This is a genomic window from Cupriavidus sp. DF5525 (assembly GCF_040149425.2).
GTDB classification, from domain to species: domain Bacteria; phylum Pseudomonadota; class Gammaproteobacteria; order Burkholderiales; family Burkholderiaceae; genus Cupriavidus; species Cupriavidus pickettii_A.
In genome coordinates, this window is record NZ_CP168265.1 from 2203189 (window position 1) to 2259802 (window position 56614).

Here is a 56614-nt window from a genome sequence, read left to right on the forward strand (position 1 = left end):
TCCGTGGCGTTCGATCCGTTGCTGGTGCCGATGCCGCACGTGAAGTCTGGCAAGATCAACGTGCTCGCCGTGGCGTCGGCCAAGCGCTGGCCAGGTGAACCGAACATCCCGACCATGGAAGAGTCGGGTTTCCCGGGCTTTGTCATGAGTTCGTGGACGGGCCTGCTGGCACCCGCCGGCACGCCGGCTCCGGTCGTCGATCGCATGGCCAAGGAAATCGCCGCGGCAACCCGCAGCCCGGACGTTGCCAAGAAGCTGACTGAGCTGGGCTTCGTGCCGGTGGGAGGCACCTCAGAGGAGTTCCGCAAGCTGATCGACCGTGACATCACCCGCTATGGGCAGATCGTGAAGGCGGGCAAGATCACCCTCGACTGAGTATGGCAAAGGCGCCCCGGCGCGCCGAAACTCGCCTTTCTGGTTTCTGGAACCGAGCCCCGGGAGTGGGCTCCCCATTGGGGGAGCGCAGCGATCAGCCTTCGGTGGGCTCGGCCTGAGCGCTTGCGCGATACTTGTTGACCGCTCCGCGCAGGTAGTCGCCGAAGGCCTGCGGCGACTCGCTCGGCTTGACCTCGATGCCCTGCGCCGCCAGCTGATCGCGTACCGCGGGTCGCGCCAGCACCTTGGCGATGGCTGCGTGCAAGCGGGACACGATCGGGGCAGGCGTGCCGGCGGGCGCCAGGATCGCGTTGAAGGTGGCATCCTCATACCCCGGCAGCCCGGCCTCTGCCACCGTCGGGACATCGGGGAGCAGGGCCGAGCGCGTGGGCGTCGTGACCGCCAGCGCGCGCAGCTTTTTCGCCTGCACGTACCGCCCCGACGTGCTGACCTGGTCGAACATCGTCATCACCTGACCGCCCACCACGTCCATCAGCGCCTGGCCATTGCCCTTGTACGAAACACTCAGCATCTTGATGCCCGCCTGCCGACTGAAAAGCTCTGCCGCGATGTAGCCGGTGGAGCCGATGCCGGACGATGCGAACGAGACCTGGCCGGGGTGGGCCCTGGCCCGGTCGATCAGTTCCTTGACGGTGCGCTGGGGCACGGAAGGATGCGCGACCAGCACCATGGGGATCTGGCAGATCTGCGTCACCGGCGCGAAGTCCTTGATCGGATCGTAGCGGGCATCCGGCACGAAGGCCGGGGCCGATGCGAAGGTATTGGCGACCGCCAGCAGGGTGTAGCCGTCGGGCTGGGCGTGCGCGACCTCGCGCGTGCCGATCAGGCCGCTGGCGCTGGGCTTGTTTTCTACAATGACCGGCTGCCCCAGGTCTTCGGACAGGCCCTTGGCAATCAGCCGGGAAACCAGGTCGACGGTACCGCCCGGTGCCAGGGGCACCACGATGCGTATCGGTTTGGCCGGATAGGTCTCGCTCGCCTGGGCCGGACTGGCCGCAAAGGCGACGCCGATGGCCAGGGCCGCCAGCACGCGGGGGATGTTGTTCATGATCTTTGTCTCCTGTTTATCGTGTTGCGCGATAGCGGTACTTCACGCATATCCGGGAGGTCTGATGCCTCCGCGGTCAAACTTCAGAATCCATATAGCCGCGCCGGGTTGTCCACCAGGAGCTTGTGGGCGCGCTCCGTGGTCCCGGCCCATTCGAGGCAGCGCAGCAGCGCCCGTGCGTTGTCCTCGTCTCGAAACGGCGTGATGCCAGCGACGGACAGTGGTCGGCCCGCGGCCGACCCGGGGTGCGGCCAGTCGGTGCCCCACAGCACGCGATCGGGATTGGCGTCGATCAGGGCACGCGCGAGCGCGGCCACGTCAGCGTAGTCGGGCGCCCGAGAGATGCGGTAGGCGGCCGACAGCTTCACGTATACGCGCCCGGACGCGAGGGCCGCGAGCAAGGTGTCGAAGCCGGCTTGCGACGGCCCCAGCTCTGCTTGCGCGCGGCCGAAATGATCGACGACCAGCGTCGCGGGCAAGTCGGACAATACGTCGGATAGCGCCGACAAGGTGGCGAGGTTGGTGTAGGTCTGCACATGCCACCCCAGCGGCGCCACGCGCTTCGCGGCGCTCAGCAACCTGCGCCGCGCCACCTCGGCATCATGCTCGCCGGCAGTCTCCAGGTTAACGCGCACACCGCGCACACCCGCGCGGTGCATGGCGGTCAGGGCATCTCCGGACGTGGTCTCGTCGATGACCGCCACGCCGCGGCCCGCGCCGCTGAGCTGCGCCAGCGCATCCAGCAGGCAAGTATTGTCCGCACCGTACGGACTGGGCTGGACGATGACGGTACGGTCGATGCCCAGGCTGCGGTGCAGCGCGAGCAGGGCGTCGAGCGGCGCATCCGCGGGCGTATACGTGCGCGCGGCATCTAAGCGGTAGGCTGACGCGGGGCCGAACACGTGTACGTGGCAATCGCATATGCCCGCGGTGGGTCTGGCGACGACATCAGTCATGCGAGAGTCTCCGGAATTGGCAAGGGGAGGGCGGCCAAAGCGTCAGCTGGCATAGGAGGGATAGCCACCCGGCTCGGCGTCCAGCAAGCGCAGCATGGCGTGCCACTCGAGTTCGCCATAAGGCCGGCGCGTGCCGGGCTGGTACAGGTGTGCCGCGCCGTCCAGGATCTCGTCGGCGGGCACCAGCACCTGGTCCAGGCCGGCCGCCATCGCGTCTACCTGGGCCCGGCACGCCATCTCCAGCTGATACATTAGGTTGAATGCCTGCGGCACAGAGCTTCCGCACACGAGCAGGCCATGGTTGCGCAGGATCATGGCATTGTGCGGACCCAGATCGGCCACCAGCCGCGCCTGCTCGGCCAGGTCCACCGCGGGCCCTTCGAACTCGTGATAGCCGAGATGGCCGTGGAACCGCGAGGCGGTCTGCGTAACGGGCAGCAGGCCGCAGCGCATGGCCGACACCGCCATCCCGGCGCGCGTATGCGTATGGATGACGCAATGCACGTCGGGACGCGCGCGGTGGATGCAGCCGTGGATCACGTAACCGGACTTGTTGATGCTGTAGTCGGTGTCCGGCTTGCGGCACACGGTGCCGTCGAAGTTGATCTCGACCAGGTTGGACGCCGTGATCTCCTTGTACAGCAGCCCGTACAGATTGATCAGCAGCCTGCCTTCCCGGCCGGGAATCCGTGCCGTGATGTGGTTGTAGATCATGTCGGTCATGCCGTAGCGGTCCATCAGCCGATAGCACGCCGCCAGTGCTTTCCGCGCCTGCCATTCCCCTTCGTCCACCTCATCCTGCAACGAGGGAAAATTGGTCCCATATCGCATATTCATCCGTACGCCCCTATGCTGGCATAATAAAAACTAATAATTGCAACCTTGGCTGCGCTTCCCCCGGAACGTGCGTCAGCCCCACGTTTGTAACGATAATATGGAGTCTCCGCTTTGAAGGCCATCGAGAAAATTTCACCATCGCATCGATAAAGCTAATGGCTCTGCCTTTTCCGGCCATCGCCGGACATCCCTGCACAAACCTGCCATGAACCCGCAACTTCCTCCCCTCAATCCGCTGCGCGTGTTCGAAAGCGCGGCGCGGCACCTCAGCTTTACCAGCGCCGCGCAGGAACTGCACATCACGCAGGGCGCGGTCAGCCACCAGATCAAGGCACTGGAAAGCTGGCTCGGTTTTGATCTGTTCGAGCGGGGCTCGCGGCGCCTGCGCCTGACCCGCGGCGGCGAGCTTTATGCCGCGGCGCTCGGCGGCGCGTTTGCGGAGATCGTGCGGGCCACCCAGGAGCTGGTCTCCACGGGCTCAAAGCAGGTGCTGACCGTGCGCGGCCACACCACGCTGTTCGTGCGCTGGCTCATTCCGCTGCTGCCTGCCTTTCAGTCCGACCATCCTGACATCAACGTGAAGCTGACCTCCAGCGTCGAAGGCGTGGACTTCAAGCGCGACAATGCCGATGTGGGCATCGTCTACGGCGACGGGCCCTGGGAAGGGCTGCGCAACGATCTGCTGTTCAGCGACGAACTCACGCCCATCATGGCGCCCGAACTCGCCGCCCGGCTACCCAGTCCGTGCACCACCGAGGCGCTGCTGGAACTGCCGCTGCTGCACTCCAACCGGCGGCCGCAACACTGGCCCGACTGGATTCGCGCGGCCGGCGCGGAACGGGGTCCGGCGGTGGGCGACATGTACTACGAAGATCTCAGCGTCATCTATCAATGCGCCACCGAAGGCCTGGGGGTGGCGCTGGGCCAACTCCGCTACCTGGAGAAGGACCTGGCGCAGGGCAGGCTGGTGGCGCCACATCCACTGGTGTTGCGGCGATCGCGCGGCTACCACCTGGTCTGCCCCGCGGCGCGTGCCGACGACGGCAAGATCGCCTGCTTCCGAAACTGGCTGCTGGCGCGGGCTATGGCGCCCGTATGTTTTGCTCCTTGATGATCTTGCCCCATTTGCGGCTTTCGGCCCGGATCAGTTCACCGAACTGCTCCGGCGTGGTGGCGGCTGGAACCGCGCCCATGCCAGCCAATTGCTTGCGCACGGCCGGTTGGTCGAGCACCTGGTGCACATCGGCGCTCAGTTTCCGGATGCGCTCGGGTGGCGTGCCGGCCGGTGCAACCAGGCCGAACCAGTTGGCGAAGTCGTATCCTGGCACGCCGGCCTCGGACAGCGTGGGGACGTCGGGCAGCAAGGGGGAGCGACTGCCGGCCAGCACCGCCAGCGCACGCAGCTTGCCAGCCTTTACGTACGGCAGAGCCTGGACCAGGCTGTCGAAGGTGAGCGACACCTGGTTGCCGAGCAGGTCGTTAAAGCTGGGGCCGCTGCCCTTGTAAGGAATGTGCGCCAGCTTCACGCCGGCCATGTCGTTGAAGAGTTCGCCGGCCAGATGCGGCGCGCCCCCCACGCCTGAGGAGGAAAAGGTGATCTGGTCAGGCTTGTTCCTGGCCAGCGCGATCAGCCCCTTCACGTTCTTCGCGGGCAAGCCGGGATTTGCCACCAGTACGAAATTCACCTGCACCACATTCGAGACCGGCGCGAGATCCTTGAGCGGATCCACGTTCATCGGATACAAGTGCGGATTGATCGATAGATTGCCGAGCGTCGCCAGGAAGATCGTGTAGCCATCAGGCGCAGCCCGGGCCGCGATCTCGGTACCGATCACGCCGCCGGCGCCGCCGCGGTTGTCGACGATGACCTGCTGGCCCCAAAGACTGGTCAGCCGCTCCGCGATCACGCGCGCCACGATATCCGTGCCGCCCCCGGCAGGAAAGGCCACGATCATGCGCACTGGCTTGTCGGGAAAAGACTCCGCGCTCACGCCGAGGGCACAAGCCGCGACGGCCAGGGCCAGCACCGCCCGGCCCAGCCCGGGCAGGCGGCGCCGGCGTAGCGGCATCATGGCTGCCCTCCATTCCGGGTCGCCAGGAAAGCCTTCGCTGTATCCTCGTCCAGCAAGGGATAGACGTCGAAATGGGCCGGAATAATGTCCGCCCATTCGTTCATCAAGCGGTGCAGCGTCGCGTTCGAGTCGACGTCGAACAGCGCGACGGCGCCGCGCCCGACCCGCGCATGCACCGAGCGGGCCAGTCCGGCATCGAGCAAGGGACGCATCCAGTCCCAGTAGTGGCTGCGCGAGTCGACCAGCGTGGAGGGGCGCTCCGGACGGGGAGTACTGATGACGAGAAATAGCATGGGGGGTGTCTCCTGCCTATGATTACGAAAGTATGGAGGCGAGACACCCGCGGTACAGGCGATCTATTGGGAATTCTCATAGCCGCCTGGCCAGACCAGCGCATGGAACCGCTGCGGCGTTCGCCCTTTAGTTTTCAGCATGGTAGGGCGCGCGCGGGCTTTTTTTACAGCGACGATATCTCACAATCTCATTAGAAAAAATAATTCGAAACCTGGGCCAGCATGAGCGGCCAACAGTCCCTGTCAATCCATCCCTTGCACGTCAAAAACATGAAAGCCCCAGGGTGGCATGTCCAGGAAAAGACCGCGGGCGCGCAGGTCATCGCCCGGTCGATCATAGACAGCCGGGCTGAGCCGGTCCTGAAGTCGTACGGTCCGCTCCCCCAGTTCCGTGAAGGGAGTTCGCATGAAGCATTGGCTCTGCTGCGGCGAGTAGTTCACGGCCACGAACATCCACTCGTGAGGAGCCCCTACCCAACGGAACGCAATGAAGTTGTCCGACGTCTTGTTGTCGCCCCAGGCGGGGACGCATTCCAGCAAGGACCAGTTGCCATCGCGAAGCAGCGGTTGGCGCATCACGGCAAGCAGTCGGGCATAGAACTGCGCGAGCGCTCCGTCCACCGCTTCGTCCGGGGCGCGGACCAGATGCGGCGAGATACGTGTGCGCCGGCCTGCGAACTGCCCCTGGTGGAAGAAGCGCAAGCCCGGCGAGAGGAAGGTCAGCACCGCGGCAGCCGCATGGATTTCGGGTGCAAAGGTCGATGCCGCGCGCGGCTCGTCATGATTCTCCAGAAAGCGCGCCAGCTTGTCCTGATAGTCCAGGTCCGCGCCCAGGTGCTCGCGCACGGGGCGGGCGCGCTGTTCGCGCAAGCGGTCGTACAAGCGCTTGTCATAGGTGTAGTCGAAGCCCTGCTGCTGCAGCGTCCATTCCATATCCCAGTAAACCTCGGCCATGAACAGGAAGCCGGGATGCTGGCGTCGCACCGACGCCGTCGCCTTCAGCCAGAACAGGTCGGGCCGGATGCCCCAGGTGCGCTCGAACACCTCGGGCAATACCAGCATGGCCATGTCGCAGCGCACGCCGTCGCACTGGCCGGCGATGCGCTCCAGTTCGGCAATCATCGCTTGCTGCAATTGCGGATTGCCGTAGTTGAGCTGCAGCGTGTCGGGCCAGCCGTCGAAGTAGGGGTCCCTGCCGTAGGCAAGCAGCAGCGGTCCGTTCTTCGTCGCCACGCGGCAATAGTTGCGGGGCGAACGCGCCAGATCCTCCTCGCTGCCATGGACGAAAAAGTCCGGATGCTCGTCGGCCCACGCGTGATCCGGGGCCATGTGGTTCGGCACGAAATCGAGCATCAGGCGCAGCCCGCGCTGGCGCGCGCGCGTGCGCAGGCGCGCCAGCGCTTCATCGCCACCGAGGTCCCGGTGCACGGTGTAACTGGTAATCGCGAAGCCGGAGCCAGCGATATCCTCCTCGCGCAGGTCGGGCAGTGTTTGCTCGAACTCGTGCCGCCACGCGGCGTTGCTGCGCGAGATGCGCTGCGCGGCAGGTCCCGTCTGCCAAACGCTCAGCAACCAGAGCCAGTCGAAGCCCATCTCCACCAGATGGTCCAGTTCGGTATCGGCGATGTCATCCAGCGTGGCCACATGGCCGAGCGATAGCGACAGCTCGGTCAACCGGACCCGCGTGTTGAGTTGGTACAGCGCCGGATAGCGAGGTGTCAGCACAGCCGTCAATCCCTAGCTGGCCTTCTCGGGATTGACAGGATTGCCGGGGGTCGCAGACTCCGGGCCCGTGTGCGAGGCGCTCAGCGCGCGTAAGGCCGCTACCTCCGCACCCGGCCTGAGCAGTATGTCCTTGGACAGCACGGAATTCGCCTGGATAATACGCGCGACGCAGCCTGTCCAGCCGGTCTGGTGGCTCGCGCCGATCCCGGCACCGGTGTCGCCGTGGAAATATTCATAAAACAGCACCAGGTCGCGCCAGTGTGGGTCGTCGCGGAACTTGCCCGCCGCGCCATACACCGGTCGGCGACCATCGCCGTCGCGCAGGAAGATCCGGATCAAGCGTTCGCCTAATTCCTTGGCCACTTCGAGCAACGTCATCATCTGCCCCGAGCCGGTTGGACACTCAACCTTGAGGTCCTCGCCGAAATAGGCGTACAGGCGTATCAGCGCGGTGTACAGCAGGAAGTTGATCGGCATCCAGACCGGCCCGCGCCAGTTGGAATTGCCGCCGAACATGCCGGTATCGGAATCGCCCGGCACATAGGCCACGCGATGCTCCTGGCCCGCGTGGTGAAAGACATAGGGGTGTTCGAGGTGGAAGCGCGACAGCGCGCGAATGCCATGCGGGCCGAAGAACTCGTCCTCGTCCAGCATGCGCGCCAGGATGCGGCGCAGCTTCTGCTCGCCAACGATCGCCAGCATGCGGCGATTGGCTACGCCGGGCTTTGGAGGCAAATGCATGTTGGCGGCAAGCTCGGGGTGGCGCCTCAGGAACTGCCCCGCACGCTCACGGAACTTCGGCAGCTTCACGAGGATGTCCTCTTCGAACACGGCCACGGCGGCCAGTGGCAGCAGCCCGACGATGGAGCGCACCTTGAGTCGCGTGGCGCTGCCGTCCGGGAAACGCAATACATCGTAGAAAAAGCCATCCTCCTCATCCCACATTTCGTCGTTCCGCTCACCGACGCGGTCCAGCGCGCCGGCAATGAACACCGTGTGCTGGAAGAATTTCTCGACGAACTCCTCGTAGAGCGGCTCCTGCAACGCGAGCTCGACCGCGATGCGCAGCATTTGCTCGCTGAAGAACACCATCCACGCCGTCCCGTCGGCCTGATCCAGGTACCCGCCAGTGGGCAGTGGCGATGAACGGTCGAACACCCCGATATTGTCGAGCCCGAGAAAGCCGCCCTCGAAGACATTGGCACCGGCGCGGTCCTTGCGATTGACCCACCAGGTGAAATTGACCAGCAGTTTGGAGAAGGCGTACTTGAGGAACTCGACATCGCCGCTGCCACCGCGGCGCTCCTTGTCGAACAAGTAGAGCTGCATCGTCGCCCAGGCGTGCACGGGCGGGTTGACATCGCCGAAGTTCCACTCGTAAGCAGGGAGCTGGCCGTTCGGATGCAGGTAGTCGTTGCGCAGCATCAGGTCGAGCTGTTGCTTGGCGAAGTCGGGATCGACCATGCCCAGCGGAATCATGTGGAATGCCAGGTCCCACGCGGCGTACCAGGGATACTCCCATTTGTCCGGCATCGAGATGATGTCGTCGTTGAACATGTGCGCCCATTCGCTGTTGCGCACCCGCCTGCGTTCCGGTTGCGGCAAGTGGGCACCCGCGCCGTGCTCGTCGAGCCAGATGTCGAGGTCATAGTAGAAGTACTGCTTGGTCCAGAGCATGCCGGCCAGCGCCTGGCGCATGACGCTCACACGGTCCGGGTCGTCGCGAATCGCGAGCGGTGTGATCGACGCGTAGAAGGCATCGGCCTCCTCCAGCCTGGCGGCGAATGCCGCGTCGAAGCCATGGAAGGGCGCGGACGCCGCCCCCGGCGCCTGGGTCGTCAACCGCAACCGCACGACTTGTGACTCACCACCGCCGATGTTGAGCTGATAGTGGGGCGCTGCCTTGGTTCCCTGCTGCGCGGGATTCACCGCCGCGGCATCGCCGTGCACGATGAAGTTGTGGATGCCGTCCTTCACGTAGGGCGACGCGTTGCCCGTGCCGAACAGCCGGGTGTTGTTGGTCTCATTCTCGGTGAAGAGCAGCGGCACGTCGGCGTCGCAGTAGAGGTAATACTCGCCCAGCGATTCCTGAAACAACGGGTCGCTGTGACGCGCGCGGACCGCCGCCTGCCCGGAGGCATCGACGCGCTCGAGGATCGGCTTCGAACCGCCCCACGGCTGCGACCACGTGTTGCGGAACCACAGGGTCGGCAACAGGTGCATCGGCGCCGCGTCCGGACCGCGGTTGAAGACGCTGATTCGCACCAGCACGTCCTCAGGCGCCGCCTTCGCGTATTCGACAAAGACATCAAAATACCGGTTGTCGTCAAACACGCCGGTGTCCAGCAACTCGTACTCGGCCTCATGCTTGCCGCGGCTGCGGTTGGTCTGGACGAGGTCACTGTAGGGATAGGCGGCCTGCGGATACTTGTACAGATACTTCATGTACGAGTGCGTCGGCGTGGAATCGAGATAGAAGTAGTACTCTTTCACGTCCTCGCCATGATTGCCCTCGCCGTTGGCCAGTCCGAAGGCGCGCTCCTTCAGGATCGGATCGCGCCCATTCCACAGGGCCAGCGCGAAGCACAATACCTGGTGGTCGTCGCTGATACCGCCGAGGCCGTCCTCGCCCCAGCGGTAGGCGCGCGAGCGGGCCTGGTCATGGGTGAAGTAGTTCCAGGCGTCGCCGTTGTCGCTGTAGTCCTCGCGCACCGTCCCCCATTGCCGCTCGCTGAGGTAGGGCCCCCATTTTTTCCAGGCCGCGCGGCCCGCCTGCGCTTCGTCGAGGCGGTTCTTCTCTGCTTCATTGCTCATGGCGCGATCTCCTTCTGGCCGGCGATGCCGGGCGCCTGGATCGGAATGGGGGCGGGCGTGAAAAAAGCTTAGGCGCCGGGATCGCGGTATCGGGTGCCGTCCGGCAAAAAAATAGCCCGCACAAGGGGCGGGCTACGGGAAATGCCGAGAGGGGTCAAGTCACGACCTTCCAATTTCTGTTCGGATGTGATGCGCCGGACACGCCTATATGGGGCGTCCGCGGACCTGATTCGGTTGCGGCAGTTTCCAACTGAGGCCAGTGGCTCGCTATCGGCACGTTTGTGATGCTGGCGCTAAGCATCAGGCCGGCGTCCCAAATATTAATTTTCCAAGCCAATCCGGTCGAGTACAGCAATATGCCCATGGCTGTAGCGGATCAGGCCCGCGGCCTGGAGCTTCAAGGCGGCCTCGGTCACGCCGGAGCGCCGCACCCCGAGCATGTTGGCAATGAGTTCCTGCGTCATCGTCAACTCGCTGGAGGGCAGCCGGTCGATGCTCAGCAGCAGCCATCGGCACAGTTGCTGGTCGATGGAGTGATGGCGATTGCATACCGCGGTTTGCACCATCTGCGTAATGAGCGCCTGCGTGTAGCGGAGCAACAGGCGCTGCAGAGATCCGCCCCATACGAACTCCTGCTAGTACGCGAGTGCTACGCGGTCGTGAAGCGAGAATTCGATCGCTTGCTGCCTGACCTGTCGGCGCCTTGAGGTGCAAAGGTTGGGGCACCTGGCACGCCGTTCTGCCTGCCAGCCGCCGCCACTACGAAATGGTGTATGTATTGCGCGCGCCCGGCGTGTATATATCTTGTGCCAGCAGCAATATCTGGTCGCGATGGAGGTCGAATGTGGCCAGAAGGGAAGCCTCTTCGGAAGCCCTCTCCTGGCTAAGCGAAAGAAGGATATTGTCAGAGACCTGGAATGCGACTTCGCGGGCGTTGTCGTAGCCCCAGAAACATACACAGTGCCGCGCCGCATCGTAGCTGCGGCTGGGATTGGGGAAATTCAGTGCCATGGTGGACTCCTACGATCCAGTGTTGGCACGTCGGGCGCTCCTTGACTACGGCTCTTGACTACAGGTACTCGCACGGTGGTGCCAACCCCAGTATGCGCCTTTTCTTGAATCAAAGCGGGTTTCGACCACACCGTGCGCCGGACAGCCATTTAGCGCGTTGTGCGGAAGTTGCGCCTGGTGAGATGCGGCTGAATGCGCCTTGTCGTGATGCTGTTGCCTGGTCGTAGTCGAGATGCCCGCAGTTGACGGAGACCGCCTTGTCCGCCACAGCCGGGTACGGCACCGTACCGACAGAAACCAGGCGCATGCCCATCCTTATTGCAGATGTCGATGCCCCAAAGAGTTGAGACGATGGGAACGGACCCATTTGCGTCGACCGATAACGATTGCTGATGATCCTTGGAAATGAGGCAATTTTCAGTTGCGGTGGGATTGTCCTCGGCGGGTCGGACAGGTGGCCTGGTTGTACCACTCCAGCGAGTCCCGTAGACCAGCAGGCTAAGCACTCCCATGTAGCTATTGCGATAAGTCGACGTATGCACTGCCATATAGTCGTCTTCAAATCGCTGACACCTGGCTCCAGCGGTTATACTCCGCACTCCACAACTAAAGGATAATCAACATGGTCGCAGCAACCAAAGCAACTTCTCAGAAAAGCGCAGTCACCAAGAAAAAGCCTGCCGCAAAGCAGATGGCTGTGCCGACGAAGAAGGCCAGCGTGCTCGCACGTGAAGCCCAGGCAGCGAAGAAGAGCTTGCTAAAACTGCGCGCCGACACGAAGAAGGCGATCGAAGCGGCAAAGCGTGAGGTCGCCCAGGCAGTGGAAGCCGCAAAGGCCGCGCTACGTTTTGAGAAGCAAGCCGCAAAGGACAAGATTGCGGCGAAGAAGGCCAAGGCTGCCGGCGCAAGGAAGGCAACGGGCAACAAAGCCGCCGCCACGAAGGCGGCCCCGAAGAAAGCCGCTTCCACTAAGGCCGCCGCGAAAACTGCCCTGAAGAAGACGGCGGTGAAATCGGCAACGACGAAACGGGCTCCGGCGAAGAAAGTGGTTCTGAAGGGAACTGTAGCGACGCCTGAAGTTTCGTCCTGATCTTGGCCTCGGCCGGTACGCCAACCGGTCGATTGACGGAAGCGGGGCGCACAGGTTGCGCCCCCAGGCCAATGCGAGACCAAGCCATACGTCAACAAAACAGTAATCCGATTTGAATCTCCGCCACCGTCCGAGCGCTAGAAAAGCGAATACCTTGCCGACCTACTTTGGAATGCGTATAGGTCTATCGTGACCTAAAGATTGGAGGCGAAGATATGGCAACCTATAAAGAACTCATTGCTCAAAAGCAAGCTCTGGAAGCACAGATCGAAGCGGCGCGCGCAACCGAGGTAGCAAGCGTGATCGACCAGATTCGCGGCCTGATGGCCCAGTATGGTCTCTCGCCGGAAGACGTGGCGCCGCGGCGCCGTCGGGGCCATCCTGCAGGTGCCGCTTCCACGAACAAGGATCCGCTGCCACCGAAGTATATGGATCCCAAGACCGGGAAGACCTGGTCGGGCCGAGGCCGGGCGCCTTCGTGGCTTGGCAAACGACCCGAGCGTTTCCTCATTCCGCAGGAATGACCCTTAGCAAGCACGCCATGACACGCTGCGAACCGATCGACCGTCGCAAAGGGGACGCAAACTAAAGGGTACTTTTCTTGCGCCGCCGTGAGCGTGCGCGGCGTCGGCACGTCGACCGAAACGGCTCAATGGCGGCGCCCGCGACGCGAGCGGTCAACGTCGCCGTGTATGCCGCCAATAAAAAAGCACCTTCTACAGGTGCTCAGCGCTTCCAGCCACGGACGAGTCCGAACCGGGTCAGCAACTTATGATCCGGTTCGGGCCTGCAGGCATATTCGGCCTGCACGATCACGCTTCATCCAGGGAACCATGATCGTTTCACTGACCTACCTTCGCTTTGCTAAAGCGTGTCTCAGTCAGCACTTGAATTATAGGGCAGCCGACGATTAGGTCAACCAGAATCCGGCTGTGCCGCCGCGCGGGCAGCTGCACGCCCGTGCTGTACATGCGGCGGTGAGATGCAGCATCAAGCCGGTGAATTTCATTGCCTAGAGCCTGATCCATCGCTCTCCGTTACAGGGCCGCGATGAACTCGTCCCAAGGCGTCGCTTGCAGCGTCTCGGTCGCGGCGTGTCCATAGGCTCGGATGATCAACGCTGCCCGCTCGAGTTGCTTCAGATCGTCTGACTCAACAATGTCCACGACGTCAAAGCGCCCAAGTGTCAGATAGCTGTCCTTCCAGGTGACGGCAGGGCATTCCGTCTTGATTTTCTCGGCCACCGTGGCGGCGAGTTTCTTCAGGTCCTTGGGATCCGTGAACGCGTCAGGAGCGAGACGGCTGAGGATGACGTATGTAGTCATGGCATACCTCCGTGCAAGAAATTGCTCCGCAATCCGGCACGGCAGTCATATGGGAGCAACCGGCCGCGCGTTTAGCAGAAGCGTTGCGGCGCGTCTGCCATCGCCATTCGCCTGCTTCCATCGGCCGCAAGCGACGTTGCATTGCCTCAAGCACCGAGCACGCGAAAGACGATCTTTTAGTCTAGGTCATAGTCGCTCGCCTCCTGCGATGTGTCCCCGCACCCCGCGGGCTGGGTCGGTCAGCGATGCGCCTACGCATGCAGTTCCACCACGTCTGCATCGGCTACCGGGTGATCGGCGCCCACCTGCTGGCCGCTGAACTTGCCACTCCCCCAAATGCGGGCGAACTTGAACGTACGCGCGAGATCCGGATGCACCCGCAGGGCGACATCCAGCACGGTGTCGCCGCGACGCATCGTAAAGGGCCGATTCTGGTCGACGGGTTTCCCGGGTGCCTTGGTGTAGACACGCACGATGCCCAGCGCCTTGAATAGGAACGGCCCGATCTCGGCCAGCCCTCGTCCGCGGGTTGCCGAGGTTACGAGCGCCGGAAAGCGTACACCGAGCAGGTCTTCGAGCACGGCCGCGTCTTCCGGGTTGGCGAGATCGGTCTTGTTGGCCAGCAGCAGCGTAGGGAGGTGAACACTGAACGGGTCAGCCGCTGCCAGTTCCGGCGTCGCCCCGGGGCTGTCGGCCTCACCCGGCCAGCGCTCCGACAGGATGATCTTTGCCTCGGCGAGCCGACGCAGAATCTGCGCCAATTGCTCTGTACAGTCTGGCGCGCTCAGATCGACCACGAGCAGCACGCCGTCTGTCACCCGCAGTATGTCGGTAAGCCCGGGTTGCATGAATTCGGCTGATACAGGTGGCAGATCCACCAGCTGAAAAGCAATGTCCTCGAACGGCAACATGGCGGGAATCGGCAACTGGGTCGGGTGAGGGTAGGGCCCGACCTCGCTGCTCGATCCTGTCAGCCTCGCGTGCAGGCTGGATTTTCCCGCGCCGGGCGGGCCGATCAAACAGAGCTGGGCCGCGCCTTCGGGATGCACCGCATGTGAGGGCCCTCTGTGAGCCGCCTTCCCGTGGCCCGCGGATTCCTGGGTGAGTTCCCTGATCCGCGACTTGATATCGGCTTGCAGACGCTCCGTTCCCTTGTGTTTCGGGATGACACGAAGCATCTCCTTCAGGCATTCGAGCTGCTCGCGCGGCTGGCGTGCCAGCCGATAGGCTTGTTCGGCCTGCTTGTACTCGGGAGTGAGGTTTGCTGGCATGGGGCCGTCTTCGGCCTACATTCCGATGTGTACAGGAATCCGCCGCCGCCCGAACTGACGCTCGAAAGGCCCGAAGCAACCTGCAACCGGCGCAAAACAGTCGGGGCAGGTTCCGGTGGGCGTGAGGCGATAGCTTTCGATGGCATGCCAGTCGCGCACGATTAGCGGTGCGTGGCAGGCGGGGCAGTAGGTGGTTGCGCCTGCAATGTCGTGGACGTTGCCGGTGTACACGTAATGCAGTCCCTCCTTGATCGCGAGCTTGCGGGCACGCGCAAGTGTAGAGAACGGCGTCGGCGGCACGTCGCGCATCTTGTAGTCGGGATGAAATCCCGTAAAGTGCAGCGGGATGTCGGTGCCCAGTTCCCTCGCGATCCACTGGGCCTCTGCGCGGATCTCCTCATCGCTGTCGTTCTTGCCCGGAATCAGCAGCGTTGTGATCTCGAGCCAGACTTTCGTTTCGTGCTTCAGATACAGGAGCGTATCCAGCACCGGCTGCAAATGCGCGCCGGTGAATGCAACATAGAATGCGTCGGTAAAGCCTTTCAGATCGACGTTGGCCGCGTCCATCCTGCTATAGAAATCGCGTCGTGCCTGCGTGCCCATATACCCGGCGGTCACCGCCACCGCCAGGATGCCCAGTTCGTGGCAGGCATCGGCTACGTCCATGGCGTACTCGGCGAAAATCACCGGGTCGTTGTAGGTAAAAGCCACGCTCTTGCAGTCATGGGCCGCCGCCGATTCGGCAATGGCTTCGGGCATGGCCGCCGCGGCCAGGGTCTCCATCTCACGTGATTTGCTGATGTCCCAGTTCTGGCAGAACTTGCAGGCCAGGTTGCAGCCTGCCGTGCCGAACGACAGGACGGCGCTGCCCGGGTAGAAGTGGTTGAGCGGTTTCTTCTCGATCGGGTCGATGCAGAAGCCCGATGAGCGGCCATAGGCGGTCAGCAGCATCCGGTCGCCAAGCCGCTGGCGCACGAAGCAGGCGCCGCGCTGCTCGTCATGCAGGCGGCAGTGGCGCGGACACAGGTCGCACTGCATGCGTCCGTCGTCCAGGAAATGCCAGTAGCGACCGGGATAAGTTCCCGGAGAGGGCTTTTCGATTGCCGTCATGGCATATCCCTCCTGAAGCGCGTTTTCGGACAGGTAACGCGCAGCAGCCTGGGCATTGGGCCAACGCCAGAGTCTTGGCGTCTGGAAGCGGAAAAAGCGATCCAACCGCAAAAGGGCAGTTTCATTCTAGTCTGCAAGCGGGTCCGGCAGTGGCGAGCCGCAGCCGGTCTCCAGCCCCACCTTTCGCTCTGCGCGCAAGGCAGCCCGCCGGCCCCGCACGGAGTTGACCCCGCACAGCAGGCCCAGCCCGACGACGAAGTAGCTGCCGGTGACCAACAGCGCCTGCCGGTGATCGCCGCCCGTCAGCCAGCTTGCCATGCCATAGGTCAGCGGCCCGGCGATCGAGGCCAGCTTGACCGCCAGGCCCCAGAGCCCGAAGAACTCGGCCGCGCGCGAGGGCGGAGCCAGCAGCCCCACCATGGCCCGTCCGGCGGACTGGGCGGCGCCCAGGCACAGGCCGGCCACATTGGCGGCCAGCCAGAACAGCGGCGCTTCGCGCGCGGCGTGCGCCAGCAGGATGGTCAGGATCCAGCCCAGCAGCGTCAGGGCAATGGCGCGCACGTGGCCGATGCGGTCCTGCACAGGGCCGAACAGGAAGGCGCCGGCCGCCGCCGTCAGGTTGACCACCAGCACCAGGGTCAGGGTCTGCTGCATAGTGAAGCCCATGGCCTGGTTGGCGTAGATGGCGGTCAGCGTGATCACCGCCTGGATTCCGGCCTGGTAGAAGAGGGTGCACAGCAGGAAGCGGCGCAGGTCCCGGAACTGGCGCAGGTGGCCGAGGCGTTGCCATACCCTGGCCCAGGCCATGCCGATGGCCTGCTCGCCAGCCGGCGCGGCCGCGGCGACCTGCGCTGCGCCGCGGTCGCGCAGCAGCAGGAAGGTCGGCAGGCTCGCCAGGGCAAAGGTGGCCGCCGTGATCAGCATGGTGACGGGCACGAACTGGCTGGCGACGTCGCCGCGTGCGGTGGCCCAGTTGACATAGAGCAGGCATATGCCCAGCGTGGCCAGGCCACCGATATAGCCAAGGCTCCAGCCCCAGCCCGATACCCTGCCCAGGGCGCGGGTGGTGGAGAGCGACGGCAGGAAGGCGGCGATCAGGTTTTCGCCGCTGCCGAAGAAGAAATTGGACAGGACCACGCAAAGGATGGCCAGGCCAAGGGTGCCGGGCTGCGCAAAATAGAGCAGGGCGGTGAACACCACGCAACCCGTCGTCGTCACGGCAAGCAGTGGCTTCTTGGCTGCGCGCAGGTCGGCGTAGGCGCCGACTAGCGGCGCGCTGAGCACCACCAGCGCATAGGAGAGGGAAAGTGCCGCGGTCCAGGCCAGCGTGGCCCAGGGAGCATTGCCGGCCACCACGGCGACGAAGTAGGCATTGAACAGCGCGGTGATGACCACCGTGGTGTAGCCCGAATTGGCAAAGTCATACATGGCCCATGCCCACACTTCGCGCGGCCGTACGTCGGCGCCCAGGGCAGAGGGCACGCGGGGCTCGAGAGCGTGGCCACGCGGTTGGGGCACGGTCATGTTCCATCCTCAACGGTGTGACGCCGCTTCAGCCGAAGCAGGACGCCGTAGACGGCCAGCGCCGCGAACACGTGCTTGAGCGTGTGCCCGCTGACCAGCTCCGTCAGCGCCGCGATCTGGTGGTCCAGCACATCGCAGACCAGGGCCAGCACATAGCAGCCGGTGATTGCCAGCACATCCCGGTCGCCAGTGTATCGCGGCGCATAGAGGCAGAGCAGCAGCGGCACCACCAGCATGGCCCATGCCTGAACCAGGAGATAAGGGCGCAGGTCTCCGATGCCGCGGGCTTCGCTCCATGCCCAGTAGCCGACGCTGGCCGGCCCGGCGATCAGCAGCAGCGGCAGCAGCCGCAAGCCGGCCTTCAGGCTGGCCCGCTCGCACAGGTTGGCGGCCAGCCAGGACATCAGCGCAAGCGCCAGCGGGGCCCTGTCCCACACCAGTCGCTGGTTGTCTGGTGCGAGGTGGTAGTAGCCGGAGCCCAGGCCAACGAGGAAGACGGCGAAGAAAAGCAGCCGGTAAGGCCAGGCCTCGGCTGGCGCGATGAAGGCGCGGCTGGCAGCCGTGGTGCCCAGATAGCGCAGGCCGGCCGCGCCCGCGAGCAGGAACAGCAGATTGGAGCCGATGTCGAGGCAGTGAGGCGTGCCGAAGCAGACGTAAGGGTCGGCATAACGATGGTATTGCGGCGGCTGCGCGATGCGCGGCAGCAGCCAGGTCGCGGTGGCCATGGCCGCTACCAGCAGCCAGACTGCGGCGGCCCTGGCGGCAGGGCTGGCTTGTCGGCAGGCGCGCATGATGGCTTTCTTTTGCTTGTGGGAGATTCGTTTCAGCGATTTAACATAATATACATTATGCGCAGTTAGCCTGTTGGACCCAATTAGTAATGTCACCTCTGAGCCAAATACAAATGTCACCCACCGACTCTAGCGGCCTATCCTAACCGGCTTTCCTTGGCAAACGGGAGCCGGTCATGCATGGGCAAGGAACGATCACCATGAGCATGCGCGAACTGGACCGGCTCCAGGTCATTCAAGCGGTGTCCGATGGACAGTTGGCACGCTGGCGGGCGGCTGAACGCCTGGGCATCAGCGCGCGCCATGTCCGGCGGCTCGTGCTGCGTTTGCAGGAAGACGGGCCCAGTGGCCTGAGCTCCCGCAAGCGCGGCCGTGACAGCAACCGCCAGCTGCCGCCGGGTTTGGAATCCCGCGTCCGCGGCCTGATCCGCGACAGCTATGCCGACTTCGGCCCGACCCTGGCCGCCGAGAAGCTGGCTCATGCCATCAGCTTCTCCTTCGTGATGGGAAGATCCCGTATCCGCTTGCCAGTGGCGTGGTACACGGCGTTTGCGACGGCCGCGGCAAAGCCGGTAATGCCAATTTCGCCTATGCCACGCGCGCCGAATTCATTGAATTCGAGGTCAGGATGGTTGAGCAGGATCACGTCGATCTCCGGCTGGTCCGCATGCACCGGGACCGCATACTCGGCGTAGTTGTTGTTCCCCGGCATGCCGTCGCGTTCGTCATACTCGGTGGCTTCGAACAAGGCCATCCCGACGCCCATCACGATCGCGCCTTCTACCTGGTTACGGGCAGTGACCGGGTTGATGACCCGCCCCACATCGATCGCACTCACGACCCTGGCTACGCGCAACCGCGAAATGCCGGGGTCCCAGCGCACTTCCACGAAGTGTGCGCCGAAGGACATGAACGACAGCTTGTCGACCGGCGCGCCGCCGGTACGGGCGAAGCCCTCAGCGCTGGCAAATCGCTGGGCATTGAGGACCGAGGCGTAGTCGACAGCGCGCTTGCCGTCGGTCAGGCGGCCATTCTGCATCTTCAGCGTTTCAGGCTTGGCCCCGGCGAAGGCCGCGCCCTCCTGCGTCGCGAAGGTGCGCAGCTGGCCGATCGCGTTGCGCGTGGCTTCGGCCACGGCGGGCAGCACGCTGGCCGTGGCCCATGACCCGCCGGCTACCGGCGCCGCGGGAAAGGCCGAATCGCCCAGCTTGACGTCGATCTTTTCGAATGGCAGCCCGGTCAGCTCGCTGACCGTTTGCGCGACGATCGTGTACATACCGGTGCCGATATCCTGGATCGCGCTGGTCACGGATGCGGTGCCATCGCTGCGCAAGTGGACGCGGGCCTCGGCTGGCGTGCGCCAGGCGTCCCAGTTGCACACCGCCACGCCGTAGCCGACGATCTCGGTGCCAGCCTTCATCGAACCCGGACGCGGATCGCGCCGGTCCCAGCCGAACTTGCGGCTGCCCTGCTCGATGGCCTCGCGCAGATGGTTGCTCGACCACGGCAGGTTGAGGCTTTCGTCGCGTGTGGACAGGTTGGCAAGCCGGAACTGCAAGGGGTCCATGCGGCAGGCTAGCGCCAGTTCGTCGATGGCGGATTCGAGCGCGAACAGGCCCGGCGCGGCGCCCGGGGCACGCATCGACGTCGGCGCGCCCCGGTGCACATTGGTCGTGTGGTGGCTCACCATGACGTTCGGGCACGAATACACACTCTGCGTCATCCCGCCACAGTTCTCGACGTACTGCTCAATGAACGAGGTGGTGTTGACCGATTCATGCCGGATCGACGTGATCTTGCCATCGGCCCCGGCCGACAGGCGCACGCGCTGGCGCGTTTCGGGCCGATGGCCGGTGGTCGTGAACATGTAGGCGCGCGGCACCTCAAGCTTTACTGGCCGGCCGGTCATTCGCGCCGCCGCGCTGGCCGCGACGGAGTGCGGCCACAGGAACAGCTTGGAGCCGAATCCGGAGCCGATGAATGGCGCGTCGACAGTGACGCGTTCGGGCGTGAGGCCGAAGATCTGCGCGATGGTATTGCGATGGACGGTGGCGCCCTGCGTGGCTTCGTAAAGGTGCAGGTCGCCGCCCTCCCACCACGCCAGCGTGGCATGCATTTCCATCGGGTTGTGGGTTTCGACCGGGGTGCGGTAGATGGCGTCGACCTTCACGGCCGACTGGTCGAAGGCTGGCGCCGGTGTGCCGCGTGAGTGCCCTCGCCCACCATCGCGCAGGCCGTTCGCCTTGATGCCATGTTCGAGGTCCGTGACAGGCTTCGTGCGGGCGTACGACACCTTGACGCGGTAGGCGGCCTCGCGGGCGTGCTCGAACGTGTCGGCCAGGACCAGCGCCACCATCTGGCCGCCGTAGTGGACCGTGTTGTCTTCGAATGGCAGCCGGTGCTCGTCGGTGATCGACGCGGTCAGGATCGTCGCGCCCGAGATCGGGCTTTTCGGGATCCGGTAGAGGCGCGGGAAGTTGCCGTTGTGCAGGATGTCGACCATGCCGGGGACGCGGCGCGCCTCGGCGATGTCGATGCCGGTGATGCGGCCGCTCGCCACGGTGCTGTATACCCCGTACGCGTGCAGCATTCCGGGCAGCGAGCGATCGGCCGTATAGAGGGCGGTGCCGGTCACCTTGAGCCGGCCATCGATGCGGCGCGGCGACGCGCCGATAGCAGTGTTGTTCACGCGAGAACTCCCTTCAGGCCGTGACAAGTGACAGGTTTCGCATGACGGCCTGCTGGCCGAGCATGAGCTTGAAGCCGTTCTGTCCGTATGACTGCGCGCCAGCCATCGCCGTGGCGGCTGCCTCGCGGATCAATGCCTCCGAAACCGGTTTGCCGCGCATCACGGCTTCCGCGTTGGCCGCGCGCCACGGCTTGGTCGTGACGCCACCGAGCGCGATACGGATATCCCGCACGGTTTTCCCGTCAAGCGCGATCACGACGGCACTCGAGGCCAGCGCGAACTGGTACGAACCGCGGTCGCGCAGCTTCACGTAAGCCGAGCGGCTGCCGGGCATCGGCGCATCGAGCGTGATATGGGTGATCATCTCGTCGGCTTCCAGTGCGTGTTCCTTCCACGGCGTGTCGCCGGGCAGCAGGTGGAAATCCGCAAACGGAATGTCGCGCTTGCCTTTGGGCCCCTGCACGTGGATCGTCGCGCCAATGGCCACCATGGCCACGCACATGTCGGACGGGTGCGCGGCGATGCAGTGCGGACTGCCGCCGAGCACCGCGTGCACATTGCGGTTGAGGCCTTCGATGGCGGCGCAGCCCGAGCCCGGGCTGCGCTTGTTGCACGGCGAGACCCCGTCACGAAAGTAGCCGCACCGCACCCGCTGCATCACGTTGCCGGCGGTCGTGGCCTTGTTGCGCAGCTGTGTGCTCGCACCGGACAGCAGTGCCTGGGACAGCGAGGGGTAATGCTTGCGGATATGGTCGTGCCGGGCCAGGTCGGTGTTGCTGACCATGGCACCGATCCGCACCCGGCCGTCGCCGAGCGGTTCGATCTGGTCGAGCTTGAGCTTGTGGATGTCCACCACGCGGGCGGGCTGCATGATGTCGAGCTTCATCAGGTCCAGCAGCGTCGTGCCGCCGGCCAGGTAGACCGTGTCGCTGCCCCGCGCGTGCAACGTGATCGCCTGCTCGACATCGGCGGCGCGCGCAAATTCGAAGTTCCGCATCAGACGTTCCTCCGGATCTTGCCGCGCGCGTCCTGGATGGCCGCCACGATGTTCTTGTAAGCGCCGCAGCGGCAGATGTTGCCGCTCATCGCTTCCCGCACCGCGGCGTCGTCGGCCGCTATCCGCTTGTCCTGCAGGATGCCGACCGCGCTCATCATCTGCCCTGCCGTGCAGTACCCGCACTGGTAGGCGTCGTGATCCCAGAACGCCTGCTGCACGGGGTGCAGCTTGCCATCGCGCGACAGCCCTTCGATGGTCGTGATCTCGTCGCCATCATGCATGACCGTCACCGACAGGCATGAATTGACCGTGACACCGTTCACGATCAGCGTGCACGCGCCGCACTGGCCGTGGTCACATCCCTTCTTCGTCCCGGTCAGATGGAGCTGGTCGCGCAGCGTGTCGAGCAGGATCGCATTGGCCGCCACCGTCAGGCGGTGCGTGGTGCCGTTGACCTTGAGCGTGACGGGATATCCCGCGCTGGCACCGGCTTGCGCGGGCACTTGCGGCGCAGACTGGCCGGATGCCGCAGGGACCCAGGCCGCGCCCGCGATGCCCACGCCGGAGGTGCAAGCGGATTGCAGGAATTGCCGGCGCGAGAGCGTGTCTGCATCGCCATCAGGCGCGATGCCAGGGCCTGCCGAGGGCGCTGTGGTGTGGTCTTCCATGTTCTTTCTCCGTGTCGGAGCGTGGGGAACGCTGGGGTGGCGGCACCGCAAAAAAGGGGCTGACTGCCTCGCCCATCGGCACGCCTACATTGCAGGTTTGTCATCTTCGCGTGCGCGCAGCGCGGCCAGCGACAAACTTGAACGGTAATGGCAAGGCTGTGAAACATGTGCGGCGCGCTCTAACTTTATTCACAACTTTGGCTTTTTCAAGGACCCGCTGACAGGCGTCGGACAAGCGCAAATGTCTTGCTTTGTCTTATTGCCTCCTCGAAGAAACCAGGCACCAGAATGAAGCACTGCAAAATGCCTTCAAGTCTTGCTCGCCTTTCGTCCGTGGGGTGATCGGGAATCGCTCAATCGCCAGACAGCGTTCGCGCCATGGCTGGTCCTGCCATGTATGGTTGTAGCTGGATCGCTCGCTGACAAACGATTTTTCTGCCCGCGCCGCTTGCGTTTTTCTCAAGCGTTGGAAGGGGAGGAGCGCCCTTCCCCGCTCCTCCCGGATGTCATCGTTACACCCTGCGGCTTGCGCAACACGGCATGCTCAATTTGCAGGATTCGGTGTCACCCGTCGCCAGAATGCATCGAACGCAATGCTGTCGAAGAACGCGTACGCACGGACGATGCGACCGTCCTGCATCTGCAGGATCCAGGCGTAGGAATTGGCATAGCGCTGGCCATCCCGCGCGGTGCCACTGGCGTCGAAATGTGCGATCACCGTGTCCCCTTCTGCGTACAGCCGATGCACCGTGGGCACCAGTCGCGTCTGCATGCGCGCGTTGAAAGGACGGATTACCTCTACCAGGAAGGCATCCCGGCCTGGATAAGTCCGGGATGCCAGTGAATTGCCGGTGATGGTCCAGCGGACGTTGTCGGCGAGAAGATCATAGGGGCTGCCGGTGCCGTCACGCCAGGCATCGAAACTACGCGCGACCAGCGCGCGGTTGCGGTCTTCCTCCGGTGTCGCGGCGCTGGCCATCAGGTGCCACGTGCCGCTGGCGAGCAGCGCGGCGAACAGGAAAAAACGGGCGATGCGCCTGGACATGATTCAACTCCTCAGGGAATTGCCAAAGCGGAGCCTCCGAGCCTGCCGGCAGTCGTGGCGGCATAGGAGATCCCGCTCACGGCGGCCGGGATCGGGGATAGGTGCGCGGGTCAGGCGCCTTCCGTGAACACGTCGCGGCGGCCGTTGTGCGCGCCATCGCGGAAGACATCGCGGCCGCCGATGCGGGCACCATCCACGAACGGATTGCGGTTGCCGGTGCGCGCGCCGTCGACATACGGGTTGCGGGGGCCGTTGCGGGCGCCGTCGGTAGAGGCATCGACCGAGCGGGCCGGCGAGGACGACACGCCGCTGAGATCCATGCCGGCAGCGAGCGAACCGGCATGGGCACTGCCGGCGGCCAGGGTGGCGCCAACGGCCAGGGTCACGGAAGCAACGGCAATCACGCGGGAGAAATGGGCAATCATGGTCAACTCCTGAGGGTACGGAAAATGGATGCTTGGGGCGGCTTGCGTTCAGTCAGTTGGAGCGCGTCGCCGTTGGAATCCACTCTAGAAGTCCGCCGCGGATAGCACTAGGGCGAGGAATGGGGATTGACTCGAAACCAATGGTTGATAATCCAGCGGTGCAGTGGAGGAAGGGAGGAAGCCAACGCCAACAGCTCAGGGCCTTCGGTCCGCCCTATCGGGCGACGTACGGAAATCCATACTGTTCGCTCAGCCGGTCTAGCCGTGTGCGTATGCGGTCCAGCTCGCCGGCCAGCTGCCGCGCCATGATCGGAAGCGGCCCCGGCTCCGGGTTCGCCGCGCCCGCCGGCGGAGCCGGAGGCAAGGCCGGCGTTGGCAATGGCGCCTGGCCGGCTTCGAGCGCGTCGGCCATTGCCAGCAATGCGGCATCGATGCCCGGGTCGTCGCCCTCGCGAAGGCCAGCCTCCTGTTCGATCGTGGCCATGAGTTCCAGCGCGCTGATACACACGCGAGCGCCATGCTGGATTTCTTCCAGGTCGGCGGTCGGCACACCGGTCTCCTTGGCCACTGAGGGAATCAGCCCGCGCAGCGGGATCAGCTTTGCGCCCAGGTCCAGCATTGTCGTCCGCAGCTCCGCGGCGTCGGCGAAGCCGTACTGCATCCTTGTGTGGGCCGACATACTGGCCCGCAACAGCCCGGCAAGCCGGATGCGCCATGAATACGAGGCATAGGCCGGCAACGCAAACGAAAATACCAGCGCAATCGCGGTACCGATGAACACGTCAACGGTGCGCCAGAACGCATCATGGATGTTCTGTTCGCCATGGCCCGCGGTAATCACCGCCGTGATCGCTGCAAGCAGCGCGATATAGCCACCCTTGCCGATGGCGTGGTAGGCGCAATAGCCGCAGACCAAGGCCAACAGCGCATACGTCAGCAACGGCGCGCCAAAGTATGACTGCTGCACGATCAGCGCGAAACCAACCAGTGCCCCGATCAACGTACCGAGCCCACGTTCGGCGGCGCGGCGCCGGATGTTGCCGTGGTGCTGGAGCCCACCGATGACTACCAGCACGGTGATGGTGGCCCACTCCCCATGCGGGATTTCGATGCCGGTGGTCAGGGCAATCGACACCAGCAACGCGAGCGCGACGCGCGTGGCGTGGAACAGTCTGGCCTGCCGGAAACGCCGGTTCGAGTCGAACAGCACATCGGTGGTCTTGCGCAGGATATCGAGCATGGTTGCGTTGCGTCGGGGGCATGGCGTGCGTTCCCGCGCGACAGCCGGCAAGCCGCTGGCGCATGCTTGACTGTTCTGATAACGGGTGCAGCCAGGAGTATTCAAGACTGCACCCGTCGCGGGCGCAAGCGGACGACAAAACCCCTAGATGTCGGGGGCAACCAGAAGCCCACTTTTCACGGTGTGGATCATCGCAAGGCGGTCTTCGACTGCCTTGCGCAGGACTTCGCGGCCCCTGAACGGATCCGTCAGGAAACCGGCGTACTGGCTTGCCCGAATCTGCACCTTGAGACTCATCGTCGTCGATCCGCTCTCCGGCCATGTCACCAGGAACGCCGGATGGCTGTCTGCGCACTCAACGAAAGCAGTGTCAGGGGACGGAAAACAGGAGTCAGCCCCCTGGGCAAGGAACTGGAGATCCTTGTCCTTGAACTCGTAGGTTGCCATTTCTTTCTCCCATCGCTCGGAAGATCGTGGCGTGAAAGTCATTATTGCGGGCAGCCGCCGCATCTGCTCATTCCAATGGTAGTGCAGGCGGTACTCGCCTGGAGCAACACTGAAGCGATCAATCAGATCGTGAGCGGCACGGGGCGCAGCTTTGATGAAGGGCGGCCCAGGGATCGGGCGTCCCGCTGGTGACCTGCCGACCGGACTGTAACTTGAATTGTCCCGGGCGGTTTTTTTTGCCACAGTCACCTTAACCGATCGTTGTCTCTGTTCGGCAAGCCGTCCGGGAACGCAAAAGTGGACGGATCGGACCAGCGCCGTACCTGATCCGAATGGAAACAAGGAGTTGCATGCGCGCTCGCTCACGCCCCTCCAACGCCCGCTACCGCTGGCTGTGGCAGCTCTCGGCCGCAGGTTGGGGGCACTGCGGCCTGGCCTATGTCAGCGGCACACTGCTTGCACCGCGCTGGTGGCCTGCAAGGGAGGCCATGCCCCTGCGGGACCGATACTCTTCGCGGCGCACGGCGCTGGTGCTGTACACCTTTGCCTATCGTGGCGGTGGGGCGCCCGCCGGCACCATGCCACCGCGCGATGGCTTTTCCTGGCGGTACCAGTATTGGGCGAATGGGGCTGGAGTGGCCTGATGCTGGAAACCAGCGACGCACTTGCCGGGCGTCTTGTTCTGCGCCGCCACAGTTGTCCCACCGGCCCAGGCTGGAGATCACGATGACCAACCGGCTCGCCACAGAAACCTCCCCTTACCTCCGGCAACACGCGGAGAATCCGGTCGACTGGCATCCCTGGTGCGAAGAGGCGTTTCGCCGCGCGCGCGACGACGACAAGCCGGTTCTGCTTTCGGTCGGCTACGCCACATGCCATTGGTGTCATGTCATGGCGCACGAATCCTTCGAGAATCCCCGGATCGCCGGCCTGATGAACGAGCGCTTTGTCAGCATCAAGGTTGACCGGCAGGAGCGTCCCGACCTCGACGACATTTACCAGAAGGTCCCCCAGATGATGGGACAAGGCGGCGGCTGGCCACTCACGGTGTTCCTGACGCCGCAAGGAGAGCCTTTCTACGGCGGCACCTACTTTCCTCCGGATGACCGCTACGGCCGCCCTGGTTTCGAGCGTGTGCTGCTGAGCCTGAGCGAAGCCTGGACGCATCGGCGCCAGGAACTGCGCGACACCATCGAGCAGTTTCGGCAGGGGTTCCGGCAGCTCGAAGACGCGGCCCTGAGCCGTGAAGCCGCGGATGTCGAGGACCTGCCCGCGCAGACCGCCCTCGCCCTCGCGCGCAATACGGATCCGACGCATGGCGGGTTGGGCGGAGCGCCCAAGTTTCCCAACGCAAGCGCCTACGACCTCGTGCTGCGCATCTATCAACGGACTGGTGAACCCGCACTGCTTGGAGCACTGGAGCGCACGCTCGACGGCATGGCGGCCGGCGGCATCCATGATCAGATTGGCGGTGGGTTCGCCCGCTACAGTGTCGACGAACGCTGGGCCGTGCCCCACTTCGAAAAGATGCTTTACGACAACGGCCAGCTAGTCACGCTCTACGCCAACGCCTATCGCCTGACCGGAAAGCAAGCCTGGCGCCGTGTATTCGCGGGAGCTATCGCGTACATCCTGCGGGACATGACGCACCCCGACGGCAGCTTCTATGCTGGCGAAGATGCCGACAGTGAAGGCGAGGAAGGCCGCTTTTATGTCTGGACAGCGGCCGAGGTGAAGGCAGTCCTGGGCGAATCCGAAGGGGCCCTGGCGTGTCGTGCCTACGGCGTGACCGACGGCGGGAACTTTGAATCCGGCAGATCGGTGCTCCACCGTGCGGTCACGCTGACCCCGCTGGAGGAGGCGCGGCTCGAAGGCTGGCGCGAGCGGCTGCTGGCAGCACGCGCCCGGCGCGTGCGCCCCAGCCGCGACGACAACATTCTCACCGGCTGGAACGGTCTCATGATCCAGGGGCTCTGCGCGGCTTACCAGGCGACGGGCAACCCCGCGCACCTCGTCGCCGCGAGGCGGGCCGCCAGCTTCATCCAGGACAAGCTCACCATGCCAGACGGCGGCGTGTACCGGTGCTGGAAGGACGGCACAGTCAAGGTGCCAGGGTTCCTGGAAGACTATGCCTTCCTGGCCAACGCCCTGATCGACCTCTACGAATCCTGCTTCGACAGGCGATACCTGGATCGCGCAGCCGAACTCGTGGCGCTGATCATCGATAAATTCTGGGACGACGGGCTGTATTTCACGCCCCACGATGGCGAGCAACTGGTGCACAGGCCTCGCGCGCCGTATGACGGCGCATCGCCGTCGGGCATTTCAGCCAGCGTGTTCGCCTTCCTGCGCCTGCACGAACTCACCGGCCAGGATCGCTATCGTGACCTCGCCGAGCACGAATTGCAGCGCTACCGGCCTGCCGCCACCGCGGCCCCGGCCGGCTTCGTGCACCTCCTGGCCGCCTGGGACTTCGTGCAGCGCGGCGCGTTCGGGATCATTCTTGCCGGCGATAAGGCGGCTGCCGCCCCATTGGTGGAAAGCGTTCACCGCACCTACCTTCCGGCACGGGTCCTGGCATTCGCCGAAGACGTTCCCGTCGGCCAGGGGCGGCTCCCGGTCGACGGCCGGCCGGCAGCCTACGTGTGCCGACATCGCACCTGTACCGCACCGGTAACCAGTGGCCAGGCGCTCCTTGAACGCTGCGTGGGGTGACTGTGCGCCCTTAGTGAATCTGCATGCCGCGCATGGCATGAATCCGCTCATGATGCTGCTTCAACGCATCATACTGGCGCTGAAGCGCTGCGCTGGCCTCTGGTGGCAGCGGCTTCATCATGACGGACTGATACTCACGCCTGGCAGCATCTTCCTCGTGCTCGCACATCCCCAGCACGGCGTCGTCATTGTTTGGCTGCAGCATGTGGCGGAACGCCATCCAACCGCGGAACAGCGTGCCATTCATGCTACCCCGGTCAGCCGGCTGGCCGCCCATTGCACTGACCAGCGACTGCAGTTCCCTTACCGACGCCCGGTAGGAATCCGCGGTACTGGTCAGAATGTCGCGGAGCTGCGCATCGCGCACTTCACTGGCACCGCTCATGCAGGCCAGTTCGCTGTCCTTGCCAGCCTCGATCAGCTGGTTCAGCGCCAGGACAGTTTGTTGCTGGTTGTCGCCCATGGAATTCTCCCAACATGTACAGGCGTCGGAGACGCCGTCAACATGAATCGGCCGGTTCGCGCCGGGCCCCAGCTGCCTGCTCGTTCACAGCGTTCACAGGCAAGGCGTGACTCCATGATAGGAGATGCCCGAACCCTGGCGGGAAGGTGTCCGGCTCGCTACAGGCGTTAGCTGCGGGAGCAGGAATTTCGATCAGGAAGGGCCTGATGCGCCTTATTCGATGCGCGATGCCGCTTCCAACCGCTCCAGTGCCGCAGCAATGGCACCCAGTGACTCATTCAGACCGGCCGCCTGTGCCTCGTCCCTGAGCAGCCGCAACCGGGCGCAAAGCGCGGGCGTGCTCCCGCCCCCCTCTTCCCGTCCGGCGCAGATCAGGGCGCGGCCCCTGCGGATCAGGAAGTCTCCCCAGGGAAACGGCTCATGCTGCATGTAGTCCTGTAGCGCCGCCAGGTAGCGTTCGGCTTCCTGCCACCGGCGCGCGGCCAGTGAAACTTCGATTGCAGCTTCGAGCAGGTCGACGTGGCAATGGCTCACGCAGCCCTGGGCCAGAATGGCCTCGCCCTGGCGCAGGGCATCGAGCTGCTTGTCCGGATCGCGCGTGGTGCGCGCAAGGAATGCCAGCACGGTTGGCCCTGAATACCGCACGCCGCTGGCGTGGCTCAGCTGCAGCGCCTCGTCGAACAGGGACTCTGCCTCCTGCACCTGGCCGAGCGCGCCGATGGCCAGGCCAAGCCGCGCCAGCACTTCAGCCTCGAAGCGCCGGGCCCCCAACCGGCGCGTCAGCGCCAGTGCCAGCCGCGCGTGCGCTTCGGCACGCAGCCAGTCGCCGGCGAGCTGCGCGGTCGATGTCAACACGTCGTAGGCCAGCATTTCGCTGCGCGCATCGTTGATGCGCCGCGCCAGGCGCAGCCCTTCGTCGCAACTGGCCTGCGCGGCCGCAAGCTGGTTGCGGAACAGTTCCACCGCGCCCACCATCGACAGGTTGGCACATTCGATGCGGATGAAGCCGTGCACCCGCGCCAGCTCGACGCAGCGGACAAAATGCGCATGCGCGGTCAGCATGCGGCCCTGCTGGTAGTACGCGTCACCGAGGCCACCGAGAGCTCGCGCCTCGCCCAGCACCGAACCGGCCGCCCTAGCATGGCCGAGGGCGCGCTGGTGGGCGGCGAGACACGCGTCCATGTCGCCCATCGGGAAATAGAGATTGCCGCGCAGCGATTCGATCTCGGCCAGCCGCTCGGGCTGGCCAAGGGCAGCGGCAGCCTGCTCCGCCTCGCGCAGCGCCGCCAGGGCTTCGTCATAGCGGTCGAGCAGGCGCAAGGCGGCCGCCGTGCCGAGCCACACCCGTGCCCGCTGTGCCGCATCGGTCGCCAGTAATTGCGCTTGCCGAAAGGCCTGCAGGGATTCCGTCGGCAGGCCCAGGTCAAGTGCCAGCTCGCCGTGCAGGCAGGCAAGCGTGTGCCTGCAGGTGTCGTCGCTATCCAGGCGCTGCGCACGCTCGACCAGGCGCAGCGCGCGCTCGCCGCGGAAGTGTGCTGCCTCATGGCGCGCCGCGGATGCATAGGCCGCAGGCGCACGTGGATCGCCTGCGGCATCCAGGTGCTCGGCCACCAGCGCCGGGTCCCGCCCGTCGTACCAGGCGGCCGCGCGCCGGTGCAGATTCTGTCGCCGCGACTTGAGCAGCGAGGCGTACACCGCCTCATGGATCAGCGCGTGCATGAACAAGTAGTCTTCGCCTTCCGGCCGGGCCATGGCCTCCTGCACCAGGCGCTCGCAAGCGTACGCGGGATCCTCGATCAAATGCCGCAGCGCGGCCGGGCCAAAGCGCTGGCCCAGTACGGCAGCGGCCTGCAGCGCCTGCCGGTCGGCGGCACCGAACCGGTCCAGCCGCGCCAGCACGATGCTCTGCAGCGTCCCGGGCAACTCGTCCGCGCCCGCCTCCGCGCCGCGCAGCAACTGGTCGAGAAACAGTGGATTCCCCTCGGCCCGGCGAATACAGGAAGCGGCCACGGCAGGATCGACCTGCCGATGGCAGGCTGCCAGTTCGTGCGCCTCGGTATCGTCGAGCGGCCCGAGGTCGATGGTGGTCAGCGACGCGCCCTGGCTGGTCGCCCGCCAGGCCGCATCGAGCGGGTCGTGCTCCGGGCGTACGGTCAGCACCAGGATCAGCGCGTGGCTGCGGGTTGCCGCCGCCAGCTGCGCCAGGCAATCGAGCACCGTGCGCTCGGCCCAGTGGACGTCCTCAACCACGATCAGCTGCGCCCGCGCGGCACTGCGGCGGGTGGCCAGCGTCGCCATCAATCGCTGTGCGCCGCGTTGCCGGCTGGCGGCGTCCATCGCGGCCAGTGCGGCGGCCTGCTCCGCGGACTGGGGCAGCTCTAACATGTCGCGAGCGAACACAAGGTCGTCTTCGCCGAGTTGCAGGGCTGCGAGCGCTTGCTCGATTGCCGCGCCTGTCGCTTCTTCGGCGCCGCAGCCATCCGCCTCCGCACGAGGCGCGGCGCCAAGCAGACTGCGCGCGAGCATGCGCAAGGGATCGCCGCCGCTGCCGGCGCCGAAGTCGAGCACAAGCGCCCGGTGTGCCTCCAGGCCATGCTCGCGCGCCAGCGCGACGAAGCGGTCGGCGAGCCGGCTCTTGCCGATGCCCGCCTCGCCGCGGATCAGCACGACCCGGCCATGGCCGGACCGCAGGCAGCTGTCGGCAACGCCGGCGAGCTGGGCCAGCTCCGCTTGCCGCCCGACAAAGGCGTGCTGCGCCGGTGCCTGTTCCACGCCGAGGAAGCGCCGCACGCGCCAGAGCGGAATCGGCTCGGCCACGCCGGGGAGCACGGCCTGTGCCACGCAGTCGGCTTCGAGGCGTCCGGGCAGCGCCTGGTAGACCCGGTTAGACACCATGGTTGCGCCAGGCTCGACGCGCTCCATCGCCTGCAAGGCCACGCCAACCGGCCCGCCGGTCAGCGTCATGCCGCTGTCGCCGCGGGCCGCCAGCACCTGGCCGCTGGCCAGGCCTACGCGCGCCAGCAGCCTGGCGTTGGCGGATTGCGCCAGCCGCGCCAGACCGGCATGCAGCGCCCCGGCGGTGTGCAGGGCGCGCTCGGCGTCATTCCCATGCGCCACCGGAACGCCAAACACGATGGTCAGCCGGGTGCCGATTTCATCGGTGATATGGCCGCCGCAGGCGCTGGCCAATGCCCTGGCCTGCTGGCGCCAACGGGCAAGGGCCTCGTGCAATGGCTCGGGTTCCAGGCCAGCGCTGCTATCGTCCAGGCTGGCTACCAGGACCACTGCGTGGCGCAGCTGCGGCTCGGAAGCCATTGCGGCCGAGGCAGGTGGCACCACGGCACCGTCGTCAGCGGCCGGCATGCCAGCCACCGGCTCGCGGCGGGCCCGCAGCATTGCCTGGTACAGCGCCTCGGTCTCGGGCTCAGGCGATACCCCGAGTTCGCGTTGCAACGCCGCCCGACACAAGCGGTACTGCTTGAGCGCCAGCGCCTGCCGGCCCTGGCGTTCATACAGCCGGATCAGCGTCCGGTGCACGCTTTCCTGCAACGGATCGAGGGCAAGAAGCCGGGTGGCAGTGGCGATGGCCCGCTCCGTCTCGCCAGCCTGCTCGTGGTGCGCCAGCGACCTGGCCATGGCCGCCAACGCCACGCCGCGCAGGCGCTCGCGTTCGATCGCCAGCCAGTGGTCGAACGCCGGCGCGGCGGCATGAAAGCCCTCTAGCAAGTCACCCCGGTACAGCGCCGCGGCGCGCTCCAGCGACGCGGGCGTGGCTTCACGGGCACACTGCTCGAACTCGCACACGTCGACCTCGATTTCGCCGAGCGTCACGCAGTCGGCTTCCGCCAGCACCACGTGCTGGCCAGCTTCTTCCAGTGCGCGCCGCGCCGCGCTGAGTGCCTGGCGCAGGCTGCTGCGCGCCTGTTCGGTATTGCTTTCGGCCCAGCACAGTGCGGCCAGCTTGTCGCGCGGCTGGGCACGCCCTTGCGCCAGCGCGAGATAGGCCAGCACGGCGCGCGCCTTGCGGGCAGAAAGCGAAATCGGCATTCCGTCTGCAGAACTCAGCTGGAAGCCGCCGAACAGGTCAAGACGGGCGCGGGCCATGATAGGGAAACCTGAAAGCCCATCATTTATAGGCGACGGCACGGGCCCGTGCGCGCCTCGGCAGCACAAAGATACGAAGCCGGTACTTCCTGGCCTGCCGCAATTTTCACGCTTCTTTCACGCTGGATTGCCGCGCCCGTTCACGCCGGCTACCTAGCATGACGACAACCCCGGCCCGCGTGGCATCTGTCAAAGCAGGCGAACAGGGGGCCGCCATCGAGGCAAGCGCTGCCTCAGTCACACTGGAAGGATTGCGTCATGACACATACTGACTCGCGGGGTGTTTCGGTCTCGAGCACCAACACCAACTCGCTGGAGCGCTTCGAAGCCGCCCTGGAATTGCTGCATGGGTACTATGGCGACCCGCTTACGGTGATCGACCATGCCCTGGCCGAAGATCCGGGCTTCGTGATGGGCCATGCCATGCGCGCGGGGATGATGATCACAGCTGGCGACGGCACCGTGGAGCCGATGCTCAGGCAGAGCGTCGAGGCAGGCGAAGCGCTGTGCGCCAGCGCCAACGAGCGCGAGCGCCGGCATATCGCGGCGGCACGCGTCTGGCTGGATGGCCACTTCGCACGCTCGATCCAGCTATACGGTGACATCGTGGTCGACTATCCGCGCGACAGCCTGGCGCTGCAGATCGCCCATATCGGGGACTTCCTGCTCGGGCAGTCCACCCTGCTGCGCGACCGCATCGCCCAGGTGCTGCCCCACTGGAATACGCGCGTACCCGGCTTCGGCTATGTCCTTGGCATGCATGCGTTCGGCCTGGAGGAAACGCACTTGTACGAGCAAGCGGAGGAACGCGGACGCTTTGCACTGGAACTGAACCCGCGCGATCCCTGGGCGATTCATGCAGTCGCCCATGTGATGGAAATGCAGGGCCGCCAGGACGAAGGCATCGACTGGCTGAGCGGGCGCGCTGCCGACTGGTCCCAGGACAATATGATGGCCGTGCACAACTGGTGGCACCTGGCGCTGTTCCATCTCGAACTCGGCCATACCAGGCAGGTGCTGGACATCTACGACGCGCACATCCGCGAGAACCACTCGTCGGTGGCGCTGGAGCTGATCGATGCCTGCGCCATGCTGTGGCGCCTGCACCTGCGCGGCATCGACGTGGGCGAGCGCTGGAATGAACTGGCCGGCACCTGGCAGGCGCGCGGCGCCGAAGGCTACTACGCCTTCAACGACACCCATGCTGCCATGTCCTATCTCTGCGCGGGGCGCGACAGCGCCCTGTCCGGCCTGCTTGCCAGCATGCGCGCAGCGGCAGGAGGCAGCGACACAAACGCCATGATGACCCGCGAGGTCGGCCTGCCGGTGACCGAGGCCCTGGTCTCCTTCTCGCGGCGAGACTACGACCACGCCATCGGGTTGCTGCTGCCGGTGCGCCAGATCGCGCATCGGTTCGGCGGCAGCCACGCCCAGCGCGATCTCATCAACCTGACGCTGATCGAGGCGGCGTTGCGAGGCCAACGCGCCAACCTGGCCTGCGCGCTGGCGGCCGAGCGCATGGAGCTCAAGCCGATTAACCCCAGCCTCAGCAAGCTGGCGCAGCGCGCCTCAGCGCTCCAGCGCGAAGCGACGGACGGCCCGGGGGATGCGGCCGCGGTGAAGGTGGCGTGAGCGGCAAGTAGCGGGGTACCCATGGCAGATACAGGGCGTTGTACGGTGTGGCGCCCTGAATCACCTAAGCTTTGAGGCATGACTCTCAAAGCGGCTCCCATGCACTGCACCCTCCTCCCTCGGCCTGGCCGCGCCTTGCGCTGCGTGTTGGCCGAGTGCACCGTCATCGCCCTGCTGGCCGCGGCCATGGCGGGATGCGAGGCGCCCCCGCGGGATACCTCGGCAACGCCTGCGCCGCCCCGCGTGCCCATCGCGCCCGGTGACGACGTGTACCCTGCCCCGACCTCCGTGCGCGACACTCGCGCCCGTCCGGCGCCCGCTCCCTAGCTGGGCGCATTTTTGGCTGCGCCGGCGCGGGCGACCTGGATCGCCTGCATCAACGCAGCGATCCAACAGAGAGCATCATGTAGTAGATGAACGCGGAAGCCGTCGGCTACGATGCATGCGCGACATGGCCGCGAGGTGCGATCCGTTGCTGTGCCCATTCGGCGGCTAGCAGGGAGGCGGCGATGAGTGCGGCCCCGACGAGGCCAAGCGCATGTCGGTCCAGCCAGGTGAGCGCTGCGGCTCCGATGACGCCGGACATCGAGACTCCGATGTAGACCGCAGCAGAGTTCAGCCCCAGCAACAGGGGTGACGCAGCCGGCGACAGGCTGATCAGCCGATGCTGTTGCGGTACCAGTAGCCCCCAGCCGCACAGGTCCCAGACGATGATCGCCGGGATCGCTGTTGCAAGCGATGCGGATGTCCACGGCATCAGGGCGAAGTCAATCGCTGCGATCGCAATTGCGGTATTAATGATGCGCCGGCTGCCGAATCGGTCTGTCAGCCGGCCCGCCGCGAGATTGCCGACAGTGGCGGCAACACCCCACAGCAGCAGCATCCCGGCCAGGACTTGCGAGTCGCCGCCGGTTGCGCGCTCAAAGCTCACTCCGACATACGTGTAGACCACGAAAAGCCCCGAGTACGCGAGCCAGGTGGTCAGCAGTGTCAACAGGATGCGGGCGTCAGCGAGCGGCGCCAGGCGGCGCGCCAGGCTGAGGGCCGGGGGCGAAGCAATGTCTGGAAGCAGCCGCCAGACGCCAACGCCGGCGACCGCGCCTACGCCAGCGACGAACCACATCGTGGCTCGCCAGTCGAGCCAACCGCCGAGGTAGGTGCCAAAGGGTGCACCCAGCGCCGTAGCGCTGGACAGGCCGGCAATGATGATCGCCAGCGCACGACCGCGCTGCTCGGAAGGCACCAGCGACGCCCCGGCGGCGGTCGCCGTGGGACTGTACATCGCGGCACCCAGGCCAGCCAACAGACGGCTCGCGAGCACGAGCCCAATGCTCTGCGCGAGTGCTGTTATCACGTTGCCAAGGACAAACACGGCCAGGCCCGCAAGAAGTAGTCGTTTGCGCGGCCAATGCGCCGCTGCCGCAGCAAGGACGGGTGACAGCAACGCATAACTTAGCGCATAGAGCGTCACCATCTGTCCGGCAAGTGCCACCGATACGTCGAGCGAACCAGCCACCTGCGGCAGGATGCCGGCGACGACGAAGCTGTCCGTGCCTATGGCGAACATGCCGCCGGCCAATACGATGAGACGTCGATCCACGGTGAATTTCCTTCTTGGCCCATGCGGGCAAAAGTTGCGTGACGAAACTATTCGGCGCAAGATAGCATGTCAAGTTGCGTGACGCAACTTATGTGAATAGAATGCGGCCATGTACCGTAAATCCTTTGACGGAATGAACTGTTCCATCGCCCGCGCACTCGAGCAGGTAGGCGAGTGGTGGAGCCTGCTGATCGTTCGCGAATGCACCCTGGGCACCACGCGCTTTGACGACTTTCAGCGTCGGTTGGGCATTGCGAGGAACGTGCTGACGGCTCGTTTGAACACACTGATCGAGCACGGCGTGCTGGAAAAGGTGCCCCTGGAGGACGCCGAACGGCGCCAGGAGTACCGGCTGACCCCGAAGGGCGAGGCGCTGTACCCTGTGCTGGTGGCGCTACTGCAGTGGGGCGATCAGTGGTGCGAGCACGACGCGCCCATTCGCCTGGTTGAGCATCAGTCCGGAAAACCCATTGATCCCGTTGGCCCTCGTGGGGATCGAGGCAAGCTGCTCACCTTCCGCGACATTCGACTGGAACCTGGACCTGGCGCGACAGCGGCTACGGTGCAATCAGTTGGCACTCGGAATCGCGCGATCCTGGGCGAGGAGTAACCTCTCCCGCTGACGGCCGGCTCCTTGACGGAGCCGCCACAGGCATCGGTGCGGACATTGCTGCCGTGGCCGTGAACATCTTGCCGCAGGCCTATGCCGCGTCTCCCGGATGAGAACGCACAGGCCTCAATGCTGGTGGGGTTTTGACGTCTTCAGGTCTGGGACGGTGACGGAAACTGTCTCGCTGGCAAGAATCTTGTGATTGGGATCGGCAAGCTCGAGCCGAAGCTTGTGCGCGCCAGGCGTCAATCCAACCAGGATGATCGGATCTTCGCTGGTGTGTGCCCAGGTTCCGTGCCAGTCGTCAACCGTCACATGGAGGTGCCCGATACGCGGCGACACTTCGACAGCGGTCTTGCCGAATACCGGCATGACGCGGAAGTTCTCTGTCCGGAACTGAATGATAACGACGCCGCGAGCCAGCGGCGCAGCCAGCGGCGGATATGCAATGAGTTTCGGCGCCGGTTCCGATTCGAGCGGCAGGATCGCCGGGGGACGGCCGGTATCCGGGGCGTTCTGCGCGAAGGCAGCAACGCAGAAAGCAGCGCCGGCAGCGGCGACCGACAAGTGCCTGAAGAGGGATCGCATGGTTTTTTCCTTTCGCGGCGAGGCTGGCCAAGGGGCGCAAGGCCGCTGACACTTCGCTTGTAGGTACAGAGTAGTAGCTAGAGACCAAACGCGGACTTTGGCTATGCCGCTTGCCGATCAGGGCAGTCGCGTCCGTATCCACCGATATCGAATTCATAACGATGCTCGCAGCTGACTAGTCCATGACCACAGCGAAGCCCAGCCCCATCTCGCGATTGGACCCGACGGCGGCCACCCCACGCTACCGACAGATCTACGATCGGTTTCGCGACGCCATTGCCAACGGCGTATTGAAGCCGGGCGACCGAATTCCTTCTGCAAGAGCCCTGACCAAGGAGTTGGGATTGGCCAGGGGGACTATCGACGCGGCCTATTCCTTGCTGGCTGCCGAGGGATACATTCAAGCCCGCGGCCAGGCAGGCACCATCGTGGCGCCCGATCTCAAGCCGCGCGTGCCGATTGCAGGCCCGCGCCGCCCGCCCGACAGCCGGGCCGGTTCAACGAGCTTTCGTCCAGATTCGATCTTGCCGTTCCAGATGGGATTGCCTGCGCTGGACGCATTTCCCCGCAAGGTCTGGGCCCGCCTGGGCGCGCGCTGCGCGCGCGCGATGCAACCATCGGATATGGTTCATCCCCCCGTGTACGGCGTGCCGCAACTGCGTTCCCAAATCGCAGCCTATCTGCAGGTTTCGCGTGGCATCAGTTGCTCGCCGGCTCAGATTTTCGTGACCTCGGGATATCGTCACACCATGGAGTTGATTGCGCATGCGCTCTTGAAGGCTGGAGATCGCGTCTGGCTGGAGAACCCCGGATACCCACCCACGCGGGAGCTACTGGGACATATGCATATCAAAGCGGTCCCGGTGCCAGTGGACCAGGATGGCATGGTCGTCGCGGATGGAATCAAGTTGGCACCACGAGCACATGCCGCGGTAGTCACGCCGGCCCACCAGAGCCCGCTGTGCGTGTCATTGTCTCTTCCCCGGCGCTGGGCACTGCTGGACTGGGCCGAGCGAAGCAAGGCATGGATTATCGAGGACGACTACGATGGCGAATACCGCTATGTCAGCCGCCCGCTTCCTGCGTTGAAGAGCCTGGATCGCGAGGGCCGGGTACTCTACGCGGGCACATTCAGCAAAGTGCTTTTTCCTGGCATCCGGCTTGCCTATCTGGTCGTGCCGGAAGCGCTGGTCGAACGGTTCGAACAGATCAGCCAGGCCTTGACAGGCGGAAGTCCCGCGCTTACCCAGGCGATCGTCACAGCCTTTATCGCGGAAGGCCATTTCGCTCGACATATCCAAAAGATGCGGAAGCTTTATGCCGAGCGTCGGGACGCCACCGCCGCAGGCCTGGGGAGCGTTCTTGGCGAACATATGCGAATCGATTCACAGCCCGGTGGCATGCACCTGATCTTGCGGCTGCAAGGCAAGCTGTCAGACCGCCGGCTCGTTGCGCGCATGCGGGAAGCGGGACTGTATGCGGAAGCATTGACGGATTGGACGATAGGTCGTGACGACGCATCGGCCTTGCTTCTCAACTTCACCAACATCGATTCCCGGAAGACCGCGGAAGGCCTGGCAAAGCGTATCCTGGCCCTGATATGACCGGTCCGCCGAGTATTCATGGCCTAGTGAGGAGCATGGATCTTGGACCTTCCCGGATAGGCCAAGGTACACCAAGATGAAGTCCTTCATCAACCACTTCAAGGACACATCATGGCCCATCGCATCGACTACACCAAGGCATCTCCCGAGGGGTACAAGGCTTTCGGCGGCGTGTATGTCACGCTTCAGAAGAACGACCTGCAAAAGGAACTGGTCGATCTCGTGTATCTGCGGGTCTCGCAGATCAACGGCTGCGCATTCTGCATCGATATGCACTCGCGCGACCTGCTCAAATCCGGCCTTGCGGTGGAAAAGCTCGTTCTTGTGCCCGTATGGCGCGACGCCGGCGAAGTCTTCAGTGCTCGCGAACGGGTCGCGCTGCGTTGGGCGGAATCCGTGACTCGCGTGGCCGACACGGGCATTCCCGATGCAGACTACCAGGCCGCGGCAGCCGAGTTCAGCGACAAGGAACTCGCCGACCTGACCTATGCCATTGGCCTGATGAACGCATTCAATCGCTTCGGCGTTGCGTTCCGATCGAGGCCGGCCGCCATCAAGGCCTGATAAGCCAGGAAGCGGGCGCCTCTCATAGCGCTCGCTTTTTCGAACTCATGGTTGAATGGATCTGTCACTCATGGCATGGACATTACTCAGCTTGGCCGGCGTTCTCGAAATCGCATTCGCGTTCTTTATGAAGTCGTCGTTCGGCTTTACACAACTGATACCTACTGTGCTCACTGTCGCTACTGGCCTGGCCAGCGTCATTCTGCTTTCCATCTCGCTTCGCACCCTGCCAGTAGGGACCGGCTACGCGGTCTGGACCGGCATTGGGGCAGCTGGTACGGCGATTGTGGGAATAGCCTTCCTGGGGGACTCTGGCTCGCTGATGAGGATCCTCTGCATTGTCTTCATCCTGGCTGGCGTTATTGGGCTCAAGCTGGTCTCAGCAAACTGAGACCATTCTTCGGCGCTGCTGCAGCGCGCCGGAGGAAATTCATCGGTCCAAGGCCCTCAATGGCCCGCATCTGCGCCTCATCCCGGACAAACAACGAGCCGGCGAACGCCAGGCCATTGACCGAGATGCCTTCAACGCATTCCGTGGATCTCGGCACCAGCAGCAGCCCTGTGGACATGACCAGCAGGTTGTAAGGTGCCGACTGGCGCAGTCCGCCATCGACATCGACCGCCTTCACGCCAACCGCATCGAGCAGTGCGCGGTAGCGCTCGCACGCCGTGCATGCCATCTCGTGCACGGGCGCCGCAAACAGATCCAGCGGCGCGAACGCATGCGCAAATCCCAGGCCGGGGACGGCGCCGAGGATGCCGGCGCTCCGCGCCGACTCCAGCAAGGGGCCAATCGGCAGCGCCGGGCCACCCTCGGCGAACGGCAGCGGCACGATCTGCAAGTGCTTGTGGACCTGGCTCGCTCCCGCGGCTGCCCCACTGTTGTAGAAGCCCAGGCTTCCGAACTCCGCCATGCAAACCAGCAGCGCGGCAAAGTCCGCCACGGTCAGCAATGATTCCTGCAGTTCGAAGCGGCGGGTGACGATGAGCAGGTGATGCTCGATGACATTGAACTTGTTGAGCAAGGCCACATGGGTATCGGAGATATCCGCGACAAACAGTTCGGGGTCATAGGGCAGGAATGGATTGCCCCCGGCACTGCCCGCCCTGCGTGCCTTGTCCTTGTGAGCCAGGCTCGACACCTGGCGGACGAGAAACCGCACGCCGCCGTCCTCGATCGCCGTCTGGACGGTTTCGATCGGGCACAACGCCCCGCTCTGCAGGGCGTGTGCCGTCTGTCGCACGATGGCCGGCCACAGCGTGCCGGGCTGAAGGTGTGGATGGTGCATGGTCCGCTAGGGCTCCCACTCCAGCATAGGCTTGCAACAGACAACAAACTCACACGCCTGGAATCAGGCACTCCCCTGCCCGGCCCGGCGCACTGCCCAGGCACCTCCGGCCAGTGCGGCGACGGCCAGCACCAGTGCAAACAGCATCGCGCCCGATGCCAGCCCCACGGCGTCGATCAGGTACCCCGTCGCCACGGGCAGCAGACCCGCCGGGATATAGCCGCCGATGTTGAGCACTGCATTGGACTGCGCGCGATGGCTGTCAGGCATGTGCAGGCCGATCAGGGTCAGGCCTCCCAGTTGGCCGAGCCCCTGGCCGGCCCCGGCGAGCAACGCTGCGGCGATCAGCGCTGGCACCAGCGAGGCGTGGATGGCCAGCGCCAGGCTAGCCATCGCCAGCACTGTGGCCGACGCGCTGCCGGCAAAGATTCGCGCCACCGGCCATTGCCGTACGGCAAGCTGCACGCCGACAGCAGTGAAAAACATCGCGCAGGCCATGCCGCCTGCCAGCAAAGGACTGCGCACTTCGAGCAGCCGTGCCAGGAGCGACGGCCCGAGTGCCAGCACGAACGAGGTTGCGGTGATGCCCGGGCCGAAGGTGGCGATGCCGTACCAGACCTGGCGCCGGTTGCCGACGGGCACGTGCGGGAGTTGCAGACTAAGGGAGCGAGCCGCCCGTGTGCTCCGTCCGGGCAGGCGCAGGGCTGCGATCAGCGCACTGACCAGCACCAGCGCCTCGACTGCAAAGATGGGCAGCACCGGTTGCGCCAGCGCCTGGGCCAATCCACCCGCCAACAGCGGCCCCAGGCCGGCACCGAGCACCATCGCGATGGAGGCCAGCAGCGCCGCCCGGCGCTTGTGCTCGGCGCCGCCGGCATCGACCACCGCCGCCATGCCGGCTGAAACGATCACGCCCACGGCCACGCCGGCCAGCAGCCGGCCCACGGCGAGCATGCCGATCGAGGTGGCGCTGGCGAACAGTCCGCAGGCAACCAGCGCGGCGACCAGGCCGGGAATCATTACCGGCTTGCGCCCGTAATGGTCTGATAACTGCCCCGCTACCAGCAGCGTCCCCAGTAATCCGGCGATGTAGAGCGCAAAGATGACGGTCAGCATGCCAGAGGAAAAGCCCAGCTGCTCCTGCCAATGCACGTAGAGCGGTGTGGTCGAGTTCGACAGCATGAACACGGCAGTGACCAGCCAGGCGGCCGTCCACATGCGTGCCGGTGGGGAGGCAATGGCGGGGTTGGCGACGCTGGCAGTAGAGGTAACGGACATGACGACACTCCTGTACGAGATTTGTCGAACTATAGAGCAGTTCGAGAAATCTCGTACAGGTGCTATAGTGAGTGCACCATGAGAACCACCGCCACCGGCACGCCAGCCAATCTCCCGCCACCGCTCGAGGAACCCGCCGTTGAAGACCTGCGGCTGGAAGTTATCCTGGGCGCACTGGCCGATCCTCTGCGCCTCACCATCGTGTACAAACTGATGCGGGAGTCGGATGCCTACGACCACCCCTGCGGATGGTTCGGTTTCGACCGGCCAAAATCGTCTCTGACCCACCATTTCAAAGCCTTGCGCGAAGCCGGGGTGATCCGCCAGCGGCAATATGGCCTGGAACGGCGCAGCCGGCTGCGCCGCGAGGATCTGGAAGCGCGTTTCCCTGGCTTGCTGGACTTGGTGGAAAACTGGCAGCCGCCGGAACGAAGCGCCAAGCGCGCGTAGCGACAACAAGGAATCCGGCGCGCCGAAATCCATGTACCCTGCGAGGGTGGCGTGTGAGCCCCAGCGCGCCGGCCGGTTGGCCTTTCCCGGCCGGGTCACACGCCGGTCCTTGCACACATCCACCCGGAGACTGCGGCATGGCCATCCAGCTCAACCACACCATCGTCTTTTCTCATGACAAGAAGGTGTCCGCCGACTTCCTCTGCGAGATCCTCGGACGCCCCGCGGCCGTGCCGTTCGGGCCGTTTCTTGCCGTACGGCTGGACAACGACGTCACCCTGGATTTCATGGACGCGGAAGGCGATGTTGCCCTGCAGCACTACGCCTTCCTGATCAGCGACGCCGAATTCGAGCAAAGCTTCGCCCGAATCCGCGCACGCAAGCTGATGTATTGGGCGGACCCGTATCGCCGCCGCCCCGGCGAGGTCAGCACGGACGATGGCGGCCGCAGAATCTATTTCGAGGACCCGAGCAAGCATTTTTTCGAGATCTTCACGAAGGGATAAGACGCATGCGCATCGAGGGCAAGAGGCGGCGCGACGACCGCCACGGGCTTCGACATTCCGCCCCCGAGGCGATATGAGGTTCCGCAAGCGCTGCGGTGCCTTGGCGGTCGCGGCCGCGGCGTTCACGACGACGGGGGCGGCGCAGGATTTCGATGACATCGAGCGGCCGTTATGGGAAGCCGGCCTTGGCGTCGGGGGCATCACGTTGCCGCACTATCGCGGATCGGACGAACGCGCCAACCTCCTGTTCCCGGTGCCCTACTTTATCTACCGGGGCGAACATTTCCGCGCGGACCGCAATGGCGTACGCGGCAAGCTGTTCGATAGCGACCGGGTCGAACTCAACGTGAGCCTCGGCATCTCGCTACCCGTGAAGAGCCGGAACGACCAGGTCCGCAGCGGCATGCCCGACCTGAAGACCGCGGTGGAAATCGGCCCTTCGCTGGCAATCACGCTGTGGCATTCCGCTGCCGACCGCGCCCGCCTCGATCTGCGGCTGCCGGTACGGCTGGCCGTGACTGTGGAATCGTCGCCAAAGGCGATCGGCTGGATCTTCTCGCCGAACCTGAACCTGGACGTCGCCAACGTGGGCGGCTTCGCCGGCTGGAATCTGGGGCTCACGGCGGGGCCGATCTTTTCGACCGCGCATTACAACCGGTACTTCTACTCCGTCGAAGAGCAATTCGCGACCGCGGCACGCCCGGCCTACGAGGCGCATGGCGGATACTCGGGCAGCATGGCGCTGGCTTCGCTGTCCAAGCGCTTCCGCCATATCTGGTTTGGCGCCTTCGTCCGCTACGACCGGCTGGACGGTGCGACATTCGAGAGCAGCCCGCTGGTCCGGCGCAACGACGCGCTCGCTGCGGGACTGGCGCTGAGCTGGGTCTTTGGCGAATCGGCGACGCGCGTGCCGAGCCGGGAATAGCGCAGATCCAAGAGTGTTGGTTTTTGCTGGTGGCGCATACGCCGCGAGTTTGTATTCGCCCAACATCTACTCCGTCCATCGAACGAATTTTGGCTCATGACGGGTCTGCAACGGCACCTTTGCCGTCAGCATCCAGTGGCACAGCTTCTGCGTATAGGAGAAAGGACGCCCGCTGCGTTCCTCCTTCCTCACCGCAAATCGGAGTACCACCATGACTCGCCAGTTCGCTAACACGGTTTTCGCCATCGCCACCATTGCAGCCGCATGCGTCGCCAGCATTGCCCAAGCTGCCACACCACGCGACAACACCATCCGTATGGACATGCGCGACGTGTACAGCGACGGCGCACGCGCCAGCCGCTTCGATGCTTTCAGCGAAGGTGGCCACGCCATTGCACCCGCCGGCGACGAGCGCTCCCTGTCGGGCCTGGACCGCAGCGGTGTATCGGCCGATCCCGCGCGCAAGTTCGACGTCTACACTGACGGGGCTCTCGCCGGTATGGATCGGCGTGGCGTGTCCGCGGAGCCTTCGCGGAAATTCGACGTCTACACCGATGGCGCCTTGGCCGGCATGGACCGCAGCGGCGTATCGGCCGATCCCGCGCGCAAGTTCGACGTCTACACCGACGGTGCCTTGGCCGGCATGGACCGCAGCGGCGTATCGGCCGATCCCGCACGCAGGTTCGACGTCTACACCGACGGCGCCTTGGCCTGAACCCGCGCTCGCCAAGCCCCGGCTTTACGGTTGTGTTGAAGCCGGGGGGATGCACGCGAAGGCCGAACCGGCCCGGCTATTTCGCGACCCCTGAATGGGAAGGCTGCGATGCATCCGGCATCTCCGCGCTGATCCGATGCACGGCAATCCCCTCTATCGGATCCAGTGGCTCGCGCCAGGGGGCACGCTCCAGTGCATAGCGCGTGTCCTTGTACCCGGCCCTCCAGCGGCGCTGGATCCCACACGTGGAGAAGTCGATATCGCGGTGCATGTCGTAGCCGTCGAGATGCGGCGCATCGAGCTCGACCACGTGCATGGTCGTCCCACACCCCCAACCTAGCAGTTCCTGCACGGCGGCCTGCCCGCGTTCGCCTTCCGGAATATGCTTGCCCAGTTCGCGGATCACATGCCGCAGGCGGTGGATCTGCCGCTGCCGCTCCAGATGGGATTCCGCCCGGCTGGAATACTGGATGTCCCGCAGCCGGCTCATCACCTCCCAGATGGAGTTGGGCTCCGGACCGCTGGTGGGCCAAAGCTGCACCGCGAAGATCAGCGAGCTGAGGCGCGGGCGGTCATCGAGAATCGCTTCGAGCGGAGTGTTCGAATAGATGCCGCCGTCCCAGTATGGCTCGCCTTCGACCTGTACCGGGGGGAAGCCAGGTGGGAACGCTGCGGAAGCCATCACGTGATCGACGTTCAGCGGCGCGTCACGGTTGGTGAAGTAACGCATGCGGCCGCTGCGGACACTGACCGTGCCGACCGTCAGCCGTGCGTGCCTGGTGTTCAGGTAGTCGAAGTCGACCAGTTTCGCCAGGGTCGCGCGCAGCGGCGAAGTCGAGTAGAACGCCGCCTTGGCGAGGCCGACAGTGGCCTGTACGCCCCCCCACCAGACATCGGGGCTTGGGGTGAAGAACGAGGGAATGCCCCGGGTTGTGACCGCCAGCACCCGCATCCAGTCCTCGAATGGGCGAAAGCTGCCGCTCCCGTCGGCGGCGCCGCGATAGGCGACGCCATCCCAGAACTGCTTGAGCCGGGAGAGCCGCCGCTCTGGTGGATTGCCCGCGATGATGGCCCCGTTGATCGCCCCGATCGAGGTGCCGATCACCCACGCCGGCTCGAGCCCCGCCTCATGCAAGGCCTGGTAGACGCCCACCTGGTAGGCACCAAGCGCACCGCCACCTTGCAGAACCAGCACGACCTGGCCCGGTAGCTCTGTGCGCGGCGCTTCAGCTTGCACGGGCGCGGAGCGTGGTGCTTTTTTCTTCTCGCCCATTGTTCCCCCTTCTTGTCGTGGCACAGGGACGCTGACTGTTCGCTAGTATCGCCCCACGTATCAGGGTCGGCAATTGCCGCTTCGGCCGACCGCAGTGCGTTTGGGCCGGCGCCTGAGTGGCCTTTCGGATACCTGAGCCCCTGCCCGCGCGCCGGCACATGCCGATGGCGGGGGCAAGCCTTGCGGGTAGATGCAGAATCCGACAGCGCGGCGGTGCACTGGGCTGCCTATGCTAGACAGAAGCGGCATCGACCCGGCCGGGTAGCCGCGCGGTCCAATCCCGTTTCAAGGAGATGACGATGAGCAAGCGCTTGAGTGAGGAAGGCATCGATCTGCTGTTTCGCGAGGCACGCACACACAGCGCGTGGCTGAACCAGCCCGTGAGCGACGAGACCCTGCGGCAGCTCTATGACTTGATGAAATGGGGGCCGACCAGCGCCAACTGCTCTCCCGCGCGCATTCTGTTCCTGCGTACCCCCGAGGCCAAACAGCGCCTGTTGCCCGCGCTGGCGCCAGGCAATGCGGAGAAGACCATGGCCGCACCGGTCACCGCCATCATTGCCTATGACATCAAGTTCTACGAACTCCTGCCCAAGCTGTTTCCGCATGCGGACGCACGCTCCTGGTTCGCCGATACCCCGGAGCTCGCGCTGGCTACCGCGAGGCGAAACAGTTCCCTGCAGGGCGCGTACTTCATCATTGCCGCCCGCTCGGTGGGGCTCGACTGCGGGCCGATGTCCGGCTTCGACAATGCCAAGGTCGATCACGAATTCTTTCCCGCGGACCCGAAGGACAATGCCTTCCAGCTCGAACATTTCCCGGACAGCCACGTGAAATCGAACTTCCTGTGCAATCTGGGCTATGGCGACCCTGCCAAGCTGTTTCCGCGCGGCCCCCGCCTGGAATTCGACGAAGCGTGCAAGCTGCTCTGAAGGAGGTAGTACTCAGGCCTGTAGCCGCAACTCCTGCAGCAGCGTCGGCACCAGCTCGGACACCGTGGGATGGATGTGCATCGCGCGGCTGATGGTGGTATAGGGTGCCTTGGCATACATGATGTCGAGCAGTGAGTGAATCACCTCGTCGCCGGTCACGCCAAGGATCGCGGCACCCAGGATCATCCGGGTATCCGCGTCGACCACCATCTTCATGAAGCCCTGGCTCTCGCCCTTCTCCACTGCGCGCCCGACGCGGCTCATGGGGCGAGTGCCGACCAGCAGCTTGCGTCCGGATTGCCGGGCTTCTGCTTCGGTCATGCCGATGCGGCCGAGCGGAGGGTCGATGAACATGGCATAGGCTGCGATGCGGTCCGTCACCTTGCGGGGGTCATTGTCGAGGAGATTGGCAGCGACGATCTCATAGTCGTTGTACGACGTATGCGTGAACGCACCGCGGCCGTTGCAATCGCCAAGCGCCCAGATACCGGGGACGTTGGTGCGCAACTGTTCGTCCACCTTGATATAGCCGCGTTCGTCGGTCTCGATCCCGGCCTTGTCGAGGCCCAGGTCCTCCGTGTTGGGCACGCGCCCAACCGCCAGCAGCAGGTGCGAGCCGTGGACGTCGCGCGCCCCGCTCGCACAATCCAGCCCGACGGCAATGTGATCGCCTTCCCTGCGTGCGCTCAGGCAGTTGGCATCGAGCCGGATTTCGACCCCCTCGCCTTCCAGGATCTCCCGCACTGCTTGCGACACATCCTCGTCTTCGCGCTGGACCAGGCGCGGGCCTTTTTCGACGACGGTCACCCTGGCCCCAAAACGCCGGTACATCTGGCCAAACTCGAGGCCAATGTAGCTGCCGCCAATGACGATCAGGTGGTCCGGCAGGAAATCCACCTCCATCATGCTCGAGTTGGTGAAGTACCGTACCTGATCCAGCCCGGGCATGGGCGGGACCAGGGCCCGGCCGCCGACGTTCACGAAAATCTGGTCGGCCTCCAGCAGCTCGCCGTCGACCCGAACACTGTGCGCGCTCTCGAAGCGGGCGTGACCGTGGTAGACCGTGCCGTTCCCCAGGCCGCGCATCCACTGTTCCACACCGCTGCTGGAATGGCCGGAGATTTCGTCCTTGCGTGCCTTTACTTGCTTCATGTCGACGGCGACCGGCCCGCCGATCACCACGCCGTACTCGGCGGCCCGTCGCGCCAGCTGGGCTGCATACGCGCTCGCGATCAGGGTTTTGGTGGGAATGCAGCCAGTGTTCACGCAAGTGCCGCCAAAACGCGCGCGCTCGATGACAGCCACTTTCATGCCCGCGCCAGCCAGCCGCGCGGCGAGTGCGGGGCCGGCTTGTCCGGTGCCGATGATGATCGCGTCGAATCCTTGAGCCATCACGATTCTCCTTGCCCTTGTACCGTGGTCGCTGCAGCAAAGCCACAAACAACTTTAGGTGAAATGAGCAATGAGGGGGCGTCAAGGGTTCATGCACCCCCCTCGGAGATTCCAACCGATCACACATCCAGGCCGGAAGTGCCCGCGCGGCGCTCACGCATACAGCGGATTCGGCTTGGCCGGGTCGATCCCATACTTGCGGATCGCCTCGGTCACGCGGGCCGCGGGAATCACTCCCTCGTCGGCAAGTGCCTTCAGCGCGGCAATCGTGACCCAGTAGCGGTCCACCTCGAAGAAGTGGCGCAGGGCCTCGCGGGTATCGGAGCGGCCGAAACCGTCGGTACCCAGCACGACATAGCGCTGCGGCACATAGGCACGGATCTGCTCCGCCAGCGCACGCACGTAGTCGGTTGCCACAATCACCGGGCCTTTCGCATCCTCAAGCAGGCGTGTCACGTGCGGCACGCGGCGCGGCGCTTCGGGGTGCAGCAGGTGTTCACGCTCGGCGGCCTGGCCGTCGCGAGCCAGTTCGGTCAGGCCCGGTACGCCCCACAGGTCGGCGGCCACGCCCCAGTCCTTGTGCAGCAGGTCGGCGGCGGCAATCACCTCGTTGAAGATCGTGCCGGCGCCCATCAGTTGCACGCGCGGAGCGGCATCGTCGGCATCGTCGGCATCGGCCTTGCGGAACGCGTACATGCCCTTGAGGATGTCCGTCGCGACCGTGTCCCCGGCCGGCATGGCCGGCTGGGCATAGTTCTCGTTCATGACCGTGAGGTAGTAGTAAACGTCTTCCTGCTCGGCCACCATTCGACGCAAGCCGTCCTGCACGATCACGGCCAGCTCGTACGCGAAGGCGGGATCGTAGCTGATGCAATTCGGCACGGACGACGCCCACAACAGGGAATGACCGTCCTCGTGCTGCAGGCCCTCGCCGTTGATCGTCGTGCGTCCCGCGATGCCGCCCAACAGGAAGCCACGGGCGCGCATGTCGCCGGCAGCCCAGGCGAGGTCACCCACGCGCTGGAAGCCAAACATCGAATAGAAGATGTAGAACGGCACCATGGTCTCGCCATGCGTCGAGTACGACGTGGCTGCGGCGATCCAGTCAGCCATGCCGCCAGCTTCGTTGATGCCTTCCTGCAGGATCTGGCCGGTTGCCGACTCTTTGTAAAACGTCAGCGTATCGGCGTCCTGCGGCACGTAGTTCTGGCCGTCCTGGTTCCAGATGCCGATCTGGCGGAACAGGCCCTCCATGCCGAACGTGCGTGATTCGTCCGGCACGATCGGGACGATACGCCTGCCAAGCACCTTGTCCTTGAGCAACGTGCCCAGGATGCGCACGAAGGCCATCGTGGTCGACATGCCCCGCCCTTCCGGCGTGCCCTGCAGCAGAGTGTCGAACGCTGACAGCGCCGGCACGGGCAGCGACTCGGCCTTCTGGCGCCGCGCCGGCAGATATCCACCGAGCGCCTCACGCCGTGCCCGCATGTAGGCCAGTTCCTTCGATCCCTCCGGGAAGCTGACATAAGGGACATCCTCGATCTGGTCATCGGCGATGGGCAGCGCGTACTTGTCCCGGAGGGCCCGCAGCGCATCCACCTGCACCTTCTTCTGCTGGTGGTTCACGTTGGCAGCCTGGCCCTGCTCCCCCATCCCGTAGCCCTTGATCGTCTTGGCGAGGATCACGGTCGGGCTGTCGCCGCCTCGCGCGGCTTCCGCGAACGCTGCATAGACTTTCTCGGGATCGTGACCGCCCCGGTTCAGGTTCCAGAGCTCATCATCGGTGTAGTCGGCCACCAGCGCCTTCAACTCAGGCGTATTGAAGAAGTGCTCGCGCAGGTAGGCGCCCGACTTCGAGCGGTAGGTCTGGTATTCGCCGTCGACCACTTCCATCATGCGTCGGGTCAGCGCGCCAGTCTTGTCGCGCGCGAGCAAGGCATCCCAGCGGTCGCCCCACAACACCTTGATCACCCGCCAGCCGGCGCCCAGGAAGATCGACTCCAGTTCCTGCACGATCTTGCCGTTGCCGCGCACCGGGCCATCCAGCCGCTGCAGGTTGGCATTGATCACGAAGACGAGATTGCCCAGTCGCTCGCGTCCGGCCATGCCGATGGCGCCCAGCGATTCAGGCTCATCCATCTCGCCGTCGCCCAGGAACACCCAGACCTTGCGGTCGTCGGTCTTTGCGATGCCGCGGGCCTGCAGGTACTTCATGAAGCGGGCCTGGTAGATCGCCATCAGCGGCCCCAATCCCATCGAGACGGTGGGGAACTGCCAGAAGTCGGGCATCAGCCAGGGATGGGGGTAGGAGGACAGCCCCTCGCCGCCCACTTCACGGCGGAATTTGTCGAGGTGCTTTTCGGTCAGCCGGCCCAGCAGGAAGGCACGGGCGTAGATTCCCGGCGAAACGTGGCCCTGCACGAAGACGAGGTCGCCGCCATGATCGGCGGTGGGCGCGCGCCAGAAGTGGTTGAAGCCCACATCGTAGAGCGTGGCGGCCGATGCGAACGAGGCAATATGCCCGCCGACGTTCGAGGTCTTGCCAGCCCGCACCACCATCGCCATCGCGTTCCAGCGCGTGTAGGCCCGGATGCGGTGCTCGGTTTCGGCATCGCCCGGCATACGCGGTTGCCGGTCGACGGCAATGGTGTTGACGTAGGGCGTACCCGCGGCATGCGGCTGCGATTGCCCGCGCAGACGCGCATGGGCAATCTGCCGCTCGATAAGGTAGTGGGCGCGCTGCGGGCCGACGTTGTCGATGACCCCTTCGATCGCCTCCAGCCATTCCGCGGTTTCTCGCGGATCGTCGTCGCGGGCGTCGGCGGTCGACTCAATCTCGGAATTTTGCGTTGCGTACATGGGAGTCTCTCTCGGGTGGTTGTATGGCCTGGAACTGAGTATAGACTATAACTACGACTTTTCAAGTCGTAGTTAAGCCGTGCATCTCGGCTACGAAACCAGTTCAACGGCAAGCTCACGACGGAAGCAAAAGCAAAGAGGGCGATCCACTGGATCGCCCTCTTTCACTATTGCTCGCGCGGTCAGGCCACGACGATGCGACGGGGGTCGGCCAAAGCCAGTGCTTCGGCACGGTCAGCACTTGGCGGATAGATCCACTCGGTGTTGATCTGCGTCTTCAGTGCCTTGGCTTCCGCGCCCACCAGCTTCACCTGGCGATCCCAGCCCTCGGTATAGACCGCGCCCCACGGACCCAGGTCCAGACACGTCACGTACTTCGGCTGGCTGTAGGGAAGCTGCGCTTCACCCAGGAGGTCCGCTGCCACGTTGTGACCTGCGGACCGGCCCAGATTCATGGCGTGCTGGCAAGACATCATCGTGACGTTGCCTTCGTCATCGGTGGCGGCACGGGCGACATCACCGGTGGCGTAGACCGTATCCAGGCCCTTGACCTTCAGGTTGCGATCGACATGAAGGCGGCCGAAGTTGTCGCGCTCCGCCGGGATCTGGGCCGTGAGCGTGCTGGCGCGAGCGCCCGCGGTCCAGATGACGGTGGCGGACTCGATGCGCTCGCCGTTCTCGAGCGTGACGCCATTCGCATCCACAGCCGCGACACCGGAGCCCAGCTTCCACGTCACACCGAGTTCGCTCAGTGCCTGCGTGATTACCGGACGCGGGCCGGCACCCAGATCGGGACCGACTTCATTGTTGCGCTCGACCATGATCACGTTCACGGCCGCGTCCTTGCCAAACACCTCGCGCAGACGGGCAGGCAGTTCCGCAGCAGTCTCGATACCCGTAAAACCGGCACCGGCGACCACCACCGTGTTGCGCGCTGCGCTTTCGGGGCGGCTGGCCAGGCTCTCGATATGGGCCTCAAGCTGCGCGGCATCCGCCACCTGGTCGACATTGAACGCGTGCTGGTCAAGACCCGGGATCTGCGGCCGGAACAGGCGGCTGCCGGTAGCGAGGACCAGGCGGTCATAGCCAAGCTTGCGGCGCGACGTATCCACGCCCACGCCCGCCAGTTCGACTTCCTGGCTTGCCACATCGATGCGTTCCACGACACCCTGGATGAACTTGATGCCAACAGCCTTGAAGATCTCCTGCAGCGGAGCTTTCATGCCCGCCGGGTTTTGCTCGTAGAGCCGCGGACGAACATGCAGTTCGGGCTCCGGCGCTACCAGCGCGATCTCCACGTCAGTGCGCCCCACTTCATCCAGCAGGCGGGCCGAAGCCAGTGCGCTCCAGAAGCCGGCAAAGCCGGCGCCGATAACAAGAATGCGTTTGGACATGTTTCATGCTCCTGAATAATCTTCGGTTTCATCTGACCAGACAGGGTCCACGCCTGGCGTAGCGGCCTGATCAGCTCGACGCCAGCCTACGACTGCGCGCCTTAACTACGATTGTATGAGTCGTAGTTAAGATAACGCAAGAATTTTTTCAATGACTCGTTCAAAACCGAAGGGGTCTCGCGCAACGGCTTGCGCTCGCGCGAGCGATCGACTATGTTTACTACGACTGTATAAGTCGTAGTTATAGAGCGAAAAAGGAGCACATCATGAAACAGATCGGATGGGTTGGCACCCTTAGCGCGGTTGCCCTGGTGGCCACAGGCGTTGCTGCCTGGGCGGCGGGGTCCGGGTCGGAGTGGGCAGTGCACGGCACGCCCCACTCGTTAGTGGCAGGCCAGGACTTGACAGGGGTCTCCGCCCCGCCCGGCCGCACCAATGGCACGGCCGACGAAGGCGAGGCGAGCAAAGCGTCGGGGCCGCCGTATAAGTCGCTGCCTCAGCAGGCCCGGGGTGGCGCATCCCAGACTGGAATCGCCACAAGCTGAGCGGCGTCCCGCTAGATCGCCGACTTTTTCACCGCACCCGTAGCAAAGAATGCCTGCAGGTTCTCGAACACCAGTTCGGCCATCGCCTGGCGTGTCTCATGCGTGGCGCTGGCGACATGCGGGAGCAGCACGACGTTGTCCAGTTCGAACAGCGCCTCGGGCACGTGCGGCTCATCCTCGAACACATCCAGTCCGGCCCCGGCGATGCGCTGGTGAACCAGCGCATCGACGAGTGCGGCCTCGTCCACCACGGTGCCGCGCGCGATATTGATCAGGAAGCCTTGCGGACCCAGTGCGTCGAGGACGGCGGCGGAAACCAGGTGGCGCGTCGACGGGCCGCCGGCGGTGGCGATGACGAGGTAGTCGGCCCAGCGCGCCAGGTTCTCCAGCGACGGCTCGTAGGAGTAAGGCGCATCGTCGGAGCGGTTGCGGCTGTGATAGCGGACCTCCATGTCGAAGCCGGCTGAGCGGTGCGCGATCACGCGCCCGATGCGGCCCATGCCGATGATGCCGAGCCGCTTGCCGCTCACGCGCGTGGCCAGCGGAAACTGCCCCTTGGGCCATTCGCCCCGGCGCACGAAGCGGTCCGCGGCACTGATCTTGCGCGATACGCCCATCAGCAGCGCAAAGGCGGTATCGGCGACGCAGTCGTTCAGGACATCCGGCGTATAGCCCACGGCGATGCCGCGGCCGCGTGCGGTGTCGAGGTCGAGCTTGTCCAGGCCCACGCCGAAGCTGGAGATCACGCGCAGCGACGGCAAGGCGGCCAGCAGCACGGCGTCGGCACCAATCGCGGCGCGCGTGGTCAGGGCCACGAACTCGCTGCCCTGGCGGGCGAGGAAGCCGGCGGGGTCGGTCTCGGTCCAGAACGGATGGACGTCGTAGTGTTCGGCGAGACGCGCTTCGATGGCTTCCGGCAGGCGGCCGTGCTGCAGCAGGCGGGGTTTCATGCGATGAGTCCTTTGAAGAGAGAGTCGTGCGCGTCAGTCGGCGCGCAGCTTATTGTCGACAATGATTTTTGCGTAGCGCTTGCGGTCGGTGGCGATCAGCTCGCCGAACTGCTGTGGGGTGCTGCCCACGGGGATCGCGCCCTGCTCTACCAGTTGCTGGCGGACTTCAGGCACCGCCACCACCTGTTTCACGCCCGCGGCGATCTTCTCGACGATATCCTTTGGCGTGCCAGCCGGCGCGAGCAGGCCTACCCACGAGCCGGATTCCGCGCCGGAGATCCCGGCCTCCTGCAGCGTCGGCACATTGGGCAACGCCGGCGAGCGCACCTTTCCCGTCACCGCAAGCGCACGCAGCTTGCCCGCCTTGATGTGCCCCGCGGTCTCCAGCACCGAGGCGAACAGCATGTCGACGTTGCCGGCCATCAGGTCGGTCATGGCGGCGCCGCCGCCCTTGTAGGGCACGTGCAGCATGTCGGTGCCGGTGGCGGCCTTGAAGATCTCGCCCGACAAGTGCGGCGAGCCGCCGGTGCCTGAGCTGGCGAACGACAACTTGCCCGGCTGCGCCTTGGCCAGCGCCACCAGGTCCTTCGCGGTCTTGGCGGCCAGCTTGGGCGTGACCACCAGCACGAACGGCAGCTCGGCCATCTCAGTCACCGGCACCAGGCCATTGGGGTCATAGGAGAGCTTGGTGTACAGCGTGGGGTTGATCGACTGCGTGCCGACATTGCCCGCCACCAGCGTGTAGCCATCCGGCCTGGCGCGCGCCGCCAGCTCCAGGCCGACATTGCCGGCCGCGCCCGGGCGATTGTCGACCAGCACCGGCTGCCCCCATAGCTGCGACAGGCGCTGCGCGACCAGCCGCGTGGCGATATCGGTGCCGCCGCCCGGCGTGAATGGCAGGATGATCGTGACCGGCCGTGCCGGCCAGGCGGTGGCCTGTGCGTGCGCGGTGGGCGCCAGCAGTGGTGCGGCGGCAAGGCAAAGGGCCCGCAGCACGCGGCGCCGGCCGCCGTTGGCTCGATGTTGATGTGGCATGGCTGTGTCTCCCTGTCGCGTCATTCCGGCTGGATGCCGGCGTTCTTGGCCACCTTGGCCCACTTGACCATCTCGGTCTGGATAAAGCCGGCGAACTGCGCGGGGCTGCCACCCGCGGGCTCGATGCCGGCCGCCAGCAGGCGTTCGCGCACGTCCGGCGCGGCCAGGGCCTGGCTGATGGCGGCATTGAGCTTGTCGATCACGGCCTTGGGCGTGCCGGCCGGTGCGAGGACGCCGCCCCAGGTGCTGGTGTCATAGCCCGGCAGGCCGGCTTCCGCCATGGTCGGCACCTGCGGTGCGATCGCCGCGTGCTTGGTCGTGGTGACGGCGAGCGCCTTGACCTTGCCGGCTTTCACCTGCGGGCTGATCGCGGCTACGGTGTCAAACATCAGCGAGACGCGCCCGCTGGTCAGGTCCGGATGCGCCAGCGTGCTGCCCTTGTAGGGCACGTGGACCATGTCGATGCCGGCCATGCTCTTGAACAGTTCGCCGGAGAAATGCGGCGCCCCGCCCGATCCGCTCGACGCGAACGACAGCTCGCCGGGATGGGCCTTGCCATAGGCGATCAGTTCCTTGACCGACTTCACGGGGACCGACGGCGAGACCACCAGCATCAGCGGCACGACGTGCGTCAGCGCGACCGGCTCGAAGCTCTTGACCGTATCGAACGGCAGCTTGCGCACCATGCTCGGATTGATGGCGTGGCTGCTGGCCACGAGCGCCAGCGTGTAGCCGTCCGGGGGAGCCTTCGCCACCAGGTCGGTGCCGACGATGCCGGTCGCGCCGCTGCGGTTGTCGACGACTACCGACTGGCCCCAGGCCGCGGTCAGCTTCTGGCCGACCAGCCGCGCCACCAGGTCGATGGCACCGCCCGGCGAGGCGGGCACGACGATGGTGATCGGTTTGCTGGGATAGCTCTGGGCGCGGGCGCCAGTGGGCGTTAGCGCGAGGAACAGCGCTGTCGCTGCGAGGCCGGCGGCAAGGCGGGAGTATTTTGGTGCGATGGAACGAACGGTGGTATTCATGGTGTCTCCTGCCTGAGAATTTATTTGGCGAACGTCGGATGGCCGCTGGCGTTTTGCCCCTCTCCCGGAAGCGGGAGAGGGAGCACCCAATCGCTGATTCAAGACCTTGCGGCTACGGGACAGCTTGGTCAGCAATCCGGGGGCGGTCTCATGCCCCCTTCCCTGCCCGCTTAGTCGACCCGCGCCCCGGACTTCTTCACCAGCGCCGCCCAGCGCGGGATCTCCTTATCCATCAGCGCCGACAACTCGGCGGGCGTGCTGCCGACAACTTCCATGCCAAGTTGCTGCGTCAGCCGTTGCTGCACCGCGGGCTGCTTCAGCGCACGCACGACTTCGGCGTTGAGCCGCTGCACCACCTCCTTGGGCGTACCGCGCGGCGCGTACAACGCCTG

General features: G+C 64.9%; 50 protein-coding genes and 2 pseudogenes (2 of these 52 running past the window's edge). 17 read left to right on the forward strand and 35 right to left on the reverse strand.

Annotation, left to right across the window (positions count from 1 at the left end):
* Positions 1-375, forward strand: partial view of a tripartite tricarboxylate transporter substrate binding protein gene (locus ABNX08_RS10285; protein WP_349607262.1) — the 3' end only. Its footprint begins 576 nt before the window's first position; 375 of the gene's 951 nt are visible here — the last part of the coding sequence; its start codon lies beyond the left edge, outside the window; it ends in the stop codon at positions 373-375.
* A gap of 94 nt (positions 376-469) precedes the next feature.
* Here the strand turns inward: ABNX08_RS10285 and ABNX08_RS10290 are convergent, their stop codons facing one another.
* From ABNX08_RS10290 to ABNX08_RS10300, 3 genes are all read right to left on the reverse strand, one after another.
* A complete protein-coding gene (locus tag ABNX08_RS10290; protein ID WP_349607219.1) occupies positions 470-1444 on the reverse strand; it encodes a tripartite tricarboxylate transporter substrate binding protein in 975 nt (324 codons plus the stop codon).
* An 83-nt stretch (positions 1445-1527) separates the two neighbouring features.
* Positions 1528-2400: an amidohydrolase family protein gene (locus ABNX08_RS10295; protein WP_349607218.1), complete on the reverse strand. Its 873-nt coding sequence runs from the start codon at positions 2398-2400 to the stop codon at positions 1528-1530.
* Between the two features lie 42 nt (positions 2401-2442).
* Complete coding sequence (locus tag ABNX08_RS10300; protein WP_349607217.1) at positions 2443-3237, reverse strand: class II aldolase/adducin family protein; 795 nt, start codon at positions 3235-3237, stop codon at positions 2443-2445.
* Positions 3238-3442: 205 nt separating this feature from the next.
* On the opposite strand from ABNX08_RS10300, the gene gcvA reads away from it, so the two are divergent.
* A complete protein-coding gene (gcvA, locus tag ABNX08_RS10305; protein WP_349607216.1) occupies positions 3443-4348 on the forward strand; it encodes a transcriptional regulator GcvA in 906 nt (301 codons plus the stop codon).
* Here the strand turns inward: gcvA and ABNX08_RS10310 are convergent.
* From ABNX08_RS10310 to ABNX08_RS10335, 6 genes and pseudogenes are all read right to left on the reverse strand, one after another.
* On the reverse strand, positions 4320-5309 hold the full coding sequence (locus tag ABNX08_RS10310; RefSeq protein ID WP_349607215.1) for a tripartite tricarboxylate transporter substrate binding protein: 990 nt from the start codon (positions 5307-5309) through the stop codon (positions 4320-4322). The genes gcvA and ABNX08_RS10310 overlap by 29 nt on opposite strands.
* The gene (locus ABNX08_RS10315) at positions 5306-5602 is read right to left on the reverse strand and encodes a DUF3303 domain-containing protein (protein ID WP_022535133.1); all 297 of its coding nucleotides are present in this window, start codon (positions 5600-5602) and stop codon (positions 5306-5308) included. Before ABNX08_RS10315 ends, ABNX08_RS10310 begins: the two co-directional genes overlap by 4 nt.
* Before the next feature lie 243 nt (positions 5603-5845).
* Positions 5846-7327, reverse strand: coding sequence for an alpha-amylase family glycosyl hydrolase (locus ABNX08_RS10320; RefSeq protein ID WP_022535134.1), 1482 nt, complete (start codon positions 7325-7327; stop codon positions 5846-5848).
* Positions 7328-7339: 12 nt separating this feature from the next.
* Complete coding sequence (locus tag ABNX08_RS10325; RefSeq protein WP_349607214.1) at positions 7340-10141, reverse strand: glucosidase; 2802 nt, start codon at positions 10139-10141, stop codon at positions 7340-7342.
* A 326-nt stretch (positions 10142-10467) separates the two neighbouring features.
* Positions 10468-10773: pseudogene (locus tag ABNX08_RS10330) on the reverse strand (Crp/Fnr family transcriptional regulator); the annotation flags it as partial.
* Between the two features lie 127 nt (positions 10774-10900).
* Complete coding sequence (locus ABNX08_RS10335; RefSeq protein WP_022535137.1) at positions 10901-11152, reverse strand: DUF1488 domain-containing protein; 252 nt, start codon at positions 11150-11152, stop codon at positions 10901-10903.
* A gap of 622 nt (positions 11153-11774) precedes the next feature.
* On the opposite strand from ABNX08_RS10335, the gene ABNX08_RS10340 reads away from it, so the two are divergent.
* Together ABNX08_RS10340 and ABNX08_RS10345 are read left to right on the forward strand one after the other, a co-directional pair.
* Positions 11775-12242: a hypothetical protein gene (locus ABNX08_RS10340; RefSeq protein WP_022535138.1), complete on the forward strand. Its 468-nt coding sequence runs from the start codon at positions 11775-11777 to the stop codon at positions 12240-12242.
* 215 nt (positions 12243-12457) lie between these two features.
* The gene (locus tag ABNX08_RS10345; RefSeq protein ID WP_022535139.1) at positions 12458-12766 is read left to right on the forward strand and encodes an H-NS histone family protein; all 309 of its coding nucleotides are present in this window, start codon (positions 12458-12460) and stop codon (positions 12764-12766) included.
* Between the two features lie 513 nt (positions 12767-13279).
* On the opposite strand, the gene ABNX08_RS10350 is transcribed toward ABNX08_RS10345, so the two are convergent.
* The 5 genes from ABNX08_RS10350 to ABNX08_RS10370 all read right to left on the reverse strand — a co-directional run bounded on the left by ABNX08_RS10350 (position 13280) and on the right by ABNX08_RS10370 (position 18263).
* Positions 13280-13567 (reverse strand): GYD domain-containing protein, encoded by a 288-nt coding sequence (locus ABNX08_RS10350; RefSeq protein ID WP_022535141.1) that lies wholly within the window; start codon positions 13565-13567, stop codon positions 13280-13282.
* Positions 13568-13818: 251 nt separating this feature from the next.
* Positions 13819-14838, reverse strand: a complete 1020-nt coding sequence (locus ABNX08_RS10355) for a TGS domain-containing protein (RefSeq protein ID WP_022535142.1) — start codon at positions 14836-14838, stop codon at positions 13819-13821.
* Between the two features lie 15 nt (positions 14839-14853).
* Positions 14854-15948, reverse strand: a complete 1095-nt coding sequence (gene amrS / locus ABNX08_RS10360; protein ID WP_041681054.1) for an AmmeMemoRadiSam system radical SAM enzyme — start codon at positions 15946-15948, stop codon at positions 14854-14856.
* Between the two features lie 126 nt (positions 15949-16074).
* Positions 16075-17472, reverse strand: coding sequence for an MFS transporter (locus ABNX08_RS10365; protein ID WP_022535144.1), 1398 nt, complete (start codon positions 17470-17472; stop codon positions 16075-16077).
* A complete protein-coding gene (locus ABNX08_RS10370; protein ID WP_349607213.1) occupies positions 17469-18263 on the reverse strand; it encodes a hypothetical protein in 795 nt (264 codons plus the stop codon). The genes ABNX08_RS10365 and ABNX08_RS10370 overlap by 4 nt, the downstream gene beginning before the upstream one ends.
* A 206-nt stretch (positions 18264-18469) precedes the next feature.
* On the opposite strand from ABNX08_RS10370, the pseudogene ABNX08_RS10375 reads away from it, so the two are divergent.
* Positions 18470-18604, forward strand: a pseudogene (locus ABNX08_RS10375) (helix-turn-helix domain-containing protein); the annotation flags it as partial.
* Positions 18605-18741: 137 nt separating this feature from the next.
* Here the strand turns inward: ABNX08_RS10375 and ABNX08_RS10380 are convergent.
* The 7 genes from ABNX08_RS10380 to ABNX08_RS10410 form a co-directional block, all read right to left on the reverse strand.
* Positions 18742-20952, reverse strand: a complete 2211-nt coding sequence (locus ABNX08_RS10380) for a xanthine dehydrogenase family protein molybdopterin-binding subunit (protein WP_349607212.1) — start codon at positions 20950-20952, stop codon at positions 18742-18744.
* A 13-nt stretch (positions 20953-20965) separates the two neighbouring features.
* On the reverse strand, positions 20966-21949 hold the full coding sequence (locus tag ABNX08_RS10385; RefSeq protein WP_022535148.1) for a xanthine dehydrogenase family protein subunit M: 984 nt from the start codon (positions 21947-21949) through the stop codon (positions 20966-20968).
* Positions 21949-22617: a (2Fe-2S)-binding protein gene (locus ABNX08_RS10390; RefSeq protein ID WP_349607211.1), complete on the reverse strand. Its 669-nt coding sequence runs from the start codon at positions 22615-22617 to the stop codon at positions 21949-21951. The genes ABNX08_RS10385 and ABNX08_RS10390 overlap by 1 nt, the downstream gene beginning before the upstream one ends.
* 544 nt (positions 22618-23161) lie before the next feature.
* Positions 23162-23662 (reverse strand): nuclear transport factor 2 family protein, encoded by a 501-nt coding sequence (locus tag ABNX08_RS10395; RefSeq protein ID WP_022535150.1) that lies wholly within the window; start codon positions 23660-23662, stop codon positions 23162-23164.
* A gap of 110 nt (positions 23663-23772) precedes the next feature.
* The gene (locus ABNX08_RS10400; protein ID WP_349607210.1) at positions 23773-24087 is read right to left on the reverse strand and encodes a hypothetical protein; all 315 of its coding nucleotides are present in this window, start codon (positions 24085-24087) and stop codon (positions 23773-23775) included.
* 214 nt (positions 24088-24301) lie between these two features.
* Positions 24302-25327, reverse strand: coding sequence for an FUSC family protein (locus ABNX08_RS10405; protein WP_349607209.1), 1026 nt, complete (start codon positions 25325-25327; stop codon positions 24302-24304).
* A gap of 144 nt (positions 25328-25471) precedes the next feature.
* Positions 25472-25774 (reverse strand): hypothetical protein, encoded by a 303-nt coding sequence (locus ABNX08_RS10410; protein WP_022535153.1) that lies wholly within the window; start codon positions 25772-25774, stop codon positions 25472-25474.
* A 350-nt stretch (positions 25775-26124) separates the two neighbouring features.
* Here ABNX08_RS10410 and ABNX08_RS10415 point away from each other — a divergent pair, with 350 nt between their 5' ends.
* Together ABNX08_RS10415 and ABNX08_RS10420 are read left to right on the forward strand one after the other, a co-directional pair.
* Positions 26125-26418, forward strand: coding sequence for a hypothetical protein (locus ABNX08_RS10415; protein WP_022535154.1), 294 nt, complete (start codon positions 26125-26127; stop codon positions 26416-26418).
* 82 nt (positions 26419-26500) lie between these two features.
* On the forward strand, positions 26501-28489 hold the full coding sequence (locus ABNX08_RS10420) for a thioredoxin domain-containing protein (protein ID WP_349607208.1): 1989 nt from the start codon (positions 26501-26503) through the stop codon (positions 28487-28489).
* A gap of 10 nt (positions 28490-28499) precedes the next feature.
* On the opposite strand, the gene ABNX08_RS10425 is transcribed toward ABNX08_RS10420, so the two are convergent.
* Positions 28500-28952 carry a PA2169 family four-helix-bundle protein gene (locus ABNX08_RS10425; protein WP_022535156.1) on the reverse strand — a complete coding sequence of 151 codons (453 nt, stop codon included), beginning with the start codon at positions 28950-28952 and terminating at the stop codon, positions 28500-28502.
* Between the two features lie 213 nt (positions 28953-29165).
* On the reverse strand, positions 29166-33056 hold the full coding sequence (locus tag ABNX08_RS10430; protein WP_349607207.1) for a BTAD domain-containing putative transcriptional regulator: 3891 nt from the start codon (positions 33054-33056) through the stop codon (positions 29166-29168).
* Between the two features lie 258 nt (positions 33057-33314).
* Between ABNX08_RS10430 and ABNX08_RS10435 the strand changes: the two genes are divergently transcribed.
* Positions 33315-34688 (forward strand): tetratricopeptide repeat protein, encoded by a 1374-nt coding sequence (locus tag ABNX08_RS10435; RefSeq protein WP_022535158.1) that lies wholly within the window; start codon positions 33315-33317, stop codon positions 34686-34688.
* 433 nt (positions 34689-35121) lie between these two features.
* Here the strand turns inward: ABNX08_RS10435 and ABNX08_RS10440 are convergent, their stop codons facing one another.
* Complete coding sequence (locus tag ABNX08_RS10440; protein ID WP_349607206.1) at positions 35122-36288, reverse strand: MFS transporter; 1167 nt, start codon at positions 36286-36288, stop codon at positions 35122-35124.
* A 109-nt stretch (positions 36289-36397) separates the two neighbouring features.
* On the opposite strand from ABNX08_RS10440, the gene ABNX08_RS10445 reads away from it, so the two are divergent.
* On the forward strand, positions 36398-36898 hold the full coding sequence (locus ABNX08_RS10445; protein WP_022535162.1) for a helix-turn-helix domain-containing protein: 501 nt from the start codon (positions 36398-36400) through the stop codon (positions 36896-36898).
* A gap of 126 nt (positions 36899-37024) precedes the next feature.
* Here ABNX08_RS10445 and ABNX08_RS10450 read toward each other — a convergent pair whose 3' ends face one another.
* On the reverse strand, positions 37025-37486 hold the full coding sequence (locus ABNX08_RS10450; RefSeq protein WP_022535163.1) for a DUF6130 family protein: 462 nt from the start codon (positions 37484-37486) through the stop codon (positions 37025-37027).
* Positions 37487-37668: 182 nt separating this feature from the next.
* Here ABNX08_RS10450 and ABNX08_RS10455 point away from each other — a divergent pair, with 182 nt between their 5' ends.
* From ABNX08_RS10455 to ABNX08_RS10465, 3 genes are all read left to right on the forward strand, one after another.
* Positions 37669-39090, forward strand: a complete 1422-nt coding sequence (locus tag ABNX08_RS10455; protein WP_349607205.1) for a PLP-dependent aminotransferase family protein — start codon at positions 37669-37671, stop codon at positions 39088-39090.
* Between the two features lie 111 nt (positions 39091-39201).
* Positions 39202-39654, forward strand: a complete 453-nt coding sequence (locus ABNX08_RS10460; protein ID WP_022535165.1) for a carboxymuconolactone decarboxylase family protein — start codon at positions 39202-39204, stop codon at positions 39652-39654.
* A 70-nt stretch (positions 39655-39724) separates the two neighbouring features.
* Complete coding sequence (locus ABNX08_RS10465) at positions 39725-40045, forward strand: multidrug efflux SMR transporter (RefSeq protein WP_349607204.1); 321 nt, start codon at positions 39725-39727, stop codon at positions 40043-40045.
* Here the strand turns inward: ABNX08_RS10465 and ABNX08_RS10470 are convergent.
* Together ABNX08_RS10470 and ABNX08_RS10475 are read right to left on the reverse strand one after the other, a co-directional pair.
* Positions 40023-40943, reverse strand: coding sequence for a phosphorylase (locus tag ABNX08_RS10470; protein WP_022535167.1), 921 nt, complete (start codon positions 40941-40943; stop codon positions 40023-40025). The two genes, ABNX08_RS10465 and ABNX08_RS10470, sit on opposite strands and share 23 nt — an antisense overlap.
* A 63-nt stretch (positions 40944-41006) precedes the next feature.
* On the reverse strand, positions 41007-42221 hold the full coding sequence (locus ABNX08_RS10475) for an MFS transporter (protein ID WP_022535168.1): 1215 nt from the start codon (positions 42219-42221) through the stop codon (positions 41007-41009).
* A 78-nt stretch (positions 42222-42299) separates the two neighbouring features.
* On the opposite strand from ABNX08_RS10475, the gene ABNX08_RS10480 reads away from it, so the two are divergent.
* The 4 genes from ABNX08_RS10480 (at position 42300) to ABNX08_RS10495 (ending at position 44817) form a co-directional block, all read left to right on the forward strand.
* Positions 42300-42671 (forward strand): helix-turn-helix transcriptional regulator, encoded by a 372-nt coding sequence (locus ABNX08_RS10480; RefSeq protein ID WP_022535169.1) that lies wholly within the window; start codon positions 42300-42302, stop codon positions 42669-42671.
* 137 nt (positions 42672-42808) lie between these two features.
* Positions 42809-43177 carry a VOC family protein gene (locus ABNX08_RS10485; protein WP_022535170.1) on the forward strand — a complete coding sequence of 123 codons (369 nt, stop codon included), beginning with the start codon at positions 42809-42811 and terminating at the stop codon, positions 43175-43177.
* A gap of 73 nt (positions 43178-43250) precedes the next feature.
* Positions 43251-44102, forward strand: a complete 852-nt coding sequence (locus tag ABNX08_RS10490; RefSeq protein WP_022535171.1) for a MipA/OmpV family protein — start codon at positions 43251-43253, stop codon at positions 44100-44102.
* A gap of 211 nt (positions 44103-44313) precedes the next feature.
* Positions 44314-44817, forward strand: a complete 504-nt coding sequence (locus ABNX08_RS10495; RefSeq protein WP_349607203.1) for a hypothetical protein — start codon at positions 44314-44316, stop codon at positions 44815-44817.
* 76 nt (positions 44818-44893) lie between these two features.
* Here ABNX08_RS10495 and ABNX08_RS10500 read toward each other — a convergent pair whose 3' ends face one another.
* Positions 44894-46090, reverse strand: a complete 1197-nt coding sequence (locus ABNX08_RS10500) for a patatin-like phospholipase family protein (RefSeq protein WP_349607202.1) — start codon at positions 46088-46090, stop codon at positions 44894-44896.
* A gap of 299 nt (positions 46091-46389) precedes the next feature.
* Between ABNX08_RS10500 and ABNX08_RS10505 the strand changes: the two genes are divergently transcribed.
* A complete protein-coding gene (locus tag ABNX08_RS10505; protein ID WP_022535174.1) occupies positions 46390-47022 on the forward strand; it encodes a malonic semialdehyde reductase in 633 nt (210 codons plus the stop codon).
* Between the two features lie 12 nt (positions 47023-47034).
* On the opposite strand, the gene ABNX08_RS10510 is transcribed toward ABNX08_RS10505, so the two are convergent.
* From ABNX08_RS10510 to ABNX08_RS10540, 7 genes are all read right to left on the reverse strand, one after another.
* A complete protein-coding gene (locus ABNX08_RS10510) occupies positions 47035-48414 on the reverse strand; it encodes an FAD-containing oxidoreductase (protein ID WP_349607201.1) in 1380 nt (459 codons plus the stop codon).
* A gap of 153 nt (positions 48415-48567) precedes the next feature.
* The gene (gene aceE, locus ABNX08_RS10515) at positions 48568-51273 is read right to left on the reverse strand and encodes a pyruvate dehydrogenase (acetyl-transferring), homodimeric type (protein WP_349607200.1); all 2706 of its coding nucleotides are present in this window, start codon (positions 51271-51273) and stop codon (positions 48568-48570) included.
* A 182-nt stretch (positions 51274-51455) separates the two neighbouring features.
* Positions 51456-52667, reverse strand: a complete 1212-nt coding sequence (locus tag ABNX08_RS10520) for an NAD(P)/FAD-dependent oxidoreductase (protein WP_349607199.1) — start codon at positions 52665-52667, stop codon at positions 51456-51458.
* A gap of 556 nt (positions 52668-53223) precedes the next feature.
* Entirely contained in the window at positions 53224-54162 is a 939-nt protein-coding gene (locus ABNX08_RS10525; protein ID WP_349607198.1) for a 2-hydroxyacid dehydrogenase, read from the reverse strand.
* A 33-nt stretch (positions 54163-54195) separates the two neighbouring features.
* Positions 54196-55197, reverse strand: coding sequence for a tripartite tricarboxylate transporter substrate binding protein (locus ABNX08_RS10530; protein WP_349607197.1), 1002 nt, complete (start codon positions 55195-55197; stop codon positions 54196-54198).
* Between the two features lie 20 nt (positions 55198-55217).
* Positions 55218-56222: a tripartite tricarboxylate transporter substrate binding protein gene (locus ABNX08_RS10535; RefSeq protein WP_349607196.1), complete on the reverse strand. Its 1005-nt coding sequence runs from the start codon at positions 56220-56222 to the stop codon at positions 55218-55220.
* A 170-nt stretch (positions 56223-56392) separates the two neighbouring features.
* Positions 56393-56614 carry the 3' portion of a tripartite tricarboxylate transporter substrate binding protein gene (locus tag ABNX08_RS10540; protein ID WP_022535182.1) on the reverse strand. Its footprint extends 780 nt past the window's final position, so the window shows 222 of its 1002 coding nt (coding positions 781-1002); its start codon lies off the right edge, out of view — the gene reads right to left on this strand; its stop codon occupies positions 56393-56395.

Bases quoted from the DNA above. Each gene is read 5' to 3' on its own strand.
- ABNX08_RS10290 (WP_349607219.1), bottom strand. From the start codon at position 1,444: ATGAACAACATCCCCCGCGTGCTGGCGGCCCTGGCCATCGGCGTCGCC.
- ABNX08_RS10295 (WP_349607218.1), bottom strand. From the start codon at position 2,400: ATGACTGATGTCGTCGCCAGACCCACCGCGGGCATATGCGATTGCCAC.
- ABNX08_RS10300 (WP_349607217.1), bottom strand. From the start codon at position 3,237: ATGAATATGCGATATGGGACCAATTTTCCCTCGTTGCAGGATGAGGTG.
- gcvA (WP_349607216.1), top strand. From the start codon at position 3,443: ATGAACCCGCAACTTCCTCCCCTCAATCCGCTGCGCGTGTTCGAAAGC.
- ABNX08_RS10310 (WP_349607215.1), bottom strand. From the start codon at position 5,309: ATGATGCCGCTACGCCGGCGCCGCCTGCCCGGGCTGGGCCGGGCGGTG.
- ABNX08_RS10315 (WP_022535133.1), bottom strand. From the start codon at position 5,602: ATGCTATTTCTCGTCATCAGTACTCCCCGTCCGGAGCGCCCCTCCACG.
- ABNX08_RS10325 (WP_349607214.1), bottom strand. From the start codon at position 10,141: ATGAGCAATGAAGCAGAGAAGAACCGCCTCGACGAAGCGCAGGCGGGC.
- ABNX08_RS10335 (WP_022535137.1), bottom strand. From the start codon at position 11,152: ATGGCACTGAATTTCCCCAATCCCAGCCGCAGCTACGATGCGGCGCGG.
- ABNX08_RS10340 (WP_022535138.1), top strand. From the start codon at position 11,775: ATGGTCGCAGCAACCAAAGCAACTTCTCAGAAAAGCGCAGTCACCAAG.
- ABNX08_RS10345 (WP_022535139.1), top strand. From the start codon at position 12,458: ATGGCAACCTATAAAGAACTCATTGCTCAAAAGCAAGCTCTGGAAGCA.
- ABNX08_RS10350 (WP_022535141.1), bottom strand. From the start codon at position 13,567: ATGACTACATACGTCATCCTCAGCCGTCTCGCTCCTGACGCGTTCACG.
- ABNX08_RS10355 (WP_022535142.1), bottom strand. From the start codon at position 14,838: ATGCCAGCAAACCTCACTCCCGAGTACAAGCAGGCCGAACAAGCCTAT.
- amrS (WP_041681054.1), bottom strand. From the start codon at position 15,948: ATGACGGCAATCGAAAAGCCCTCTCCGGGAACTTATCCCGGTCGCTAC.
- ABNX08_RS10365 (WP_022535144.1), bottom strand. From the start codon at position 17,472: ATGACCGTGCCCCAACCGCGTGGCCACGCTCTCGAGCCCCGCGTGCCC.
- ABNX08_RS10370 (WP_349607213.1), bottom strand. From the start codon at position 18,263: ATGCGCGCCTGCCGACAAGCCAGCCCTGCCGCCAGGGCCGCCGCAGTC.
- ABNX08_RS10385 (WP_022535148.1), bottom strand. From the start codon at position 21,949: ATGCGGAACTTCGAATTTGCGCGCGCCGCCGATGTCGAGCAGGCGATC.
- ABNX08_RS10390 (WP_349607211.1), bottom strand. From the start codon at position 22,617: ATGGAAGACCACACCACAGCGCCCTCGGCAGGCCCTGGCATCGCGCCT.
- ABNX08_RS10395 (WP_022535150.1), bottom strand. From the start codon at position 23,662: ATGTCCAGGCGCATCGCCCGTTTTTTCCTGTTCGCCGCGCTGCTCGCC.
- ABNX08_RS10400 (WP_349607210.1), bottom strand. From the start codon at position 24,087: ATGATTGCCCATTTCTCCCGCGTGATTGCCGTTGCTTCCGTGACCCTG.
- ABNX08_RS10405 (WP_349607209.1), bottom strand. From the start codon at position 25,327: ATGCTCGATATCCTGCGCAAGACCACCGATGTGCTGTTCGACTCGAAC.
- ABNX08_RS10410 (WP_022535153.1), bottom strand. From the start codon at position 25,774: ATGGCAACCTACGAGTTCAAGGACAAGGATCTCCAGTTCCTTGCCCAG.
- ABNX08_RS10415 (WP_022535154.1), top strand. From the start codon at position 26,125: ATGCGCGCTCGCTCACGCCCCTCCAACGCCCGCTACCGCTGGCTGTGG.
- ABNX08_RS10420 (WP_349607208.1), top strand. From the start codon at position 26,501: ATGACCAACCGGCTCGCCACAGAAACCTCCCCTTACCTCCGGCAACAC.
- ABNX08_RS10425 (WP_022535156.1), bottom strand. From the start codon at position 28,952: ATGGGCGACAACCAGCAACAAACTGTCCTGGCGCTGAACCAGCTGATC.
- ABNX08_RS10430 (WP_349607207.1), bottom strand. From the start codon at position 33,056: ATGGCCCGCGCCCGTCTTGACCTGTTCGGCGGCTTCCAGCTGAGTTCT.
- ABNX08_RS10435 (WP_022535158.1), top strand. From the start codon at position 33,315: ATGACACATACTGACTCGCGGGGTGTTTCGGTCTCGAGCACCAACACC.
- ABNX08_RS10445 (WP_022535162.1), top strand. From the start codon at position 36,398: ATGTACCGTAAATCCTTTGACGGAATGAACTGTTCCATCGCCCGCGCA.
- ABNX08_RS10450 (WP_022535163.1), bottom strand. From the start codon at position 37,486: ATGCGATCCCTCTTCAGGCACTTGTCGGTCGCCGCTGCCGGCGCTGCT.
- ABNX08_RS10455 (WP_349607205.1), top strand. From the start codon at position 37,669: ATGACCACAGCGAAGCCCAGCCCCATCTCGCGATTGGACCCGACGGCG.
- ABNX08_RS10460 (WP_022535165.1), top strand. From the start codon at position 39,202: ATGGCCCATCGCATCGACTACACCAAGGCATCTCCCGAGGGGTACAAG.
- ABNX08_RS10465 (WP_349607204.1), top strand. From the start codon at position 39,725: ATGGCATGGACATTACTCAGCTTGGCCGGCGTTCTCGAAATCGCATTC.
- ABNX08_RS10470 (WP_022535167.1), bottom strand. From the start codon at position 40,943: ATGCACCATCCACACCTTCAGCCCGGCACGCTGTGGCCGGCCATCGTG.
- ABNX08_RS10475 (WP_022535168.1), bottom strand. From the start codon at position 42,221: ATGTCCGTTACCTCTACTGCCAGCGTCGCCAACCCCGCCATTGCCTCC.
- ABNX08_RS10480 (WP_022535169.1), top strand. From the start codon at position 42,300: ATGAGAACCACCGCCACCGGCACGCCAGCCAATCTCCCGCCACCGCTC.
- ABNX08_RS10485 (WP_022535170.1), top strand. From the start codon at position 42,809: ATGGCCATCCAGCTCAACCACACCATCGTCTTTTCTCATGACAAGAAG.
- ABNX08_RS10490 (WP_022535171.1), top strand. From the start codon at position 43,251: ATGAGGTTCCGCAAGCGCTGCGGTGCCTTGGCGGTCGCGGCCGCGGCG.
- ABNX08_RS10495 (WP_349607203.1), top strand. From the start codon at position 44,314: ATGACTCGCCAGTTCGCTAACACGGTTTTCGCCATCGCCACCATTGCA.
- ABNX08_RS10500 (WP_349607202.1), bottom strand. From the start codon at position 46,090: ATGGGCGAGAAGAAAAAAGCACCACGCTCCGCGCCCGTGCAAGCTGAA.
- ABNX08_RS10505 (WP_022535174.1), top strand. From the start codon at position 46,390: ATGAGCAAGCGCTTGAGTGAGGAAGGCATCGATCTGCTGTTTCGCGAG.
- ABNX08_RS10510 (WP_349607201.1), bottom strand. From the start codon at position 48,414: ATGGCTCAAGGATTCGACGCGATCATCATCGGCACCGGACAAGCCGGC.
- aceE (WP_349607200.1), bottom strand. From the start codon at position 51,273: ATGTACGCAACGCAAAATTCCGAGATTGAGTCGACCGCCGACGCCCGC.
- ABNX08_RS10520 (WP_349607199.1), bottom strand. From the start codon at position 52,667: ATGTCCAAACGCATTCTTGTTATCGGCGCCGGCTTTGCCGGCTTCTGG.
- ABNX08_RS10525 (WP_349607198.1), bottom strand. From the start codon at position 54,162: ATGAAACCCCGCCTGCTGCAGCACGGCCGCCTGCCGGAAGCCATCGAA.
- ABNX08_RS10530 (WP_349607197.1), bottom strand. From the start codon at position 55,197: ATGCCACATCAACATCGAGCCAACGGCGGCCGGCGCCGCGTGCTGCGG.
- ABNX08_RS10535 (WP_349607196.1), bottom strand. From the start codon at position 56,222: ATGAATACCACCGTTCGTTCCATCGCACCAAAATACTCCCGCCTTGCC.